The organism is Burkholderia alba, from assembly GCF_034721475.1.
Classification (GTDB): Bacteria; Pseudomonadota; Gammaproteobacteria; order Burkholderiales; family Burkholderiaceae; genus Burkholderia; species Burkholderia alba.
The window spans coordinates 165,112-222,782 of the sequence record NZ_JAWJWL010000005.1 but is presented as its reverse complement, the minus strand read 5'-3'; the positions used below and the strand labels follow the sequence as shown (position 1 = coordinate 222,782).

47 protein-coding genes and 1 pseudogene (1 of these 48 running past the window's edge) are annotated in these 57,671 nt (G+C 68.6%); 29 read left to right on the top strand and 19 right to left on the bottom strand.

Annotated features, from left to right (window positions below):
- The 13 genes from RZR99_RS07565 to RZR99_RS07505 all read left to right on the top strand — a co-directional run.
- A protein-coding gene (locus tag RZR99_RS07565; protein WP_323119127.1) for a TonB-dependent receptor crosses the window boundary here: on the top strand, positions 1 to 2,401 show its 3' portion. It extends 392 nt beyond the left edge of the window; only the last 2,401 of its 2,793 coding nucleotides appear in the window; the start codon falls outside the window, past its left edge; the stop codon is at positions 2,399 to 2,401.
- A 194-nt stretch (positions 2,402 to 2,595) separates the two neighbouring features.
- On the top strand, positions 2,596 to 4,527 hold the full coding sequence (locus tag RZR99_RS07560) for an extracellular solute-binding protein (RefSeq protein WP_323119126.1): 1,932 nt from the start codon (positions 2,596 to 2,598) through the stop codon (positions 4,525 to 4,527).
- A gap of 12 nt (positions 4,528 to 4,539) precedes the next feature.
- On the top strand, positions 4,540 to 5,592 hold the full coding sequence (locus RZR99_RS07555; protein ID WP_323119125.1) for a microcin C ABC transporter permease YejB: 1,053 nt from the start codon (positions 4,540 to 4,542) through the stop codon (positions 5,590 to 5,592).
- Entirely contained in the window at positions 5,546 to 6,658 is a 1,113-nt protein-coding gene (locus RZR99_RS07550) for an ABC transporter permease (protein ID WP_323119124.1), read from the top strand. The genes RZR99_RS07555 and RZR99_RS07550 overlap by 47 nt, the downstream gene beginning before the upstream one ends.
- Entirely contained in the window at positions 6,658 to 8,292 is a 1,635-nt protein-coding gene (locus RZR99_RS07545) for an ABC transporter ATP-binding protein (RefSeq protein WP_323119123.1), read from the top strand. Before RZR99_RS07550 ends, RZR99_RS07545 begins: the two co-directional genes overlap by 1 nt.
- On the top strand, positions 8,285 to 9,718 hold the full coding sequence (locus RZR99_RS07540; protein WP_323119122.1) for a TldD/PmbA family protein: 1,434 nt from the start codon (positions 8,285 to 8,287) through the stop codon (positions 9,716 to 9,718). Before RZR99_RS07545 ends, RZR99_RS07540 begins: the two co-directional genes overlap by 8 nt.
- Positions 9,718 to 11,067: a TldD/PmbA family protein gene (locus tag RZR99_RS07535; protein WP_323119121.1), complete on the top strand. Its 1,350-nt coding sequence runs from the start codon at positions 9,718 to 9,720 to the stop codon at positions 11,065 to 11,067. Before RZR99_RS07540 ends, RZR99_RS07535 begins: the two co-directional genes overlap by 1 nt.
- A gap of 9 nt (positions 11,068 to 11,076) precedes the next feature.
- Positions 11,077 to 11,619: a GNAT family N-acetyltransferase gene (locus RZR99_RS07530; RefSeq protein ID WP_323119120.1), complete on the top strand. Its 543-nt coding sequence runs from the start codon at positions 11,077 to 11,079 to the stop codon at positions 11,617 to 11,619.
- Between the two features lie 7 nt (positions 11,620 to 11,626).
- The gene (locus tag RZR99_RS07525; RefSeq protein WP_323119119.1) at positions 11,627 to 12,205 is read left to right on the top strand and encodes a GNAT family N-acetyltransferase; all 579 of its coding nucleotides are present in this window, start codon (positions 11,627 to 11,629) and stop codon (positions 12,203 to 12,205) included.
- Between the two features lie 12 nt (positions 12,206 to 12,217).
- Positions 12,218 to 15,409, top strand: coding sequence for a multidrug efflux RND transporter permease subunit (locus RZR99_RS07520; protein ID WP_323119118.1), 3,192 nt, complete (start codon positions 12,218 to 12,220; stop codon positions 15,407 to 15,409).
- Positions 15,410 to 15,513: 104 nt separating this feature from the next.
- Positions 15,514 to 17,097 (top strand): amidase, encoded by a 1,584-nt coding sequence (locus RZR99_RS07515; protein WP_323119117.1) that lies wholly within the window; start codon positions 15,514 to 15,516, stop codon positions 17,095 to 17,097.
- A gap of 118 nt (positions 17,098 to 17,215) precedes the next feature.
- The gene (locus RZR99_RS07510) at positions 17,216 to 18,391 is read left to right on the top strand and encodes a porin (RefSeq protein ID WP_323119116.1); all 1,176 of its coding nucleotides are present in this window, start codon (positions 17,216 to 17,218) and stop codon (positions 18,389 to 18,391) included.
- Positions 18,392 to 18,606: 215 nt separating this feature from the next.
- Positions 18,607 to 20,175: a thioredoxin family protein gene (locus tag RZR99_RS07505; RefSeq protein ID WP_323119115.1), complete on the top strand. Its 1,569-nt coding sequence runs from the start codon at positions 18,607 to 18,609 to the stop codon at positions 20,173 to 20,175.
- Between the two features lie 43 nt (positions 20,176 to 20,218).
- On the opposite strand, the gene RZR99_RS07500 is transcribed toward RZR99_RS07505, so the two are convergent.
- Positions 20,219 to 21,043 carry a class I SAM-dependent methyltransferase gene (locus tag RZR99_RS07500; protein WP_323119114.1) on the bottom strand — a complete coding sequence of 275 codons (825 nt, stop codon included), beginning with the start codon at positions 21,041 to 21,043 and terminating at the stop codon, positions 20,219 to 20,221.
- A gap of 218 nt (positions 21,044 to 21,261) precedes the next feature.
- Here RZR99_RS07500 and RZR99_RS07495 point away from each other — a divergent pair, with 218 nt between their 5' ends.
- Positions 21,262 to 23,811, top strand: a complete 2,550-nt coding sequence (locus RZR99_RS07495) for a penicillin-binding protein 1A (RefSeq protein ID WP_323119113.1) — start codon at positions 21,262 to 21,264, stop codon at positions 23,809 to 23,811.
- A gap of 306 nt (positions 23,812 to 24,117) precedes the next feature.
- Here the strand turns inward: RZR99_RS07495 and RZR99_RS07490 are convergent, their stop codons facing one another.
- From RZR99_RS07490 to RZR99_RS07450, 9 genes are all read right to left on the bottom strand, one after another.
- On the bottom strand, positions 24,118 to 24,735 hold the full coding sequence (locus RZR99_RS07490; RefSeq protein WP_323119112.1) for a hypothetical protein: 618 nt from the start codon (positions 24,733 to 24,735) through the stop codon (positions 24,118 to 24,120).
- A 62-nt stretch (positions 24,736 to 24,797) separates the two neighbouring features.
- Positions 24,798 to 25,415, bottom strand: coding sequence for a cupredoxin domain-containing protein (locus RZR99_RS07485; protein ID WP_323119111.1), 618 nt, complete (start codon positions 25,413 to 25,415; stop codon positions 24,798 to 24,800).
- 110 nt (positions 25,416 to 25,525) lie between these two features.
- Positions 25,526 to 26,149, bottom strand: a complete 624-nt coding sequence (locus tag RZR99_RS07480) for a hypothetical protein (RefSeq protein WP_323119110.1) — start codon at positions 26,147 to 26,149, stop codon at positions 25,526 to 25,528.
- On the bottom strand, positions 26,146 to 26,694 hold the full coding sequence (locus RZR99_RS07475) for a hypothetical protein (protein ID WP_323119109.1): 549 nt from the start codon (positions 26,692 to 26,694) through the stop codon (positions 26,146 to 26,148). Before RZR99_RS07475 ends, RZR99_RS07480 begins: the two co-directional genes overlap by 4 nt.
- 47 nt (positions 26,695 to 26,741) lie before the next feature.
- Complete coding sequence (locus tag RZR99_RS07470; RefSeq protein ID WP_323119108.1) at positions 26,742 to 27,866, bottom strand: extracellular catalytic domain type 2 short-chain-length polyhydroxyalkanoate depolymerase; 1,125 nt, start codon at positions 27,864 to 27,866, stop codon at positions 26,742 to 26,744.
- Between the two features lie 165 nt (positions 27,867 to 28,031).
- The gene (locus tag RZR99_RS07465) at positions 28,032 to 28,538 is read right to left on the bottom strand and encodes a hypothetical protein (protein ID WP_323119107.1); all 507 of its coding nucleotides are present in this window, start codon (positions 28,536 to 28,538) and stop codon (positions 28,032 to 28,034) included.
- Positions 28,539 to 28,558: 20 nt separating this feature from the next.
- Positions 28,559 to 29,005: a lysozyme gene (locus tag RZR99_RS07460; RefSeq protein WP_323119106.1), complete on the bottom strand. Its 447-nt coding sequence runs from the start codon at positions 29,003 to 29,005 to the stop codon at positions 28,559 to 28,561.
- On the bottom strand, positions 28,998 to 29,738 hold the full coding sequence (locus RZR99_RS07455; RefSeq protein ID WP_323119105.1) for a DUF2589 domain-containing protein: 741 nt from the start codon (positions 29,736 to 29,738) through the stop codon (positions 28,998 to 29,000). Before RZR99_RS07455 ends, RZR99_RS07460 begins: the two co-directional genes overlap by 8 nt.
- Before the next feature lie 31 nt (positions 29,739 to 29,769).
- Positions 29,770 to 30,441, bottom strand: coding sequence for a DUF2589 domain-containing protein (locus RZR99_RS07450; protein ID WP_323119104.1), 672 nt, complete (start codon positions 30,439 to 30,441; stop codon positions 29,770 to 29,772).
- 273 nt (positions 30,442 to 30,714) lie between these two features.
- On the opposite strand from RZR99_RS07450, the gene RZR99_RS07445 reads away from it, so the two are divergent.
- Positions 30,715 to 31,392: a response regulator transcription factor gene (locus RZR99_RS07445; protein WP_323119103.1), complete on the top strand. Its 678-nt coding sequence runs from the start codon at positions 30,715 to 30,717 to the stop codon at positions 31,390 to 31,392.
- 501 nt (positions 31,393 to 31,893) lie between these two features.
- On the opposite strand, the gene RZR99_RS07440 is transcribed toward RZR99_RS07445, so the two are convergent.
- From RZR99_RS07440 to RZR99_RS07420, 5 genes are all read right to left on the bottom strand, one after another.
- On the bottom strand, positions 31,894 to 32,931 hold the full coding sequence (locus RZR99_RS07440; protein WP_323119102.1) for a hypothetical protein: 1,038 nt from the start codon (positions 32,929 to 32,931) through the stop codon (positions 31,894 to 31,896).
- Between the two features lie 2 nt (positions 32,932 to 32,933).
- A complete protein-coding gene (locus RZR99_RS07435; RefSeq protein WP_323119101.1) occupies positions 32,934 to 34,109 on the bottom strand; it encodes a hypothetical protein in 1,176 nt (391 codons plus the stop codon).
- Between the two features lie 67 nt (positions 34,110 to 34,176).
- On the bottom strand, positions 34,177 to 34,827 hold the full coding sequence (locus RZR99_RS07430) for a hypothetical protein (protein WP_323119100.1): 651 nt from the start codon (positions 34,825 to 34,827) through the stop codon (positions 34,177 to 34,179).
- A gap of 29 nt (positions 34,828 to 34,856) precedes the next feature.
- Positions 34,857 to 35,444 carry a ribosome-inactivating family protein gene (locus tag RZR99_RS07425; RefSeq protein ID WP_323119099.1) on the bottom strand — a complete coding sequence of 196 codons (588 nt, stop codon included), beginning with the start codon at positions 35,442 to 35,444 and terminating at the stop codon, positions 34,857 to 34,859.
- Positions 35,445 to 35,763: 319 nt separating this feature from the next.
- Complete coding sequence (locus RZR99_RS07420; RefSeq protein ID WP_323119098.1) at positions 35,764 to 36,246, bottom strand: GNAT family N-acetyltransferase; 483 nt, start codon at positions 36,244 to 36,246, stop codon at positions 35,764 to 35,766.
- 408 nt (positions 36,247 to 36,654) lie between these two features.
- Here RZR99_RS07420 and RZR99_RS07415 point away from each other — a divergent pair, with 408 nt between their 5' ends.
- The gene (locus RZR99_RS07415; protein ID WP_323119097.1) at positions 36,655 to 37,419 is read left to right on the top strand and encodes a YdcF family protein; all 765 of its coding nucleotides are present in this window, start codon (positions 36,655 to 36,657) and stop codon (positions 37,417 to 37,419) included.
- Positions 37,420 to 37,663: 244 nt separating this feature from the next.
- Here RZR99_RS07415 and RZR99_RS07410 read toward each other — a convergent pair whose 3' ends face one another.
- Together RZR99_RS07410 and RZR99_RS07405 are read right to left on the bottom strand one after the other, a co-directional pair.
- Positions 37,664 to 39,382: a SulP family inorganic anion transporter gene (locus tag RZR99_RS07410; protein ID WP_323119096.1), complete on the bottom strand. Its 1,719-nt coding sequence runs from the start codon at positions 39,380 to 39,382 to the stop codon at positions 37,664 to 37,666.
- 85 nt (positions 39,383 to 39,467) lie between these two features.
- Entirely contained in the window at positions 39,468 to 40,397 is a 930-nt protein-coding gene (locus tag RZR99_RS07405) for an arginase family protein (protein WP_323119095.1), read from the bottom strand.
- 274 nt (positions 40,398 to 40,671) lie between these two features.
- Here RZR99_RS07405 and RZR99_RS07400 point away from each other — a divergent pair, with 274 nt between their 5' ends.
- The 8 genes from RZR99_RS07400 to RZR99_RS07365 all read left to right on the top strand — a co-directional run bounded on the left by RZR99_RS07400 (position 40,672) and on the right by RZR99_RS07365 (position 48,859).
- Positions 40,672 to 41,415 (top strand): DUF3348 domain-containing protein, encoded by a 744-nt coding sequence (locus RZR99_RS07400; RefSeq protein ID WP_323119094.1) that lies wholly within the window; start codon positions 40,672 to 40,674, stop codon positions 41,413 to 41,415.
- 12 nt (positions 41,416 to 41,427) lie between these two features.
- Positions 41,428 to 44,091 carry a DUF802 domain-containing protein gene (locus RZR99_RS07395; protein WP_323119093.1) on the top strand — a complete coding sequence of 888 codons (2,664 nt, stop codon included), beginning with the start codon at positions 41,428 to 41,430 and terminating at the stop codon, positions 44,089 to 44,091.
- Entirely contained in the window at positions 44,088 to 44,735 is a 648-nt protein-coding gene (locus tag RZR99_RS07390) for an OmpA family protein (protein ID WP_323119092.1), read from the top strand. Before RZR99_RS07395 ends, RZR99_RS07390 begins: the two co-directional genes overlap by 4 nt.
- Positions 44,728 to 45,378: a DUF2894 domain-containing protein gene (locus tag RZR99_RS07385; RefSeq protein WP_323119091.1), complete on the top strand. Its 651-nt coding sequence runs from the start codon at positions 44,728 to 44,730 to the stop codon at positions 45,376 to 45,378. The genes RZR99_RS07390 and RZR99_RS07385 overlap by 8 nt, the downstream gene beginning before the upstream one ends.
- A gap of 284 nt (positions 45,379 to 45,662) precedes the next feature.
- Positions 45,663 to 46,157 carry a GNAT family N-acetyltransferase gene (locus tag RZR99_RS07380; protein ID WP_323119090.1) on the top strand — a complete coding sequence of 165 codons (495 nt, stop codon included), beginning with the start codon at positions 45,663 to 45,665 and terminating at the stop codon, positions 46,155 to 46,157.
- Positions 46,158 to 46,406: 249 nt separating this feature from the next.
- Positions 46,407 to 46,649 carry a hypothetical protein gene (locus RZR99_RS07375; protein WP_323119089.1) on the top strand — a complete coding sequence of 81 codons (243 nt, stop codon included), beginning with the start codon at positions 46,407 to 46,409 and terminating at the stop codon, positions 46,647 to 46,649.
- A gap of 69 nt (positions 46,650 to 46,718) precedes the next feature.
- Positions 46,719 to 48,401, top strand: coding sequence for a S10 family serine carboxypeptidase-like protein (locus tag RZR99_RS07370; RefSeq protein ID WP_407655415.1), 1,683 nt, complete (start codon positions 46,719 to 46,721; stop codon positions 48,399 to 48,401).
- Between the two features lie 68 nt (positions 48,402 to 48,469).
- Positions 48,470 to 48,859: a hypothetical protein gene (locus tag RZR99_RS07365; protein ID WP_323119087.1), complete on the top strand. Its 390-nt coding sequence runs from the start codon at positions 48,470 to 48,472 to the stop codon at positions 48,857 to 48,859.
- A 282-nt stretch (positions 48,860 to 49,141) separates the two neighbouring features.
- Here the strand turns inward: RZR99_RS07365 and RZR99_RS07360 are convergent, their stop codons facing one another.
- On the bottom strand, positions 49,142 to 50,500 hold the full coding sequence (locus RZR99_RS07360) for an aspartate aminotransferase family protein (protein WP_323119086.1): 1,359 nt from the start codon (positions 50,498 to 50,500) through the stop codon (positions 49,142 to 49,144).
- Positions 50,501 to 50,803: 303 nt separating this feature from the next.
- On the opposite strand from RZR99_RS07360, the gene RZR99_RS07355 reads away from it, so the two are divergent.
- Positions 50,804 to 51,853: an aldo/keto reductase gene (locus RZR99_RS07355; protein ID WP_323119085.1), complete on the top strand. Its 1,050-nt coding sequence runs from the start codon at positions 50,804 to 50,806 to the stop codon at positions 51,851 to 51,853.
- A gap of 903 nt (positions 51,854 to 52,756) precedes the next feature.
- Here RZR99_RS07355 and RZR99_RS07350 read toward each other — a convergent pair.
- Entirely contained in the window at positions 52,757 to 53,884 is a 1,128-nt protein-coding gene (locus RZR99_RS07350; protein WP_323119084.1) for a 3-deoxy-7-phosphoheptulonate synthase, read from the bottom strand.
- 230 nt (positions 53,885 to 54,114) lie between these two features.
- Between RZR99_RS07350 and RZR99_RS07345 the strand changes: the two genes are divergently transcribed.
- From RZR99_RS07345 to RZR99_RS07330, 4 genes and pseudogenes are all read left to right on the top strand, one after another.
- Positions 54,115 to 55,077, top strand: coding sequence for a diiron oxygenase (locus RZR99_RS07345; RefSeq protein ID WP_323119083.1), 963 nt, complete (start codon positions 54,115 to 54,117; stop codon positions 55,075 to 55,077).
- Positions 55,078 to 55,089: 12 nt separating this feature from the next.
- Entirely contained in the window at positions 55,090 to 55,689 is a 600-nt protein-coding gene (locus RZR99_RS07340; RefSeq protein ID WP_323119082.1) for an anthranilate synthase component II, read from the top strand.
- Positions 55,689 to 57,227 (top strand): aminodeoxychorismate synthase component I, encoded by a 1,539-nt coding sequence (gene pabB, locus RZR99_RS07335; RefSeq protein ID WP_323119081.1) that lies wholly within the window; start codon positions 55,689 to 55,691, stop codon positions 57,225 to 57,227. Before RZR99_RS07340 ends, pabB begins: the two co-directional genes overlap by 1 nt.
- Positions 57,224 to 57,671, top strand: a pseudogene (locus tag RZR99_RS07330) (hypothetical protein); the annotation flags it as partial. The gene pabB and the pseudogene RZR99_RS07330, both read left to right, overlap by 4 nt.

The following is a 57,671-nucleotide window of genomic DNA, read 5'->3' as shown; positions in this document are numbered from 1 at the left end:
GAGCAGCTGGGGCGAAGGGTCGACGAACAGCTTCGCGCCGGGCGGCGCGGGTATCGCGATGCGCGGCCTCAGCGAGAAATACACGCTGGTGCTGATTGACGGCATGCGGGTGTCGCCGTATGCGTTCGCGGTGAACGGCAGCGACCAGTTCTTCGACCTGAACACGCTCCCGCTCAACATCATCGAGCGGATCGAAATCGTCAAGACGGGCGCGGTGTCGCAGTACGGCTCCGACGCTATCGCCGGCGTGGTGAACATCATCACGAAGAAGAACTTCCAGGGCCTCGAACTGGGCGGCAGCTACGGCGGCGCGACGAACGGCGAAGGCGGCCAGGGCACGACGCAGTTCAGCATCCTCGGCGGCTTCGGCGACCTGAACGCGGACCGCTTCAACGTGACGGCCGCGCTCAGCTACTACAAGTCGAACGGTATCTCGATCGCCGATCGCGACACGACGCAGAACCAGAACTTCTCCAATTTCCCGGGCGGCCTGTCGAACCAGAGCGTGTCGTACTGGCGCAACCCGACCACCGGCGCGAAGGTGCCGCTGAGCCCCTGCCCGAACGGCGGTCAGGCCGTGCCCGGCACCTCCGTCGCGCAGGTCAACGGCCCCGGCACGGTGTGCGCGAACAACACCGCGTACGCGACCTCGCTGTCGCCGTGGACCGAACGCCTGAGCGCGAAGGTACACGCCGACTTCAAGATCAACGACGCGATGCAGGCGTTCGCCGATCTGTGGGAAAGCAACAACACGACGGTGACGAACAACTTCGTGGGCCGCCTCGGCAACAGCACGCAGACCTACGATCCGGCGACGGGCGGTCTCAACCCGATCTCGAACCTGGTGCCGGGCAGCAACCCGTACAACCCGTTCGGCGTGCCGGCCAAGCTGGTCTACGCGTTCCCGGCCACGCAGGCGGTGCATACCAGTTCCAACTTCTGGCGCGCCGCGACGGGGGTGAAGGGATCGTTCAGCACGCCGAGCGCGGGCGACTGGGATTGGGCAGCGTCCTACACGCATTCGCAGAACACGGTGTCGAACAACAATTCGAACCTGATCAACGCGGCCGCGCTGGAAAATCTCGTCCAGAACGGCGTGTTCAACTTCGCGAATCCGTCGTCGACGCCGAACGGGCTGAACGGGCTGTACGGCAGCACGTCGACGCAGGCCATCACGAAGCTCGACGCTGTCGACGCGACGCTGTCGACGCCGAACCTGTTCACGCTGCCCACGGGTAACGTCGGCCTGGGTCTCGGTACGCAGTTCATGCATCAGAGCCAGTACATCGGCACGGGCGCGGGTTACGCGGACGGCACGTACATCCAGCCGGCGCTGCAATCGGTCAACGGCCAGCGCAACGTCGCGGCGGTCTACTACCAGATCGACATTCCCATCCTGAAGAACCTGACGTTCAGCCAGTCGGGCCGCTACGACCACTACAGCGACTTCGGCGGCGCGTTCTCGCCGCGCTTCGCGTTGCGCTTCCAGCCGATCCGCGAGCTGACGATGTACGGTTCGTACAACCGCGGCTTCCGCGCGCCGACGCTGATCGAAAACACCTCGTCGAAGACCTACGGCGCGCAGGGCGCGGTGGATCCGAACGATCCGAACAACCCGAACGCGTACAACCTCGTCGAGGAAGTGCAGGCCGGCAACAACAAGCTGCAGCCGGAGCGGACCAAGAACTACAACATCGGCTTCCAGCTGTCGCCGACCCGCAATACCGACTTCGGTTTCGACTGGTACAAGATCCACATCGACAACGTGATCGGCACGGAAGACATCCAGACGGTGGTCAACCAGAACGATCCGTCGACCGTGATTCGCGGCCCGAACGGTTCGATCGCGTACGTGCTGCTGCCGTACATGAACCTGTCGTCGCTCGACACGGACGGCTTCGAGACCACCTTCCGGCAATCGGTGTCGACCAAGATCGGTACCTTCACGCTGTCGGGCGACTGGGCGTACGTGTGGCACTTCAAGATGCCGGTGGGCGGCGTGTCGACCGACTTCGCGGGCAACAACGGATCGCTCAACGAGCCGTTCGGCGGCAGCTTCCCGCGCTGGAAGGGCAACACGAACCTGAACTGGAACTACCACAACCAGTGGAACGCGACGCTGACGTGGATGTTCACGGGCCCGTACAGCCAGGCCATCCTGTCGCCGGGCCAGTACCCGGGCATGCAGGACAGCGTGGCGTCGTACAGCCAGTTCAACCTGATGGTCAGCTACACGGGCTTCAAGCACTGGACGATCTACGCGGGCATCGACAACATCTTCAATCGTGCGCCGCCGTTCGATCCGGTCTTCATGAACTCGAGCTATCAGACGGGCTACGACTCGTCGCTGTACACGTATGTCGGTCGCTTCGCGCAGGTCGGCGCGACCTACAAGTTCTGATGCAGTCTGTTTGAAAGGCATGCGACAAGGCCGCTCCGCTTCCCTTCATCACCCCTTGGGAGCGGCCTTTTTTTTAGCCTGATGCTGTTCCGGAGCGTTCGACGCGAGTCGCGATCCGGCGGCGTCGAACCGTTGCGACAACCACACTGAATCCGCGCCGGCCACAAGCCGGCGCGTTCCTGAGCAGGCTGAAGATGAGACTTGTGACGTTGCGTTCGCTGCGCGCCCCGCAATCGGCCCCGTGCGCGCCGCCGGCCGCCCGGCAACGCGGGCGAATCGCGCGTATCGCGGCCCTCGCGTGCGCGGCGTTGACGGCGACCGCTTTCGCGCCGTCGGCCGCCCTGGCCGTCCCCGCGATCTCGCAATACGATCAACCCAAGTACCCGGCCGATTTCACGCATTTCGATTACGCCGATCCCGACGCGCCGAACGACGGCACGCTCAATTTCGAAAACTACGATCAGGCGCAGAGCTACGACTCGCTGAATCCGTTCCTGACCCGCGGCTCGCCCGCGCCGGACATCAAGAACCTGATGTTCGACACGCTGATGCAGCGCAGCTGGGACGAACTGGCCTCCGAGTACGCGCTGATCGCCGACGACGTGCAGGTCGCGCCCGATCTCACCTCGGCGACTTTCCATATCAATCCCGCCGCGCGCTTCTCGAACGGCGATCCGATCACCGCCGCCGACGTCAAGTATTCGTTCGACACGCTGACGAGCCCGCAGGCGTCGCCGATCGTCAACGCGCAGTTCTCGGTGATCAAGCGCGCGACAGTCGTCGACCGTCTGACGGTCCGCTTCGATTTCAAGCAGGCCGAGCGCGACGCGCCGCTGATCGCGGGCGATCTGCCGGTGTTCTCGCCGAAATGGGGGATGGGGCCGGACGGCAAGCGTCCGCCGTTCGACCAGATCGCGAACGTGGAGCCGATCGCGAGCGGCGCGTACCTGATCGCGCAGCGCAAGGACGACAAGGACATCGACTACCGGCGCAACCCGAACTACTGGGCGGCCGACCTGCCGTCCCGGCGCGGCATGTTCCGCTTCGCGAAGGTGTCGTTCAAGCTGTATCTCGACCTGTACACGTCGCTGGAGGCCTTCAAGGCGGGCGACGTCGACGCGCGGATGGAATACAGCTCGTCCGCCTGGGCGCGCAAGTACGTCGGCAAGAATTTCAATAACGGGCTGCTGAAGAAGGGCGAGTTTCCCGACGGCCCGGCGCAGATGCAGGGCTTCCTGATCAACCTGCGCAAGCCGATGTTCAAGGACGTCCGGGTGCGCCACGCGCTGGCGCTCGCGTTCGACTACGACTGGATGAACCGGATGATGTTCTACGGGCAGTACCGCCGCACGAACAGCTTCTGGGATGCCAGCCCGTTCAAGGCGACCGGCGTGCCGACCGACAAGGAACTCGCGCTGCTCGATCCGTTCCGCGCCGACCTGCCGCCGGAAGTGTTCGGGCCGATGATGATGCAGCCGACGACGGTGCCGCCGGGCTCGCTGCGGGCGAATCTGCGCCAGGCGCGCGATCTGCTCGCGCAGGCCGGCTGGCATTACCGCGACGGCGCGCTGCGCGACGCCAGCGGCACGCCGATGACGATCGAGATCATGGACGACGAGCCGGGCATGGATCGCCTGATCCTGCCCTACGCGCAGGCCCTCGGCATGCTCGGCATCCACGCCACGCTGCGCGAGATCGACAGCGCGCTGTATCAGAAGCGGCTCGACAACTTCGAGTACGACATGACGACCTACATCTATGCGCCCGTCACCATTCCGGGGGCCGAGCTGACGCGCCGCTTCGGCAGCGCGGCGGCGTCGCAGGTCGGCTCGGAGAACTACCCGGGCGTGCGTTCGAAGGCGGTCGACGCGCTGATCCGCGCGGCGCTCGACGCGAACAGCCTGGACGAGCTGGAAACCGCGATGCACGCGCTCGACCGGGTGCTGATCAATCTGTACGTGCTGGTGCCGCAGTACTACCTGCCGAACGCGCGCATCGCCTACAAGAACACGCTCGGCCACCCGGCGATCGTGCCCACCACCTATCAGTACGAGGACTGGATCATCGACTACTGGTACCAGAAGAAGCCGGGCAACGCGGCGCAGCCGGCGCGCAACGCGTCGTAGCGAGGACACACCATGCTTGCATACATTCTCAGGCGATTGCTGCTGATGATCCCGACGCTGATCGGCGTCGTGACGATTACCTTCGTCGTCACCCAGTTCGTGCCGGGCGGTCCGGTCGAACAGGTGATGAACCAGCTGCGCCACGGCACCATGCGCGGCGGCGAGACGGGCGGCGGCGGCGGCGGCTATCACGGCAGCCAGGGCGTCGATCCGCAGCAGATCGAGCAGATCAAGAAGCAGTTCGGCTTCGACAAGCCGCCGCTCACGCGCTACGCGATGATGCTGAAGAGCTACGCGACGTTCGATCTCGGCCAGTCCTACTACGCGCACGACAGCGTGTGGAACGTGATCCGCTCGAAGCTGCCGGTGTCGATCACGCTGGGCCTGTGGACGGTGATCCTGACCTACCTGATCTCGGTGCCGCTCGGGATCGCGAAGGCGGTGCGCAACGGCTCGCGCTTCGACGCGGTGACCAGCGTGCTCGTGCTGACCGGCTACGCGATCCCGGGTTTCGTGCTCGGCGTGCTGCTGCTGATGCTGTTCGGCGGCGGCACCTTCTGGCAGGTGTTCCCGATGCGCGGGCTCACCTCCGACAACTTCGAGCAGTTGTCGGTGTTCGGCAAGATTCTCGATTATCTGTGGCACATCGCGCTGCCCGTCACCGCGTCGGTGGTCGGCAACTTCGCGATCGTCACCATCCTGACGAAGAACACCTTCCTGGAGGAAATCGGTCGCCAGTACGTGCTGACGGCGCGCGCGAAGGGCGCGCCCGAACGGGACGTGCTGTGGAAGCACGTGCTGCGCAACGCGGCGATTCCGCTGCTGACGGGCTTGCCCGCCGCGTTCGTCGGTGCGTTCCTGAACGGCAATCTGCTGATCGAGACGCTGTTCTCGCTGAACGGCATGGGGCAGCTGTCGTACGACTCGGTGATCCGCCGCGATTACCCCGTCGTGCTCGGCTCGCTGTTCCTGTTCACGCTGATCGGCCTCGTTACCAAACTTATCGCTGACGTCTGCTATGTCCTCGTCGACCCCCGCATCCAATTCAACCGCCTGGACCACTGATCCGGTGCTCGTCGACTGCGCGGCGTCGCCGTCGCCGTGGCGGCGCACGTGGCTGCGATTTCGCCGCCAGCCGCTCGGCTACTGGAGCCTCGTGATCTTCGCGACCCTGTTCGTGGTGAGCCTGTTCGCCGAAGTGCTGTCGAACGACCGGCCGCTCGTCGTGCGCTACGAAGGGCATTACTACTTCCCGATCGTGAAGGACTATCCGGAGACGCTGTTCGGCGGCGATTTCCCGGCCAAGACCAACTATCTCGATCCGTACATCAAGTCGAAGATCGAGGCGAACGGCAATTTCGCGATCTATCCGCCGAGCCGCTACCACTACGACACGATCGACTACTTCGCCGCGCATCCGTACCCGGCGGCGCCGACCCGCAACAACTGGCTCGGCACCGACCAGTTCGGCCGCGACGTGCTGGCGCGGCTGCTGTACGGCTTCCGGCTGTCGGTGCTGATGGCGCTGGCGCTGACGATCTCGGGCGTGCTGATCGGCGTGCTGACGGGCGCGCTGCAGGGCTTCTACGGCGGGCGCACCGACCTGATCGGCCAGCGCCTGATCGAGATCTGGAGCTCGATGCCCGACCTGTACCTCCTGATCATCTTCGCGTCGATCTTCGAGCCGTCGCTGTGGCTGCTGTTCATCCTGCTGTCGATGTTCGGCTGGCTCGTGCTGTCCGACTACGTGCGTGCCGAATTCCTGCGCAACCGCTCGCTCGACTACGTGAAGGCCGCCCGCACGATGGGCCTGTCGAACTGGCAGATCATGTGGCGTCACGTGCTGCCGAACAGCCTCACGCCGGTCATCACGTTCCTGCCGTTCCGGATGAGCGCGGCGATCCTGTCGCTCACGAGCCTGGACTTCCTCGGCCTCGGCGTGCCGCCGCCGACCCCGAGCCTCGGTGAGCTTTTACAGGAGGGCAAGAACAATCTCGACGCATGGTGGATCTCGATGTCGGCGTTCGCCGCGCTGGTGATCACGCTGCTGCTGTTGACCTTCATGGGCGATGCGCTGCGCAATGCGCTCGACACCCGTTCGCGCGGGTCTGCGTTCGGCGGGGGCAAGTGATGACGAAGGCGATGCTGGAAATCGACCGCTTCTCGGTACGGTTCGGCGACACGGTGGCCGTGCAGGAATTGAGCCTGTCGATCGCGCGCGGCGAACGCGTCGCGCTGGTCGGGGAGTCCGGCTCGGGCAAGAGCGTGACGGCGCTGTCGATCCTGCGCCTGGTCGGCCAGGCGACGCTGTCGGGACGGATGCTGTTCGACGGCGAGGATCTGCTGCAGAAAACCGAGCAGCAGATGCGCGGCATTCGCGGCGCGGATATCGCGATGGTGTTCCAGGAACCGATGACGGCGCTCAACCCGCTGTATACGGTCGGCAAGCAGATCGCGGAGAGCCTGCGCCTGCACGAAGGGCTGAGGCCGGGCGCGGCGCGCGAGCGCGGCATCGAATTGCTGCGGCGCACCGGGATTCCCGAGCCGGAGCGCCGGATCGACAGTTTTCCGCACCAGCTCTCGGGCGGCCAGCGGCAGCGCGCGATGATCGCGATGGCGCTGGCGTGCCGGCCGCGCCTCTTGCTCGCCGACGAGCCGACCACCGCGCTCGACGTGACGGTGCGCCAGCAGATCGTCGATCTGCTGATCGAACTGCAGGAGCAGGAAGCGGCCGAGCGCGGGATGGCGGTGCTGCTGATCACGCACGATCTGAATCTCGTGCGGCGCTTCGCGCAGCGGGTCGCGGTGATGGAAAAGGGCGTGCTGGTCGAGACCAATACCACCGAGGCGCTGTTCCGCAGTCCGCAGCATCCGTATACGCAGCGCCTGCTCGACAGCGAGCCGCAGCGGGCGATCGAGCCGGTGACGCAAGCGGCGCGCAAGATCCTCGACGTGACGCAGCTCGCGGTCGACTACCGCACCGCGGCAAAGGGACTGAGATCGCTGTTCGGCCGCACCACGTTCCGCGCGGTGCACGACGTCGATCTGAATCTGCGGCGCGGCGAAACGCTCGGGATCGTCGGCGAATCGGGGTCGGGCAAGTCGACGCTCGCGGCGGCCGTGCTCGGCCTGCAGCGTCCGGCGGCGGGCCGCATCGAGATCGACGGGCTGCCTCTCGCGTCGCTGCGCTCGACGGCCGAGCGCCGTCAGCTGTACGCGCGGATGCAGGTGGTGTTTCAGGATCCGTTCGGCTCGCTGTCGCCGCGGATGACGATCGAGCAGGTGATCGGCGAGGGGCTGGCGGTTCATCAGCCGGACGTGGTCGGCCCCGCGCGGCGTTCGCGGATCGCGGGTCTGCTGGAAGAGGTCGGCATGCCGGCCGAATCGATGCTGCGCTATCCGCACGAGTTCTCGGGCGGCCAGCGCCAGCGGATCGCGATCGCGCGGGCGCTGGCCGTGAAGCCGGAGTTGCTGGTGCTCGACGAGCCGACCAGCGCGCTCGACGTTTCTATACAAAAACAGGTGCTGGGGCTGCTGACGAACCTCCAGAAAAAGTACAAACTTAGCTATTTGTTCATCACCCACGATCTGGCCGTGATGCGGGCGATGGCCCACCGGGTGATCGTGATGAAAGGCGGGCGCGTGGTCGAGGCGGGCGACACGCTCGAGGTGCTGAACGCGCCATCCCACCCCTATACCCAGTCGCTGCTGGCGTCGTCGATGATGATGCCGGGGCGCGATCAGCAAGAGAGCGCGGATGATTGACGAAGGTTGGGCCGCGGCGGCTCGCACGCTGCGCAGCGATGCCGATTTCTGGTCGCTGCGCGTGGTGGACGAACGGATCGACGATCACGAAGTGCGCAACGACGTCGCGCAGCCGCTGTCGAGCGTGCGCGATCGCGGCGCGATGCTGATCGCATGGTCCGGCGCGGGCGCGGGCTACGCGGCCACCGTGAACCTGTCGGCGGCCGGCCTGCAGGCCGCGCTCGACGTCGCCACGGCGCGCGCGAAAGCGAGCGCCGCGCTGTCGCTGATCGATCACCGCGAAGTCGCGCGGCCGAATGCGAGCGGCCATTACGTGTCGCCGCATTTCGACAGCCCGCTGCCCACGCGACGCGAATGGATCGACCGTCTCGCGCACGAGTGCGCGGCGGCGAAGATCGACGCGCGCATCGTCGAGCGCACGGCCGGCGTGCAGGTCACGCACACCGACCAGCTGTACCTGACGAGCGACGGCGTGCGGATCGATCAGCGCTTTCGCTTCCTGATGCCGCATCTGAGCGTCGCGGCGCACGCGAACGGCGACACCCAGGTGCGTTCGCTCGGGGCTTACGGAACGCTTGCGCAGGGCGGGCTCGAGATTCTGGCGCGCCACCGCTTCGACGGCGCGGGCGAACGCGTCGCCGACGAGGCGCTGCAACTGCTCGCCGCGCCGAACTGCCCGTCCGGCCGGCGCGACCTGCTGCTGATGCCCGACCAGATGATGCTGCAGATTCACGAGTCGATCGGCCATCCGCTCGAGCTCGACCGGATCCTCGGCGACGAGCGTAACTTCGCCGGCTGGAGCTTCGTGAAGCCGGAGATGTTCGGTACCTACCAGTACGGTTCGCCGCTGCTGAACGTGACCTTCGATCCCGAGCTGTCCGAGGAGGCGGCGTCCTACGCGTTCGACGACGACGGCAGCGCCGCGCGCAAGCAATACCTGATTCGCGACGGCGTGCTCGAGCGTCCGCTCGGCGGCGCGCTGTCGCAACAGCGCGCGCGGCTGCCCGGCGTCGCGAATTCGCGCGCGTCGAACTGGAATCGCCCGCCGATCGACCGGATGGCGAACCTGAACATCGAGCCCGGCACGCAGTCGCTCGACGCGCTGATCGCCGGCATCGAACACGGCATCCTGATGCGCACCAATACGTCCTGGTCGATCGACGACCACCGCAACAAGTTTCAGTTCGGCTGCGAGTTCGGCCAGCTGATCGAGAACGGCAAGCTGACCCAGGTGGTGAAGCAGCCGAACTATCGCGGCATCTCCGCGAATTTCTGGCGCAGCCTGCGCGCGGTCGGCAACGCCGGGACCCGCGGCGTCTACGGCACGCCGTTCTGCGGTAAGGGCGAGCCGGCGCAGGTGATCCGCGTCGGCCATGCGTCGCCCGCGTGCGTGTTCGGCGACGTCGACGTGTTCGGAGGCGCGTGATGAGCGAATCCACGGCAGCCGCGATCGACTGGCAGGGCCATTTCGCGGCGCTCGCCGACGAATCCGGCCGGCTGAAGCAGGGCAGCGAAACGGTGCTGCTGTCGCTCGCGGCCGAGCACTCCGATTTCATCCGCTTCAACGCGGGCAGGATCCGCCAGACGGGCCAGGTCGTGCAGGGCAAGCTGAAGGTGCGGCTGATCGACGGCGCGCGCCAGGCGTCGCTGTCGCTCACCATCTGCGGCGAGCCGGCCGCCGATCTGCCGGCGCTCGCCGGCGCGCTCGCGACGCTGCGCGACAGCCTGGGCGATGCGCCGGACGATCCGCACCTGCTGTTCGATACCTCGTCGTGGCAGCAGTCGAGCCGCCGCGCCGGCCGCCTGCCCGACGCGGCCGCGCTGGCGCGCACCGTCGCCGAATGCGCGCACGGGCTCGATTTCGTCGGCTTCTACGCGGGCGGCACGCTCGCGCGCGGCTTCGCGTCGACGGGCGGCAGCCGCGGCTGGTATGAAGTCGTCAACTTCAATTTCAGCTGGTCGCTGTACGATCCGAGCGGGCGCGCGATCAAGACCGTCTACGCGGGCGACGAGTGGAGCGATGCCGCTTTCGCGCACAAGGTCGAGCAGGCCGCCGCGCGCTTGCCGGTGCTCGGGCTCGCGCCGAAGGCGCTGGCGCCGGGCCGCTACCGCACGTATCTGGCGCCCGCCGCGCTGGGCGAGCTGGCGGGGCTGGTGAGCTGGGGCGGTTTCTCCGCGCGCGCGCACGCCAGTTCGCGCAGCCCGCTGCACAAGCTGCACGTCGGCGACGTGGCGCTCGATCCGCGCGTGACGCTCGCCGACGACCTGACGCTCGGCATGGCCCCCGCGTTCAATACCGACGGCTACCGGAGCGAGAGCGTGCCGCTCGTCGCGGCGGGCCGCAGCGCGGGGCAGCTGGTCAGCGCGCGCACCGCGCGCGAGTACGGGCTGAACCCGAACGGCGCGGCGGACGGCGAGATGCCGGCCGCGCTGTCGATGGCGGGCGGCGCGCTGGCGGACGCCGACGTGCTCGCGACGCTCGACACCGGCCTGTATGTCGGCAATCTCTGGTACGTGAATTTCTCGGACCGGATGAACTGCCGGATGACCGGCATGACGCGCTTCGCGACATTCTGGGTCGAGCAGGGCAGGATCGTCGCGCCGGTCGACGCGATGCGCTTCGACGACAGCCTCTACCGCTTGCTCGGCGACGCGCTGGAACACCTGGATGCCGTGCCGTCGCTGCTGCTGAACGACGATTCGTGGGGCGAGCGCGCGACGGGTGGCATGCAGGTGCCGGGCGTGCTGGTCCGTTCGTTCGAGCTGACGTTGTAGGCGGCGCGCATGGCTTCCGTTGCGACCCGCGCGTCGTTGCCCGCCGGGTTGATCCTGCGGGGGCTGTGCGCGGACGATGCCGAATCGCTGCACGCGCTCGCGCTGCGGCCCGAGATCGAGCGCTGGAGCATGGATGCGCCCGGCATGACGCTCGATGCGCGGCGCGCACGGCTCGAATCGCTGGCGATGAATCAGCACGCGATCGGCGCGTGGGCCGGCGCGACGCTGGTCGGCTGGACCGAACTGACGCAGGGCAAATACCGGCGCGCGCATGCGGCGGTGCTCGCGCTCACCGTGCATGACGCGTGGCGGCGGCGCGGCATCGGCCGCGCGCTGATGCGGGAAACACTCGATCTCGCGGACAACTGGCTCGGCCTGCGGCGGATCGAAGTGAACGTGTATGCCGACGATCGGCCGGGGCTCGCGTTCCATCGCGGGTTCGGTTTCGACGTGGAAGCACTGAAGCGCGGCATCGCGTTGCGCGACGGCGTGCTTGCCGACGCCTGTCTGATGGCGCGGCTGAAGGATCCCATGCCCCTCGCGGCGGATTAGAAAAAAGATGACGACGGACGACAATAACGACGCTTCGAACCACGAGCGCACGACACCGGGCCGCGGCGTGACGATCCGCGCCACCGAACTGTCCGATGCGCAGGCGATCGCGGATCTGCGCCACCAGCCGCTGGTGGTGCGGTATTCGCTCGCGCTGCCGCACCGTTCGCGCGAAACGGTCGAAGCCTGGCTTGCACGATGCGCGAGCCGCCGCAACGGCAGCCTCGACCTGTGCGCGCTGGTCGACGGCCGGGTGGTCGGGCACGGCGGGATCGAGGTCGGCGCGCCGCGCCGCGCGCACGGCGCGTCGCTCGGCATCAACGTGCACGACGCGTACAGCGGGCGCGGCGTCGGCACCGCGCTGATGGCGGCGCTCGTCGGCCGCGCGGATCGCGCGCTCGGACTGCGCCGGATCGAATTGACGGTGTTCGCCGACAACGCGCGGGCGATCGCGCTGTATCGCCGCTTCGGCTTCGCCGAGGAAGGGCGCTCGCGCGGCTATGCGAGCCGCGACGGCGCATTGATGGACGTGCTGCACATGGCGCGGCTCGCCGACGCCCCCGCGTTCGCGGCACAGGCAGACTGACGGGACGCAACGATGCCATCCTTTTTCATCGACCGGCCGGTGTTCGCGTGGATCGTCGCGATCGCGGTCGTCATCGCGGGCGTGCTGGCCATCCCGCAACTGCCGGTCGCGCAGTATCCGCGCCTCGCGCCGCCGCGCGTCGTGATCGCCACGAACTATCCGGGCGCGTCGACCGAAACCGTCGACGGCAGCGTCGGCAGCATCATCGAGGAGAGTCTCGACGGTGCCGACGGGATGCTCTATTACGAAACCAGCAGCGACGGTCACGGCGGGCTCGAGATCGACGTGACGTTCGCGCCCGGCACCAATCCGGACATCGCGATGGTCGACGTGCAGAACCGCCTGAAGCAGGTCGAGCCGCGTCTGCCGCAGCAGGTCGTGCAGCAGGGCATCGGCGTGTTCAAGGCGGCGAATACGTTCCTGATGCTGGTGACGCTCACGTCCACCGACGGCACGCGCGATTCGGTCCAGCTGAGCGACTACCTGAGCCGCTACGTGCTGCGCGAACTGAAGCGCGCGCCGGGCGTCGGCTCCGCGCAGCTGTGGGACGCCGACCAGGCGCTGCGGATCTGGATCGATCCCGCGAAGCTGCGCGAATACGATCTCGGCGCGGATGACGTGATCGCCGCCGTGTCCGCGCAGAACGCGGCCGTGACGGCCGGCGCGATCGGCGATGCGCCGTTTGCGCTGGGCCAGCAGCTGACCGCGTCGGTGATCGTGAAAGGGCAGCTCGTGTCGCCGGCCGAGTTCGGCCGGATCGTGCTGAAGTCGAAGCCGGACGGCTCGTCGGTGCGGCTGAGCGATGTCGCGCGCGTCGAGCTGGGCCGCGACGATTATTCGTTCTGGTCGCGGCTGAACGGCCGGCCCGCCGCGACGGTCGGCATCCAGCTCGGCCCGCGCGGCAATGCGCTCGAAACCTCGAACGCGATTCGCGCGCGGCTCGCCGAGCTGTCGAAGCGGCTGCCGTCCGGCGTCGCGGTCGAGATTCCGTTCGACGGCGCGCATTTCGTGCGCATCGCGATCCAGGAGGTCGTGCTGACGCTGCTTGAAGCGGTCGTGCTGGTGTTCTGCGTGATGTGGCTGTTCCTGCGCGACCTGCGCTACACGCTCGTGCCCACCGTCGTGATTCCCGTCACGCTGATGGGCGCATTCCTCGCGATGTGGATGTTCGGGCTGTCGATCAACGTGTTCACGATGTTCGGGCTGGTGCTGGCGATCGGCATCCTGGTGGACGACGCGATCGTCGTGGTCGAGAGCGTGCACCGCGTGATGGAGGAGGAAGGACTGGCGCCGCGCGAGGCGACTCGCCGCGCGATGCAGCGAATCGGCGGGGCGATCATCGGCGTGACCGCGGTGCTGACGGCGGTGTTCGTGCCGATGGCGTTTTTCCCGGGCGGCGTCGGCGGGATCTACCGGCAGTTCGCGGTATCGATGATCGCATCGATGCTGGTGTCGTCGTTCATGGCGCTGTCGCTCACGCCCGCGCTGTGCGCGAACCTGTTGAAGCCCGCGGCGGGCCCGGCCGCGCCGGGCGCCGGGCGGCCCGGACGGTTCGGCTGGGGCACCCGCCTCGCGGACCGCTTCGCGGACGGCTTCACGCGCGCGTCGGTCGGCTACCGCTGGCTGACGGCGCGCACGGTGCGGCGGATCGGCCCGGTGGCGGGGATCTACGTCGCGCTGCTCTGCGTGGGCGGGCTGCTGTACTGGGCGATGCCGAGCGGCTTCCTGCCGACCGAGGATCAGGGCCAGATGCAGGTGATGATCCAGCTGCCGGCGGGCGCGACGCAGGAACGCACGATGGCGGTCGTGCATCGCGTCGAGGCGATCCTGAACGAGCAGCAGGGCATCGCGAACGTGACGAGCGTGATCGGCTGGAGCTTTTCGGGCAGCGGACAGAACGTCGCGATGGCGTTCGTCGATCTGAAGGACTGGAGCAAGCGCGGCATCGATGCGATGGCGCTGCGCGACCGGCTCAACGAGCGCTTCGCGGAGATTCTCGACGGCGACGTCACGGCGGCGCTGCCGCCGTCGGTGCCGGGGATCGGTCACTCCGACGGTTTCACGTTCCGGCTCGAGGATCGCGGCGGCGTCGGGCTCGCGGCGCTCAAGGCCGCGCGCGCGCATCTGACCGAACTGGCGAAGGCCGATCCGGTGCTCGCGTCGGTGCACTCGGAGGATCTGCCGGATGCGCCGCGCGTCGTGCTGGAGATCGACCGCGCGAAGGCGTATGCGCTCGGCGTGTCGTTCGACAAGGTCGCGGCGCTGCTGGGCGGCACCTTCGGCTCGAACTACATCGACGATTTCCCGGCGGCGGGCCGGATGCGCCGGGTGATCGTCGAGGCGGACGCGGCCGCGCGGATGACCGATACGCAGCTGATGGCGCTGACGGTGCCGAACAAGACCGGCGACATGGTGCCGCTGTCGGCGATCGCGATCCCGCACTGGAGCATCGGTCCCGTCGCGCTGAGCCGCTACAACGGCTATCCGTCGCTCGACATCAGCGGGCGCGCGTCGAGCGGCCACAGCTCGGGGGCGGCGATGGCCGAGATGGAACGGCTCGCGGCCGGCCTGCCGATCGGCGTGGCGTACGATTGGGTCGACGCGGCGCGAGAGGAAACCGTCGCGGCGCAGCAGACGCCGCTGCTGATCGGGCTGTCGGTGCTGGCCGTGTTCATGGCGCTCGCGGCGCTGTACGAGAGCTGGACGATCCCGCTGTCGGTGCTGGTGATCATCCCGCTCGGCGTGATCGGCGCGATCGCGGCGGCGCTGTTGCGCGGGATGCCGAACGACGTGTACTTCAAGGTGGCGATGATCACGGTGATCGGGTTGTCGGCGAAGAATGCGATCCTGATCGTGCAGTTCGCGCGCGATCTGTACGCGCGCGGCATACCGTTGCAGCGCGCGGTGATCGACGCGGCGGCGGCGCGGTTCCGGCCGATCGTGATGACGTCGATGGCGTTCCTGCTCGGCGTGGTGCCGCTCGTGCTGGCGACGGGCGGCGGCGCGGAGAGCCGCCGGTCGATCGGCACCGGCGCGTTCGGCGGGGTGCTGGCGGCGACGCTGTTCGGGCTGGTGTTCGCGCCGGTGGCGTTCTATGTGGTCGCGTCGCTGCGCGCGGGCCGGATGCGCGGCCCGGCCCGCCGCCGCGAGGCGGAGCGCGACACGGGCCGCGAGGCGCCGGAGCCGAGCGCGGCGGGCGACTGATCGCGCCGTCGCGAGGCGCCGCGCCCGTGCGCGTCGTCCGGTCTCCCGCCATCGATTCGCCGCCGCGCTGCGGCGCCATGTAATTCAACGACAGGAGCTGCCCGATGCGGCGACGCCAATTTCTCACCTCGTTCGGCGCGCTCACCGTTGCGTCGTCGTCCGTTCGCGCGCTGGCGTCGGCGGCGCGCCCGCTGCCGGATCGCGCGAGCGAGCTGCTGCCCGTGCCGGATCCGGCCGACGCGTCGGGGAGCGTTCGGCACTACCTCGCGCGCATCGAGACGATCGATCGCGGCGGGCCGCGGCTGCGCAGCTTCATCGTGTCGAATCCCGAGGCGGCGTCGATCGCGTCGGCGCTCGACGCCGAACGGGCGGCGGGCGGCACGCGCGGGCCGCTGCACGGCGTGACCGTTGCCCTGAAGGACAACATCGCGACGGGCGACGGCATGGCGACGACGGCGGGCTCGCTCGCGCTCGACGGCGTGCGCGCGACGCGCGACGCGTATCTGGTCGGGCGTCTGCGACGCGCCGGCGCGGTGGTGCTCGGCAAGACCAACCTGAGCGAGTGGGCGAACTTCCGCTCGACGCGCTCGACGAGCGGATGGAGCGGCGTCGGCGGCCTGTCGCGCAATCCGTATGCGCTCGACCGGTCCACGAGCGGATCGAGTTCGGGTTCGGCCGCCGCCGTCGCCGCGAACCTGACCGCGATGGCGGTCGGCACGGAGACCGACGGCTCGATCGTGTCGCCCGCATCGATCAACGGCGTCGTCGGCCTCAAGCCGACGGTCGGGCGGATCAGCCGCGACGGCATCGTCCCGATCTCCGCGACCCAGGATACGGCCGGACCGATCGCGCGCACCGTCGCCGAGGCGGCGCTGCTGCTGTCCGTGCTGGCCGGGCGCGACGCAAACGATCCCGCGACGCTGCGCGCGCCCGCGCCCGCCGACTATGTCGCGGCGCTGGACCCGGACGCGCTGCGCGGCGCGCGGATCGGCATCGCGCGCGCGTATTTCACCGGGCACGACGAAGTCGACGCGCAGATCGAGCGCGCGATCGCGGTGATGGCGAAGCGCGGCGCCGTCGTGATCGATCCGGTCGACCTCGGCAAGGTCGATTACCAGGCCGCCGAGGCAGCGGTGCTGCTGCACGAGTTCAAGCACGGGCTGCCGCTGTGGCTGAACGCGTTCGCGCCGCATGCGCCGGTGCATTCGGTCGCCGACGTGATCGCCTTCAACGAAGCGCAGCGCGAGCGCGAGATGCCGTACTTCGGGCAGGAACTGCTGGTGCAGGCGCAGGCGGTGGGCGGGCTCGACAGCGCGGCCTACCGGAACGCGCTGAACGCGTGCCGCCGGCGCGCCCGCGACGAAGGGCTCGCGCGCGTGCTGCGCCGGCATCGGCTCGACGCGCTCGTCGCGCCGACGGGCGGCACCGCGTGGCTGATCGATCTCGTCAACGGCGACAGTTCGGGCGACGGCTTCTCGACCCCGGCGGCGGTCGCGGGCTACCCGCACCTGACCGTGCCGGCCGGGCTCGTGCGCGGGCTGCCGGTGGGCGTGTCGTTCGTCGGCGCGCCGTGGAGCGAGGCGCGCCTGCTCGCGCTCGGCTATGCGTTCGAGCAGGCGACGCAGTGGCGCGGCGAGCCGCGCTTCGTCGAGCGCTCGAACATCCCGCCGCTCGGCACGGCGGCATGAGCGCGCGGCGTGACGCCGCCTTCATAAACATCGCAGAATTAATTGGTTTCCCATCCGCGCGCCGGTCCGTATCGTTCAGCCGGTTTGCAGAAGAATTCAACGAATGGGAAATCACATCATGAAGCACACGAAGCGTCTCGCCCTGCTCGCGCTGCCCGCCGGCGCCCTGCTCGCCACCGGCGCGCACGCGCAAAGCAGCGTCACCCTGTACGGCATCGTCGATGCGGGCATCGCCTATGTGCACAACGTGCAGGACACGGCCGGCGCGAACCAGTCGTCGCTCGTCAAATTCAGCAGCGGCAACCTGTCGGGCAGCCGCTGGGGCCTGAAGGGCACCGAGGATCTGGGCGGCGGCCTCGCGGCGCTGTTCCAGCTGGAGAACGGTTTCAACGTCGGCACCGGCGTGGCCGGCCAGGGCCAGCGCGAGTTCGGCCGCAAGGCCGTGGTCGGGCTGTCGAGCCAGGCCTGGGGCGCGGTCACGCTCGGCCGCCAGTACGATCCGATCGTCGACCTGGTGCAGGGGCTGACCGCCGACAACAACTACGGCGGCGTGTTCGCGACGCCGGGCGACCTCGACAACTACGACAACAGCCTGCGGGTCAGCAACTCGATCAAGTATGTGAGCCCCTTGATCGCCGGGTTCCAGGCCGAGGCGCTGTACGGCTTCGGCGGCGTGGCGGGCGCGAACGGCAGCGGCCGCACCTACAGCTTCGCGGCGAGCTATGCGGCCGGTCCGCTGTCGCTCGGCGCGGGCTACTTCTACGCGAACGGCGGCAACGCGGTGACGAACGGCGTGCGCACCTGGACCAGCAGTTCGGACACGCTGTTCAACACGGTCATCAACCAGGGCTTCTCGAGCGCGAAATCGATCCAGATCGTGCGCGCCGCCGGCCAGTACGTGCTCGGCGCGGCCACCTTCGGTATCGCGTATTCGAACACGCAGTACGGCGCCGATACGCTGTCCGCGTTCACCCAGACCGCGAAATTCAACAACGGCTCGGCGTTCGTCGACTACCAGTTCACGACGGCGCTGCGCGCCGGGGTCGGCTACAACTACACGTCGCTGACGGGGTCGACGTCCGCGCATTACAACCAGGTGAACCTGGGCGCCGACTACGCGCTGTCGAAGCGTACCGACCTGTATGCGCTGTTCGGCTACCAGAAGGCGAGCGGCCGGACGCTGGGCGCGAACGGCACGGTGGTGAACGCCGCCGCGTCGATCGGCTCGTATGGCGCGAATTCGGGTACGGACACGCAGGAGCTGGCGATCGTCGGTATCCGCCACAAGTTCTGATGTGCTGATGCATCGACCGCGGCGCCGCCGGCGCCGCGATCCGTCCGCCGGGCGGCAGCGCGTTGTGCGCTGCCGCTTGCGCGTGTTGGGTTTATCCGGCGATATTTCTATACTTCAGACGATTTTCGGAAATTTCCCATCTACCCATCGCGACGATAATCCGCGCGGGCCGGACGGCCCGGAACGCGGAACGTCCAATCCTGCCGAGGGATGTCATGAACACTACGATTCGCATCATCACGGCCGCGGCGCTGCTCGCGGCCGCGAGCGCTTGTTTTGCCGCCGACGCGCCGAGCGCGCCCGTGCATCTGCCGCCGGGCATCGCGTGGCAGCAGGGCGACGTGGATGCCGCGTTCGCCCAGGCCAAGCGCGTCAACAAGCCGCTGCTGCTGTATTGGGGCGCGGTGTGGTGTCCGTCGTGCAACCAGGTGAAGGCGACCATCTTCAGCCAGCAGGCATTCAAGGAGCGTTCGTCGTTCTTCGTGCCGGTCTATCTCGACGGCGACAACGAAAGCGCGCAGAAGCTCGGCGAACGCTTCAAGGTGCGCGGCTACCCGACGATGATCCTGTTCCGTCCGGACGGCACCGAAGTGACACGGCTGCCGGGCGAGGTCGATCTCGAACGCTACATGCAGGCGCTGTCGCTCGGCATGAACGCGGCGCACCCGGTCCGGCAGACGGTCGCGAGCGCGCTGAAGGACGGCGCGAAGCTGAAGCCGGAGGAATGGCGGATGCTGGCCGATTACTCGTGGGACACCGACGGTGACCTGCCGGTACCGAACGATCGCGTCGCGCAAACGCTGCAGACGCTCGCGAAACATGCGAGGGCCGATCATGCGCCGGCCGATGCGCTGCGGCTCGAACTGAAGGCGGCCGTGTCGGCGGCGGGGGGCGATCCCGCGCAGCAGGGGGCGATCGACAAGGCGGCGGGCCTTGCCGCGTTGCAGGAAGTATTGCGCGATCCGGCATTGAGCCGCAGCGATTTCGACGTGCTGGTGGCGGCGCCCGGCGATCTGGTCGGCTACCTGGCGGGCCAGGATGCGGCGGTGCGTGCACGCCTGAGCAAGCCCTACGATGCCGCGCTCACGCGCCTGAGCACCGATCGCTCGCTGTCGTCGATCGATAGGCTGCTGGCGCTGGACGGGCGCGTGTCGCTCGCGCGCCTCGACGCGCCGAAGGGGGCGCCGCTCGCGAAGCCGCTGCTCGACACGGTGCGCGAGCAGGTTGCGGCGGCCGACAAGGCGACGACCAACGTCTACGAGCGGCAGGCGGTGATCAGCACGAGCGCCGATACGCTGACCGACGCGGGGCTGCTCGATGCATCGGACACGCTGCTGAAGGCGGAGCTGCCGCGCTCGGCCACCCCGTACTACTTCATGTCGGGACTGGCGGCGAACGCGAAGGCGCGCGGCGACAAGACCGCCGCGCTCGACTGGTACCGGAAGGCGTACGACGCGGCGAGCGGCCCGGCGACCAAGCTGCGCTGGGGCGCGAAGTACTTCTCGAACGCGGTGGAGCTGGCGCCGGAGGACACCGCGCGGATCCAGGGCATCGCGGACAGCCTGCTCACGCAGGTCGGCCAGACGCGCAACGCGTTTTACGGCGCGAACCGGCGCGCGCTGACGACGGTGGTGACGCAGCTCGTGCGCTGGAACAAGAGCGGCGCGCACGACGCGACGGTCAAGTCGGTGGTGAAGCAGTTCGAAGGCGTGTGCGGCAAGCTGCCGGCGGGCGATCCGCAGGCCGGCACGTGCGGCAGCCTGATTCAGCCGGCGAAGGCGTAACGCGGTGCCCGGCGCCGCTTCGCGCGAAGCGGCGCCGGGCATGCTATTTGGCGCGCGCGCGGATCAGGCGTACGCCCCAGCCGGTTTGCAGGCGGCCGTCGCGCAGCAGCGGCGTCAGCGCCGCGACCAGCTGCGTGCGCAACCGCTCGCGCGGCGCGGCGGGCAGGCGGTCGATATCGTAGGTTTCCAGCAGCGAGTCCCACAGCGCATCCGGCGTCGGCGTCCAGGCGATGTCGAAATCCTCGAAGCGGATGTCGTCGAAGTGCGCTTCCAGCAGGCCGACCCAGCCTTCCGGCGTGTCGGCGCGGGCATCGCCGAACGGCAGCGGCGGCAATGCTTCGCGCGCGATCGGCATGAACACGTCCATGAATATCCGATCGGCGTCGCCGAGCAGGAACGCGCGCCCGACGATCGCGGCGAACGTGCCGCCCGGCTTCAGCACGCGCCGGATCTCGCCGATCACGGCGTCGATGTCCTCCATCAGCATCAGCGCCATGTGCGCCAGCACGGCGTCGATCGTGCCCGTGCCGATCGACAGCTGCTGCGCGCGTTCGCGCAGTAGCGTCACGTGCGCGGGCAGCACGGCCCGCGCGGCGTCGAGTTCGCCTTCGCTCATGTCGACGCCGATCAGCCGCAGCGACGGATCGCGCACGGCCAGCCGCTCCAGCAGCGGGCCGTCGCCGCAGGCGAGGTCGAGCACCGTGCGCGCGCCGGACGCGCGGGGCACGACGGCCGCGAGCGCGTCGTAGGACGACGCGTAGTCGGCGGTGGCGGACCGCGCGCGGAGATGCGCGAACGCGCGGCGGGTCGCGCCGGCCGCGCGCGCATGAAAATCCTGGAGATACAGCTCGGACGGATACGTGGTCATCGGACACCCGGGACAGGGAGGAGGGCGCGCATGCGGGACGCGCGCCACGGGGCGGGCGCGCCTCCGGCATCGTACACGCGGGGCCTCGCGTGCGCATCGCGAATGCGGAGGATGCCGTCCGGCGTGGGCGCGCCGCTGCTGGACGGGGCGCCTGCTTTCGCGGCCGCGCCCCCCGGCTTTGGTACGATTCACGCTTTCCCACCCGACCGATGCCTTGCGTGAAGCGCCGATTCGTATCGTTAGTCCGTGAGCGTTGCGCGCAGTGGCGCGCGTCCGTGCAACCCGTCGCCGCCGCGACGCTCGCCCGCGCGCGTCCGGTCGCCTGCCGCATGGCGGCCGCCGGCCGGGCCGCGCTGGCCGCCGGGTATGCGCGCCTGCGCCACCCGACCCGGCGCGGCGTGGCGTTGGCCGTGGCCGCGCTTCCGGCGCTGTTCCTGCTGTACGTGCTGGCGCTGATTCCGTTTACGCCGGGCATCGGCGACATCCGCAAGGCTCGCGTCGACGCGCCCGCGCAGATCCTCTCCGCCGACGGCAAGCTGCTCGCCGAATTCAAGCCGGCGAACCGCGAATGGGTGGCGCTCGCCGACATCTCGCCGCACATGGTCGATGCGCTGATCGCCACCGAGGATCATCGCTTCTACGAACACCACGGTCTCGACTGGCGGCGCACGGCGGGGGCGGCGCTGCACACGTTTTCCGGTAGCCGCCAGGGCGGCTCGACGATCACCCAGCAGCTCGCCCGCAATCTGTATCCGGACGAGATCGGCCGCGCGCCGACGCTCACCCGCAAGCTGAAGGAAGCGATCACCGCGCTCAAGATCGAGGCGGTCTACAGCAAGCCGCAGATCCTCGAAACCTATCTGAACACGGTGCCGTTCCTGTACAACGCGTACGGCGTCGAGATGGCGGCGCGCACCTACTTCGACAAGTCGGCCGACCAGCTCGACGTGCTCGACAGCGCGACGCTCGTGGGGATGCTGAAAGGCAACAGCTACTACAACCCGGTGCTGAATCCGGAGCGCGCGCTGCAGCGGCGCAACATCGTGCTCGGGCAGATGGCGAAGTACGGCAAGCTGTCGACGGCCGCGTACGCGTCGCTGCAGAAGAAGCCGCTGCGGATCGACTTCGAGCGGCAGACCGAGCCGCCCGGACCCGCGCCGCATTTCGCGCAGCAGCTGCGCAAGTGGCTGATCGCGTGGGCGGACCGCAACGACTACAACATCTATTCCGACGGGCTCGTCGTGCGCACGACGATCGATTCGCGGCTGCAGACGATGGCGACCCTGGCGCTCACCCAGCACGCGAACCAGCTGCAATCGATCGCGAACGGCGCCTGGAACGCGGGCAGCGGCTGTGCGCCGGGCAATCCGCTGTTCAAGACCTTCATCCGCGAAACGCCCGAATACCGCGCGGCGCGCGACGGCGGGCAGACCGACGGCGATGCGCTCAAGCACCTCGGCGCGGACCGCGCGTTCGCGCGCGCGCTGTGCAAGGCCAAGGCCGACGTGCAGGCGGGCTTCATCGCGATCGAGCCGGGCACCGGCCGGATCAGGGCGTGGGTCGGCAGCCGCGATTTCGCCAGCGAGCCGTTCGATCACGTGCAGCAGGCGCGGCGGCAGCCCGGCTCGACGTTCAAGCCGTTCGTCTACGGCGCGGCGTTCGCGGCCGGCGCGAAGCCGGACGATACCTTTGTGGACCAGCCGGTCGAGATTCCGCTGCCGGGCGGCGAGATCTGGCGGCCGACCGACGATGTCGCGCCCAGCGGCCGTCCGATGACGCTGCGCGACGCGCTTGCGTATTCGCGCAACCGGATTACCGCGCAGGTGATGCAGTCGGTCGGCCCGGCGAAGGTGGCGCGGCTCGCGCGGGCGATGGGCGTGCGCGACAGCGAGCTGGACGTGGTGCCGTCGCTCGCGCTGGGCACGAGCCCGGTCACGCTGAAGGAGATGGTGTCGGCGTACGGCACGATCGCGAACCTCGGGGAGTATGTCGAGCCGCGCATGGTGACGCGCATCGAGGACCGCGGCGGCGACGTGCTCGCCGAATTCGATTCCGCGGCGCCGGAGCGCGCGCTGAACGACACGGCGGCGCGCACGCTGCTCGACGTGATGCGCGACGTGGTCAATCGGGGGACCGGCGCGAGCATCCGTTCGCGCTTCGGCATCCGCGCGGATGTCGCGGGCAAGACGGGCACGACGCAGGACAATGCCGACGGCTGGTTCATCCTGATGCAGCCGCAGCTGGTGGCGGGCGCCTGGGTCGGCTTCGACGACGGCCGCGTGACGCTCGGCAGCGACTACTGGGGGCAGGGCGCGCGCAGCGCGCTGCCGATCGTCGGCGATTTCTATCAGCGCGCGTTCCGGGCGCGGCTCATCGATGCGCGCGAACGCTTCGCGACCGACGTGCCGCCGAGCACGTTCGAGATTTTCCGCGAGAAGCTGCAAGCCTGGTATCGGTATCTGTTCGGAACGGCGGAGAAAGCGCCGGCGCCGAAGGCGACGCGCGCGCCGCAGCGGGCGCTGCCGGTGTCCGAGGCGCAGCCGGCTTCGGCGGGCGTGGCGTCGGTTGCATCGGCTGCATCGGCCGCTTCCGCGGCGCTCGCCGACGTGGGGGCCGGGGCGGCGAGCTTGCCGCTCGCGGCTTCGGCTTCGGCACCGTCGGGCGAAGGGTCTCACGGTGCGCCGGGCAACCCGTTCCCGCTGGAGAATCCCGCGTCCTCGCCGACGCCTACGCCGGATGTGCCGGCGGCGACAGCGCCGGGTAACTGACGTCGCGGCGGTGCGCACATGCATCGCTCGCGGCGGTTCGCCGCCTCGCCCGACAGGTATCGGGCCGGCCGTCATCGGTTGGCGCCGGCATGCCTTTAGGCGAAGTGCGCCGCGAACCGGGGTGAATGAGGTCGACCATTCCGGGCTGCATCGGAGATGCGGAGGCAATGTGCGGCATTCAGCGAGAGCGTGGACCCCTCATGCGTGGCGACGGGGCGGCGCCTGACGAGAGCGTATCCCGGGCTTCGGGCGACCGACCTTGCTGCCGCCGGCCCGGCGCCCGCCGGGCCGGCACGCCGCGATACCTCAGCACATGATCACGTTCGCCAGCTGAAACTGATACGACACCGCCGCCGTCCCCCCGCCGCCGCCCGACATCACGATGTCGGCGCTCGCGACGCCGAGCAGCGACAGCTCGGTATTGATGTCGGAGATCACCGCCGAATTCAGCGTCGCGCCTTCCTCGATCTGCGACGCGGTGCCGATCCACAGCGTCGGCTTGAATTCGAACACCGCCTTCTGGCCCGGCACGACACCCGTCTTGCGCGCGAGCAGCCGGCCGTCCTTGAAGGCGGACACCGCGATCGCGCCCTTGCGCAAGTCGTTGCGCAGCTGAATCTCGCGCGAACTGGACGACGCGCCCGCGAGCGCCAGCACGTTGCCCGACGCCGCGCGCACCACGCTGAACATCTGGCCGTTCTGCGCCGGCCGCTGCGGCATGTAGTTGCCGTCCGCGTCGCTCGCGGTCACCGTCGTTCGGATCGGAAACACGAACGGGTGATTGTCGCCGCGCCCGCAGTTCGTGATGACCTTCCACGCGATCGCCAGCTCGCTGAAATCCGTCGCGACGTTCTTCTGGAAAATCACGATCTGGCTGTTGTTGACGTCGTTCGAGCGGTTGATGAAATTGAGTTTGATATCCATGATTGATCCTTGTCGATCTCAGGGAGACGGCGGCGAACCCGCCGCCGCCGTCCGCGCGGCCTTCACGCCATCACGACGTTCTCGAGGCGGAACGTGAACGGCAGTGAACGCGGGCCCGGACCGCCGCCCGTCATCACGATGTCGGCGCTCGCGAGGCCGAGCAGCGACAGTTCCGTGTTGATGTCCGAGATCACCGCCGAATTCAGCAGCGCGCCCTGCTCGATCTGCGACGCCACGCCGATCCACAGGGTCGGCTTGAACTGGAACACCGCCTTCTGACCCGGCGCGATCGACGTCTTGGTCGCGAGCGGGCTGCCGTCCTTGTAGATGGTCGCGTTCGCGGCGCCGTTCGGCAGGTCGTTGCGCACCTGCACTTCCGAGCTGTTGCCCGGGTCCGTCGCGAGCGTCAGCACGTCGCCCGACGTCGAGCGCACGACCTGGAACACCTGGCCGTTGGTCGCGACCTGCTGCGGCATGTAGTTGCCGTAGCTGTCGCTCGCGCTGACGCTCATCGTCATCGGGAACTTGAACGGATGGTTGTCGCCCTGTCCGCAGTTACGGATCACCTTCCAGGCGATCGCGAGTTCGTCGAAATCCGTCGCGACGTTTTTCTGGAAGATCACGATGCTGGAGTTGTTCGCATCGTTCGAGCGGTTGACGAAATTAAGCTGGATGTCCACTTGCATGCTCCTTGGGTTGAAAGACGGCAATCGGTTTGCCGCGCACCTTGTCGCCGGCCGCCCCGAGAGGCGGTCGTCACACGAAAAGAAGAAGGACCCGCGCGCCCGCGCTAGCCGCGCACGACGTTTTCCAGCACGAAATCGAACGGCTGCGCGTCCGCGCCGCTGCCGCCGCCCGTCATCACGATGTCGGCGCGCATGACGCCCGCGAGCGGCAGCATCGTGTTCGCGCTCGAGAGCACGCCTGCGCTCAGCGCGGCGCTCTCCTGCAGCTGCGACGCGACGCCGATCCACAGCGCGGGCGTGAAGCGGAACACGGCCTTCTGTCCGGGCGCGACCGCCGATTTCGCGGCGATCAGGCGGCCCGCGCTGTACGCATTGACGTTGAGCGCGCCGCGCGCCATCTGGTTGACGACCTCGATCTCGCCGGTGACGGCGCAGAGCGACCGATCGGGCGTCAGCCGGCCGCGCCCGGTCGGCTGCGCGCCGATCACGAAGCGCCCCGTGTCGCGGACTGCCAGGCGCGGCGAATAATTGCCGTGCTCGTCGCCGAGCGCCAGCTCGATCGCGGTCGAATAGACGAACGGATGAAGGCAGTCGCGTCCGCAGAAGCGGATCACCTTCCAGGCGACGGCCAGCTCGTCGAAATCGGGGATCACGTTGCGCTGGAACAGCACGACCTCGCTGTTGCCCCGGTCGTTCGACCGGTTGATGAAACGGAGCGGGATGTTCATGGGGTCTGCTCCGTCGTGGGGGCGTCGTCGTCGAGATGCCGTTCCGCCCACTGGGCCAGCGCCGGCGGCACGCCGCCCGCGAGCGACGCGGCATGCAGCGCATGCGCGCGGGCCTGGTTGCCCAGGTCGGTCGCGAACCGGCCGAGCGCCATCGCCGCGTCCGCCGCGTTGCGGCTTCGGCCGAGGTCGCCGAGATACTGCGCGGCGGCGTCGGCCAGCACGCCGGCGTGCTGGACATGACCCTGAGCCGCGCGCGTCGCCAGATCGGCGTTCAACGCCGCCAGCTCTTTCAGCGCGGCGGCCGTATTCGTCAGCCCGAGGCGGTCGCGCTGGTCGCGCCAATCCGCATCGAGCGCGCATCGATAGGCGCTCAGGTACTGCTGGCCGCCTTGCAGCGAGGTGCGCAGCCATGCACGCCACGCGCCGGCGTCGATGGCGGCGCCCGCGACGCCGGACGGATGGGCCGACTGCGCGATCGTCTTGCCGAGCCGCTGGAACGCCGCGAGGTTGGCGCTTTCCCACTGCGCGATGAAGGTCGAAAACATGATGGCTCCTGGTTCGGTTCGGCTTCGGGGAGGGACGAGGCGCCCGTTCACGGACGGGCTTCGCCGAGGCGGCGGATCATCGCCATCACGGCGCGCATCTGCGGCGCTTCGCGGGTGGAGAAATTCGGGTGGTCGGGATCGGGGCTCGAGTAGCCCCAGAAATCCCAGCAACCGAGCGGATTGACCGACGATTTCTCGACCTGCGGATACAGGACGACGATCCGGTTGGTGTCGGCCAGCGCGTTGTAGCCGCCGTCGCGCACGAAGCGCTGGCCGATCGACGCGACGCTTTGCGCGCAGCCGTGGAACGCCACGTGCACCGCGCATGCCGCCCGGTCGCAGTCGGCGGGCACGTACGCATAGCCGGTGGCGGCGAGCGACGCCTGCCGCGCCGGATCGAACGCGCGCTGGTCGAACGCGAGCAACTGGCCGCCGGCTTGTCCGGCGGGCGGATTCAGCGGCGCGCCGGGCTTCGCGTAGATCCAGCGCAGGATGTCCTGCGCGAGATCGAAACCGCAGTGGTTGATGTACGGGCTCCGGTTCGCGTCGCAGGCGGCGTCGCCGGGGTTGCCGGTGATCAGCGCGTGGCCCGCGTCGGGATCGCGCCGGTAGCGGAGGTTCCGCTCCGGCACGCCCGCCAGCTGATAGAAGCGGGCCGCCTGGTCGACCACGCGCGTCGCGACGACCGTGTCTTTCGCACCACTGAACAAGTAGATGCGCTGTTTGCGCAGGCCGGCCGGATCGTCGATCTCCCGGGCCTTCGCGAAACGCTGCGCGTCGCGCCACGCATGGGCCGCCGACGGGGCTTCGCCGAGCGGCCGCATGCACAGCGTCATCGCCGCGGTGGCCGGGTCGACGAGCGCCGATTCGCCCGCGCAGTGAAACGCGCCGCCCGCGATGATGCCCGCGCCGATCAGGCGGCTCGACCAGGCGACGTCGAACTGCGCGGCCATGAATGCTCCCGACGACAGTCCCGACACCGACACCTGCCGCAGGTCGGCGCCCAGCGCGGGCAGCGGTGCGGGATCGGCGGCGTGCGCGATGCCCGCCGAGGCGGCGCACGCGGCCAGCACGAGCCGGCGCGCGAGCATCGGCAGGCGGCGGACGCGGCCCGGAACGGTCCGCATCGGGCGAAGTGAGGAGGGCGAACGAATGGCGGCTGCGGCGGTCATGCTGTGGCTCCTTGAGTCGGATGAAAGAGGGGGTGCTGGAATCGGTGTCGCCTTGTCGCGTTGCCCTTGCAGCGTAGGCGGACCGCGCACGCGCTTGAATAGGGTGGAAGGCCGGTACGGCGGCCCGTGACCGACGACAGGGCGCGCGGTCCCGGCCGGCCGTGTCTATTGGCTGCCGCGCGCGGTGCAGGCCGATACCGGGATCGACACGGCGCGATCGGCGGTGGTCACGGCGAGCGGCCGGTTGGTCCGCGTGTAGCGCAGCCGGTGAATGCCGCGCGGCCCGTAGCCGCTGTCGATGTCGGCGAGCAGGTCGGGGCCGTCCGGCAGGTTGGCGAGGCTGTGCCCGCTCAGCATCGCCGGGCGGCGCTGCGGATCGTCCCAGCTCGCGTGGTCCGCCGACAGATAGAAGGTCGGCAGCGTCCCGGTCGCGTACAGGCTGGCCAGCGTTCGCGCGAGCCGCTCGGCGCAGCGCGCGCACAGTCCGGGCACGCGTGCGCGCTGCAACGCGGCGTCGATGGCGGCGGCTTCCGCCTCGCAGGTAGGCGGCGCGCCGGACGGCTGGGCGCGGGCCGGCGCGGGACCGAGCAGCGCGAGCGCGGCGGCGAGCGCGGCGACATGCGCGCGGGCGGGGATTTGACGGCCCGGGCGGCGGTGGGGCTTCGGATGCATGGCGGACTCTCCGGTCGGGACTACGACAGAAACAGCTGGCGTTCGGCCTGGCGGCGGCGCGTGAGGCCGGCGAGCGGCTTGCCGCCCGCCTTGTTCCAGACGAGGAATTGATCGGCGGCGCGCGCGGCGGCGCCCGCGTTCAGGTAGCGGGCGAGCGTCGACGAACGCAGGCGTCCGGCGCCGAGATTGAAGGCGAACGAAATCAGCGCGTCGAACTGCTGCTGGGTGATCGCGACGCGCACCAGTTGGCGCACCGCCTGCTCGGCGCTGCGCAAGTCCTGGCGCAGCAGCGCCTCCGCCTGCGACGCGCTGATCGGGCGGTCGAAACGCTCGTGCGGCAGGATCAGGTGGCCGTAGCCGATCGTCGGCTTGCCGACGGCGTCGAGGTAACGGGTGAGACGCAGGCCCTCGAACTGTTTGATCAGGTCGATACCCTGCGTACCGGTGCGCTCGGGATGGTCAGGCATGGGATGACTCCTCGTCGCCGTGCCGTGCGCGCGGCACGAGGCGGTGCGTGTATTCGTCGATCACGCGCATGATCGCTTCGGGCGGCGGGAGCGCCGCGAACTGCATCTCGATGTCGATGTGCTGGCTGTCGCGCTGGCCGCCGCCGCGCGCCGACGGCGGCGCGAGCGTCACGTAGAAGCGGCCGCGCTGGTCGCCGCCCGCGAAGCCGCCCGCCGGCAGCGCTTCGGTGAAATCGCCGCGCACGGTCAGATGCACGACCATCCGGTCGAGCGCGAGCCCGCGCGGCGTCGCGAGCGCGACGAGCGGTACCGGCATCGTGTGCTCCGCGTCGAGCGCGACGTCGACCGAGCGGGGCGTCAGCAGGCCGTCGTCGCCCTGGTCGAAGAATTGGTCGAGCAGCGCCGTGTACTGATGCGCGAGCAACTGGTTCGCGGCGGCCGCGGCGTGCTGCATGCCGCGGGCGATTTCGTCGAGCGCGATGCCGCGCGGCGGCGGACGATCGGCGCCGGACGACGGCGGACCGGCGGGCGGCGGCGCGCCGGCCGGCGGATCGCCCGCTCCGTCCGCCAGGTCCGGGGACGCCGGCGCGGCGGCCGCCGCCTGCGCGTCGCCGGATGCGTCCGGCGTTGCCGTGCCGGATGCATCGAGCACGGGTTCCGCCGGCGCGTTCGCTGCCGGGCCGCCGGGCGGCGCCGCCTTCGAGGCGCGCCGCCGCTTCAGGAAATTGAACATGGTGGGTGTCCGCCGTCGCGGGGCGCCGCGCTTACTGATGGGCCGGCTGCTGCGCGTTCGCGGGCGCATTCCCCGCACCCGCGCTCTCGCCGATCAGCTTGCCGTCGGTCGGCGTGGCCGGCAGCGGCTTGACGTTCTTCGCGTTCGCGTCGGTGACGACCGGCTTGGTGGCGGCTTCGGTCAGAAAGTCGATCACCCGCATCAGCGCTTCCGGCGGCGGCTGCCGCTTGACCTGCGTGTGGATCGAGTATTTCGCCCGCGTATCGGTGCTGCGGGTCTGCTCCGACTTGTGCGACACGCGGCCCGACAGGCTGACGCTGACCGGCCCCCAGCCGAACTTCGCCTGGAATTCGCCGCTCGCCTCCGTCGACGACGACGATTTTTCCGATTGCGTGATCTCCATCTCGAAGTCGATCGTGCCTTCCTCGATCGCGATGATGGGGTGGACGATCGCGGCCAGCAGCGGGATGCGCATGGTCTTTTGCACGACGCCCTTGGAGGTGCCGCTTTCGTCCACCAGCGTCTCGTCGTAATCGAATTGGACGGCTACCGCCTTGCCGTCCTGAATACAGACTTGCATCAGAAAGTCGGCGTAGCTTTTCGCGGCCTGCGTCTGTGCGCTAATCATGGCTTTCAATGGACCTGCGATCATTTGATCCATTGGTAAAGCGTTAATGACGGAACCGATAAAACTGGCGTCCATAACTGCCTCCGGGTTGTAAGTCGCGCAGCGCGTATGCGTTGCTGCCATTCAAATTACATAAACGGAGAAAGCATGCGTATGGCCCATCAGTCATGCCTGTCGGCCAGTGATATGGCTCGAAAAATAATGAAATAAATGTACGGGAAAGTGACTTAGACCATTCTTCACGGATCGACATACCTAGTGCGTCGATTTTGAAACAGCGGTAAAAGCGAGACAGGGGACGCAATTCACATCACGCGGCGCGTCTCTTCAACGAGGGGTCAAGCGAAAATGAACGTTTTGATGATCGATAGCACGCCGTTGTTCGTCGCCGGGGTCGCCGATGTCTTATGGAAACGGGATAGAGCTTGCCAGGTCTGGTCGGCCCGGTGCCCGGAGGATGTCGAGCGGATACAGACGAGCCTGCCGCCGGGCGCGGTCGGCGCGGTGGCGCTCGAATGGGACGAGCGCGCCGCCCGGGTCGGCTGGCCGAAGGTGCTGCGGGATGCGTTCGGCACGGTGCCCTGGCTGTTCGTCGTCAGTTCGGTGTGCCGGCAGGCTGTCGCCGATGCGATGCTGGCCGGCGCGGCGGGCATCGTCGAGCGCCACGCCAGCGCGGACGAATTCGCCGACGCGTTGTGCCGCGTCGCCTCCGGCGCGATCTACGTCCCCGCGCATCACGGCCTGGGCCTGCCGGCCGACCCGGCGCTGCCGAACGGCGACCGGGCTTTCGAGCGCCTGACGCCGCGTCAGCGCGAGGTGCTGCGCCTGCTCGCGGAAGGCAAGTCCAACAAGCAGATCTGCCGTGTGCTGAACGTCGCGGAGGGCACCATCAAGAATCATCTGTATGCGCTGTTCCGGCAGATCGGCGTCTGCAATCGCACGGAAGCCGCGCTCTGGCTCGCCCGCCACATGGCGGTCGAGATGGGGCGCGCATCCGCCGTGCCGGCTTACGTCGCCCGCGAATAGACGCGGGCGACGCGGAGCGAGGCAACGGACAGCGCACGCCGGGAGGAGACCGAGGGCGGCGTCAGGGGAGGGCTCGCGCGCCGCGCGCGGCGCGCCGAAGCGGGATCGGGCCATCCGTACGACGTGCTCGCGCTGCTCGGCCGTTCGCATCGATTGTTCATATCGTTCGCGTCGTGCGTGCCGGCCGAGTATTGCGGGTGCCCGATGGCTCGGCGATGCGATCCGCCACGTGTCGTGGGCCGACCGCTACCGTGTCTGTCGCACGCGTCGCACCCATTCCACCCATTCCACCCATTCCACCCAGCGTATTCCGTTCGCGATCCGCCCGGCGCGGCGCGTTCCCCGCCGCCCGGCATGCGTCGGGTTGTCAGGCGGATCCGGCCGTGCGGCGCGGCTTCCCGGCGGCCGGGACGCGCCAATGCCTGCCGGCGCGAGGCCGCGCCCGTCGGCGTATCCGCGCGCGCCGGAGCGCCGCCGCCCGGCACTCGACGCGGCCCGGCTTCATTCGAGGTTGTCCGGCTCGCCGGGGGATGCGCGCGCCGCTTCGCCTGCGAGCAGCGTGCGGGTGAAGTCCGCCAGGCGCGCGCGGATCGCATCGGCGGAGCCGGTCCGGTCGAACGATTGCTGCAGGTCGAGCAGGCTGGCGGCCAGCTCGTTCTGCCATTGGGTGCGTTCGCTCGCCGCATGCGCGCGATGCGATTTCAGCGTTGCGGAGACGGTGGCCGAGCGGTCGCCGCGCACCAGCGTCTCGAGCGTTTCGACCAGGCGTTGCAGCAGGCGATGCACGGCTGTCGCGGAGAATCCGCCGAGCATCGCGAGCGCGGGCTTGCCGAAGCTATGCATGCTGCCCTGATCGAACAGATCCGGCGGCAGCATCTCGACGAGGATCAGGCCCGCCATCACGCCGAGGATCAGCCGCGCGCCGTAGGAGGCGTCGTATTTCGGATCGTAGGTCGACGCGGCGATATAGCGGTGCGCCTGGAACAGCGTGGCGAACGATGCGCCGAGACCCGCGCAGAACAGCAGGAACAGCGAGTTCCACAACAGCAGCGTGCCGTGCGAATCGAGAAAGCCGCGATCGATATTGTCGGACGAAACCTCCGACGACAAGCCGGTCGCGATCACGGCGACGAGGAACCCGATCGCCGCGACGGTCAGCATCCGGATCAACGGCACCGGGCCGAGCCAGGCGAGCGGATGCGCGCTGCGATGCTGCGCGTCGAGCAGCGTGACGGCTTGCGGGGTCGCGGGCGCGATGGTCGCGGCCAGCTTGCGGTGAATCGACGCGAGCGCGTGCTGGGGGTTGCCCGCGACGCCGCGCGGCCAGGGCGGGGCCGCGCGCATGCCCAGGTTCGCGTCGTCGATCAGCGCGCTCAGTTGCGCAATGATCTCGGGCGCGACCGGCAGCCCGTGATGCAGCGCGTAGCGGGCCATCGCGTCGCATTCGTCGCGCAGCTGCGCGCGCAGCGCGCCCGACGCAACGGCGTCGGGCGCAACGGCGCGCGGCCGGAATGCCAGCCGGAACCGCGGCGCCGGCACGGTCAGAGGCCCTGCCCGTGAGGCGGCGCAGCCGTCTCCGACCCGGCCGTCGTGCCGCCCGGCGCGGGCGTGCCGTCATCCACGCTGAACTCGTGAATGGCCACGCACTCCCGCGCGCCTTCCGGCAGGAACTGCATGGCCTGGGCTACCGGCACGCCGCGACGGGTCCGGGCCTCATGGTCGATCTCGAACACGGAGATGCGCCGGTTCGCGCGCCCGTCGTTGTGCACGGTGTAGCGCAGCGATGCCGGCAGCGGGAATCGCTCGACCTGGTCGTCGACGCCGTACGACAGCACGAAGTCGATGACGTAACGGGGATCGCGCAGGTTCGGCGCCTTGAAATCGTGCCCGGGCTCGTGATGGCTGCCCATCAGCTTGTAGAAATCGAGGCAGATGTCGATGCCGAACGGCGGGACGCCGCCGAGCCGGTTGTCGAAGCCGTCGGTCAGCAGCGGCACGGACCCGTCCTCATGCTGCGACGTGTTGCTTTGCGGCGCGAGGTCGGCATGCCGCTTGACTTCGACGCGGGTTCCGTCGCCCAGGCCGAACGTCCAGGTCAGCTCCGTTTCCCGGAGGAAATAGCCGTAATCGATCCGCGACGTATGGCGCTTGAACGCGACCACGCTCCGGGGCAGTCCTTCGTCGAGCCCGTACTCCTGGATCGGCGAGATGAAATTGCTGACTGCGTAGACGTAGTTCATCGATTCGAACAGCGGCGGCGCCTCGAGCGGCTCCCGCGACGGGTGCCGTGCCTCGAACGGATCGCGGATGTCGTCGGGCGAGGTTTCGAACAGTACCGCCGAGGTGCCGGGCAGGAACACGATGCGGCCGAACTGCGCCGGATCGAAACGCGCGGCGATCTCGCTGATGCAGCGGCGTACCGGATCCGTCTGCAGCGCGTACAGCTTGCGAAGCTCCGCCACGTCGCGAATGCATGTCCACGGCACGTTCCAGTAAAACTCCGGCGCGGTGACGAAGGTCAGCACGTCGCGCGGCGGCTCGCCGGCGCCGGGTACTTGCGCGATCGCGTCGAAGGCCGCGGCGACGCATTGCTTCATGAGCCTTTTCAGCTTCTTCTGCAGACTCGCCGCGTAGACCTCGATACTTTCGTGGTCCTCGCGCGGCGGCTTCGCGCCGCAGTCCAGCCGAATGGAGATGATGCGAACCGGGGTTTTCATGTGGGACTCCAGGGCAATGAGCGGGCACGGCGCGCGGCAAGGCCGGCGGTGTCCCGCGAACGGGTTGTCAGGTCGAGGTGATGTCGGTGATCCAGAACCACGGGTTGGCGTAGGGGCCGTCGGCCTGTTTCGGCAGGGTCCGGCCGGGATTGCTCGGCGGCGTCGCGAGCGCCCAGACTTCGTAGTGGATCGGCGAGAAATACAACTTCGCGCCCACGTAGTCGAACGCGATGCGCGCGCGGTTGCCGCCGCGGAACATGTCGTTGGTGCCGGCCGTGTATTCGACGTAGCCGGTGGTCGCGACGCCGCCGCCCCGGTCGTTCGAATGGCCCTTGTTCGCGCACACATAGCGCTCGTACAGCCTCGCGCGATCCGACAGCGCGGCGAGGTAGTTCGGCTTGTCGGGGCGATTGGCGTAGGCGAAGCGCGGCAGGTACATCGGATCGTTCGCGTGGATCTGCCGCATCGCGCCGAGCGCGTCGTCGTTGATGCAGGTCGCGCGGCCGCGATCGACGACGCGCGGCGACGACGACAGCTCCGACATCAGCGCGCGCAGCGCCTGCGGCGCCTCGAGATCGGCGAAGCGGATCGCGTACATCCTCAGGATCGGGCCGCTGCGGTCGGTCGCGACGGAGGTCGCGCCGCCCGCGTTGAGGATCAGGTTCTGCACGAAATCCTCCCAGCGCAGCGTCCCGTTGAATTGCGATTGCGTGAGCATGATGGTCTCCCCGGCAGGACGAGCGGCGCTCAGATGCCGATGCCGTGGCCCGCCCACGCGGTGAAGCGCGCCTGGTGGCCGGCGGCCGCGGGGTTGTAGATCGCGCCGTTGTCGAGCGCGGCCGCGATCGCCTGTTCGGTGGCGGCGAAGCGGATCGCTTCGGAGAGGGCGACGATGAATCGCGTGAGCGCATCGGCGACCACGCCGTTCACCGCGATCGGCACGGGGCCGTTGAAGTTGCTCAGCAGCATCGCCGACGCCGCGAGATTCACGCCGGACAGGCCGGGCAGCGGCGCGACCGCGTAACCGAGGCTGCCGTACGAGCCGCTGCGGCCCAGATCCACCGCGCCGGCCATGACCGGCGGGACGTTGAAGCCGAATCCGCCGTGGGCGTTGGTGAAACCGATCGTGTAGAGCGACGCGGGCGGCGCGGCCAGCGAGCCGTTGGCCTCGTACGCCAGGTTCAGGATCAGCGAGAGTCCGTAGCCGGGCGGCGGGTTCGGGATCTGGACGGGAACCGGCAGATGGTTCGCGAGCGTGCCGTTGGCGCGTACCGCGTTGCGCAGGGCGGCGATGTCGGCGCTGTAGGCCTGACCTTGAGTGAGTCGCAGTGACATGATGGATGGCTTCCTGGAAAGTGACCCGGCCGCGCCGGGAATCGCCTGGGTCCCGGCCGCGCGGTGCGAGACGCGCGACCGTCGGGTGGCGATGTCACTGTGCGAGGCGCGCGCGCGGCGAACAATCCGGCAGAAGTCATGGGCGATGCGATGACGGAAGACCCGGGACAGAGGCGCGTGCGGGGAGGCGGGTGGAGGAAGGGCGCGGCGCGGGGCGGCGAACGCGGCGCGCGAGCCGGGGCTTCCCGCGAATGGGGGGCCCGGACGTATGTCCGGTGATCAGCGGGCCAGGTGCGCCGGCGAGCGTCGCGTCCGGCGATCAGTCGGCGAGGTCTGTCGGCGCGTGCCGGGTCCAACGGTACAACGCGTCGGGGCAGTGCTCCTCGTTCTCGCTGCCGTCGCCGTATCCGATCGCGACGAAGCCATGCCGTTCGTAGAAGGCGATGGCGGCGAGGTTCGGCTGGAACGTGTAGAGCTGCAGCATGCCGGGGGTTTGCGACTTCACGTGATTCAGCAGCGCGGTGCCGATACCGCGGCGTTTGCGCGATGGACAAACGTAGAGCTGATCGAGCCAGACGACGCCGTCGGCCGACGTGTGCGCGCTCATGCCGAGCAGTTGCCGATCCTCCGTCGCGACGGTGACGCCGCCGGACGGGATCAGCACGTTCGCGATCCACGCCCGGACGCCGGCTTCCGGATGGGCGAGCGGCGCATAGGCGGCGAGTTCGGCGCGCGCGCGGAGGTACAGGTCGGCCAGCGGGACGGCGTCGGACGGCACGGCGGGGCGCAGGTGCAGGGGCATGGTGTGGCGGGCAATGGATTGCGGGGCCCGGTCGGGCGACGCCGATGGTTCGCTATCCGGATGCATCGAGCCGTCGGTTGCGCATTTTCGCCGAAATCGAGCGCATTGCCGAGCGTTGCGCCGGATGCCGCGCGGGTACGCGAATATCGCCGGGCCGGGCGTCGGGGTCGCGCTCGATATCGTCGACGCGGTTCCGCCTCTAGCGGGAATGCCGATAACGCCGGCGCGTTTTGTGAAAGGCGCGGCGCGCTCGCGTCGCTATAATGCTTTCCCTCTCGGCCGGGGACGACGCCGTGCTGTCCCGCCAGGCGGCGGATGTCCCGTCCATCCTTTTCCCATACGCCGAATGCCGAAGCGCCGCTCGTGCGTCGCCGCGGCGCGCCATCGCACCCGTTCATCCGAGATCAAATGAGTTTGCTGCTGATCATCCTGCTGCTCGCGGCCACGTTCGCATGCATTGCCCTGAAACGACGCCGCGCCGTCCGCTGGCTACACGTCACATGGATCGCGCTGATCGTCGCGATCGGCTGCGGCCCCCTCCCGGGCGGGTTGCTCGGCCGGCTGCAGTCGGCCTACGCGGTCAACCCGCCGGTCAACTGGGGGAAACGCAACGCCATCATCGTATTGGGCGCGGGAACCGAGCGCATACCCGGCGGCCGCGAGATCGAGCCGGGGCTGTTTGCCTATGGGCGGCTCGTCGAGGCCGCCGTGCTCTACCGGCAATGCCGGCAGGCGCAGGCGTATTGCAAGCTGGTCGTGAGCGGCGGCGACCCCGCCGGCAACGGAGTCACGGAAGCTCAGGTGTATCGCGGCGTGCTGATCCGGCTCGGTGTCGAGACCGCCGATATCCTGCTCGAACCCGAGAGCCGGAACACATGGCAAAACGCGCAATTCGTGCGCGGCGTCGTGACGGCACTGAACCCGGAGCGCGTGCTGATCGTGTCGTCGGCCGTTCATCTGCGGCGGAGCATGCTGTACTTCAATCACTTCGGCATCGATGCGACGCCGATGCGGGCCGATTATCTGCGCGGCAAGCTGTCCGTGCTGCCGCTCTCGTACAACTTCGCGATGACGGATCTCGCGCTGCACGAATATGCCGGCATCGCCCGATACCATCTCTACAACGCACTGGGCCTGAATCCGCCCAGGGTTCGCGTGCCGCCGTCCCGTTGAGACCGGGTACGGCATGGAGCAGCCCGTGCGCGTGCCGATCGACCGGATCGTCGCGCGCTTGCAGCGGCTCCGCGATGCAAGCGCGCGACGTCGAGCAGCGCGTCAGGGAGACCATGCAGCGGATCGCGTTCGACCGGCTGGCGGTCGATGCGCCGGCGGCGGGGGGCGCAGTGCGGAGGCGCGGGGCGCGGACGGCGGCCTTCGCCGCGCCCGCATCCGCCGCCGAATCCTCGCCGCGCGCCCTTCACAGCGTCCCGTTCCCATGCACGTCAGAATTCACGCCGGTGGCCGCGAGCGCTTCATGCAGCGTGTCGAACACGTTCGACGCGCCGACGATTCGCGTGATGCCGTGCCGGTCCATGTCGGCATGCAGGTAGCGGTTCACGCGCCCGAAGATCACGTCGATGCGGCGGGCCTGCAGGCCGCTGACCAGATCGGCCAGGGTGCGCGCGGCGGAATAGTCGAGCGCGGTGATCGCGCCGGCGTCGACGACGAGCCAGCGCGGCGTCTCGGGCGCGGTGTCGACGAGTTCGGTCACTTCCGCGCTGAACAGGTGATCGTTGGCGAAGAACAGATCCGCGCCGAAACGGTAGACGATCAGGCCGGGCGCCGTCATCGCGCCCGGCCGGGTCGGCATGGGCTGCCAGCGCTTCGTGGCGTGGCCGGGCTCCAGCACCATCGTGTGGGGCCGGTAGCTGTGCCGCACGTGCCGCATCAGCGACAGCGCCACCGCGAGCAGGATGCCGTGCTCGACGCCCACCGCCACGACGGCGGCGGCCGTCACCAGCGCCAGCGTGAATTCGCCCGGGCTTTCGCGGCGGATGGCCGTCAGCGCCTGCACGTTGATCAGCCCGAGCGCGATCGTGAAGACGATGCTCGCCAGTACGCAATGCGGCAGGTATTGCAGGTCGCCGCTGAAAAACAGCAGCACCACGGCGACCACCGCGGCGAACGCGAGCTGCCCGATCTGGCTGCGCGTGCCCGCGCCTTCGGCCATCGCCGTCTGCGTCGGGCTGCCGTTGACCACGAACGTGCCGCTGAACGCGGCCGCCGCGTTCGCGGCGGCCAGCCCGAGGATGTCGGCGTTGGTATCGATTTCCTCGCCGTACTTCTGCGCGAACACGCGCGCCGCCGCCGCGCTTTGCGCGATGATCATCACGAAACACGAGGCCGCGACCGGCACGAGGTCGAGGCACTGCTGCCACGTGACGGACGGAAAGCGCAGCGGCGGCAGGCCGCCCGCGACCGGCCCCAGCACCGCGATGCCGTGCGCGGCGAAGTCGAACGCCCGGCTGGCCGCGATGCTGCCGACCACGGCGACGAGCGGCACCGGCACGCGCGGCAGCCAGCGCTTCGCCGCGAGAATCGCGACGACCACCAGCGCGGTCAGCGCGAGCGTCGCCGGATGCACGCGCGCGAGGTGTCCGGCGACGTAGCCCAGTTGCGCGACGCTGCGCGACGACGGGACCGGCACGGTCATGCCGAGCATGTCGCCGGCCATCGCGATCGACACCTGCACGCCGACCCCCGCCAGAAAACCGACCAGCACCGTGCGCGACAGGAAGTCGGCGAGAAAGCCCAGCTTGAAGAGACGGGCGAGCAGCAGCATCGCCGCCGTCAGCAGCGCGACCATGCCGGCGAGCGTCACGTATTCGGCGCTGGCCGCCGGCGCCATCGACGACAGCTGGCTGGCGAAGATGGTGGCGGTGGCGGAGTCGGCGGCCACCACCAGATGACGCGATGCGCCGAATAGCGCGAACGCGACGATCGGCAGGAACGCGGTGTACAGGCCCGTCACCGCCGGCATGCCGGCGATGCGGGCGTAGCCGAGCACCTGCGGGATGTCCATCGAGGCGAGCGAGACGCCGGCGAGCGTGTCGCGCAGCGCCGCGGCGCGATTGACGGGGAGGATGCCTTTCAGGAAACCCGGGCGTGCCCCGGGTTCTCCAGTTGATTCGTGCATGCGCGATACCGTGTGTGTGCGAGGCGATCCGCGCATCGTGCCCCGAGCGGGCGCGGGATGGCAAGGCTTGCGTGTTGGCCGTCGGTCATGCGTGCGCGCGGCGCAGCGCTTGGCCGAGGCAGTCCGCGAGCAACGCCGCGTACCGCCCGTCCGGGTCGATGTCCGGATCGAAGACCGTGACGTTCAACCCGACGCACTGCGCGGCGGCGGCGAGCGACGCGACCGCCTGCCCCAGCTGGTCGAAGTCGAGGCCGGGCGAGCCGGGGCTGTCGACGGCGGGCATCAGGCGCTGGTCGAGCACGTCGACGTCGACATGGAGCCAGAAGGGGCCGTCCATTCGCGCGAGCGTCTGCTCGATGGCGGCGTCGATGCCGTGCTCCAGAATCCAGAAGATGTCGAGTTGCCGGATGGCCGTGCGATGGATGTCCGCGAACGCGTAGTCCGGATCGCGGCATTCGCGTTCGCCCAGCTGGACGACACGCGCGTCCGCCACCAGCGGCGCATCGAGTTCGTCCCACTGCGTCAGCACGGCTTCGCCGCGTCCGGTGGCGAGCGCCAGATCCATGCCCGCGACGCCGCTGACGACCGACGCGGCGTCGTAGTTGCCCGGATGACGGAAATCGCTGTGACCGTCGATGTGTACGAGCCCGAGCGGCGCGATCCGCCGGGCGCCCGCGAGGCAGCCGAGCAGGATCGAGCAGTCGCCGCCGATCGCCACCGGGAAGCAGCCGTCTTTCAGTTGCGCCTCGACGTGGCCGGCCAGCGCCTCGCAGAACGCGCGGATGCCGGCGGCGTTGCGGATCAGCGTATCGCCCCGTACGTCGAAGGCGTAGTCCGGACGCGGCATCGCGATGGTGCGCACCGGCGCGAGCGCGGCGTCGAGGCCGGCGCGCGCCAGTGCCCGCGGGGCTCGCCAGGTGCCGGGCGGGTGATCCTCGCGCGGCGGCCGCAGGCCGAGGTGGCAGGGCGCGTGAATCATCGCGATGCGTCGTGGCGCGGGCGCGGGGACGGTCATCTGATACACCTCGTGGGGGCGGGGGCGACTACGGAGAGCGCGATGCGCCAGTGTATCCGCATCCGCGCCGCCGGGTATGGCGCACCGGCCGTCGCGCGCGGGGCGTCCGGCGGCGTGGCCGGAACGGCGCCGCCGTGCCGTTCGACCCGATGGCGCCTCGCGCGGGCGCCCGTGCGCCGGAAGAAAATCGCTTCGCCGTCCGGCCGGCGCAGCGGCGCTTGGCGGGGGCCGCCTCGCCGACGTGTAAACTGCTGACTTTTTTGATTCCGGCGGTATGGTGCAAGCTCCACAGGGCGCGGCGCTCAGCGGCCCGACGCTGATTCGCTTATTGGCCCGCCTGACGGACCTCGACGTTCCCGAATCCGGACAGTCGCTGTCGGACCGGTTGAGCCAGTGGCTCGGCTGGACCGACGCCATTGCGCTGTCGTCGGCGCTGAACGGCAATCCCCCCGCGGCCCCCTCCGGCGCGCGCGGCTTCGGCAGCGCCGAGGAGGACGAGTGCGCGCGCGTGCGCGCGTCGCTCGCGAAGGCGATTGCGGGCGAGCGCGCGTTCGCGGCCTCCGGGCGGCGCGCGCACGCGCCTGCGCGTCCCGGCGATGCGCCGATGGACGTGCCGGCCGACTACCCGACGCTGCGTCAGCGTTATCTGTCGCTCCAGCAGACGATGGACACCGATATCGGCCTCCTGCGCGGACGGCTGCGGAACATGCTGGTCGCCCGGGGCGCCGAGCAGACCCGGCTCGCGGTGGTGGATGCCGTCATGGAGCGGGTATTGGGCGCGCGCGAGCGCACCTTGCTGTCCGCCGTGCCGGAGATGCTCGGCGGACACTTCGAGCGGCTTCGCCAGGCGGAACAGAAGGCGCTGGCCGATGCCGAGGCGTCGGGGGACGCCGCGCCGATCGCGCCCGGCGCATGGCTCGACGCGTTTCGCAGCGATGCGCGCAGCGTGCTGCTCGCCGAACTGGACATTCGTTTACAACCGGTCGAAGGGCTGCTCGCGGCCCTTCGAGCCCGCTAACTGAGACACACCATGTCCAGATACTTCATTCACGTCGTTGTCTTCCTGGCCGGCCTGGCCGCCGTATGCTGGATCGGCGCCGGCTATCTCGGCTCGAACCCGCTGGCGTTGCTGGTCACCCTGCTGATCGGCGCCTGCTATGCGGCGGGCGCGTTCGAACTGCGGCGCTATCAGCAGGCCACGTCGACGCTCGCGGGGGCGGTCGCGGGCCTGTCCGGGCCGCCGCCGAGCCTCGGTGCGTGGCTGGAGCCGCTGGACGGCAGCCTGCGCAACGCGGTGCGCCTGCGCGTGGAAGGCGAACGCGTGGCCCTGCCGGGGCCGGCGCTGACGCCGTATCTGGTCGGCTTGCTGGTGTTGCTCGGCATGCTGGGCACGCTGCTGGGCATGGTCGCGACGCTGCGCGGCACCGGCATCGCGCTTGATAGCGCGACCGACCTGCAGGCGATCCGCACGTCGCTGGCCGCGCCGGTCAGAGGGCTGGGCTTCGCGTTCGGCACGTCGATCGCGGGCGTGGCCACGTCCGCGATGCTGGGGCTGCTGTCCGCGTTGTGCCGGCGCGAACGGCTCGACGCGGCGCAACGGCTCGACGTGAAGATCGCGACGCATCTGCGCGTCTACTCGCGGGCTCACCAGCGCGACGAGACCTTCGCGCTGCTGCGGCGGCAGGCCGACGTGATGCCCGCGCTGGTCGACCGGCTGCAGGCGATGATGACGAGCCTGGAGCAGCAGCACCACGCATTGAACGAACGGCAGCTCGCGAGCCAGCATCTCTTCCACGACAAGGCCGAGGCGGCCTATACCCGCTTCGAGCAGCTGAGCCTCGCGTTGAGCGAGCGGCAGCTGGCAAGCGAGCGGCTTTTCCACGACAAGGCGGAAGCCGCCCACGTTCGTTTCGAGCAGCAGAGCCAGGCCCTGGGCGAGCGGCAGTTGGCGAGCCAGGCCCTCTTCCACGGCAAGGCGGAAGCCGCCTACGTGCGCTTCGAGCAGCAGAATCACGCGCTGGGCGAACGGCAACTGGCGAGCCAGACTCTCTTCCACGACAAGACCGAAGCGCTCTACACCGGTCTGGCCGCATCCGTCGAGCAGACGCTGAAGGAGAGCGTGGCCGACAGCGCGCGCACCGTGAGCGCGACGCTGCAGCCGGTGGTGGAGGCCACGATGGCCGGGCTCGCCCGCGAGACGGCCGGGCTGCATGGCGCCGTCACGCAGGCCGTGCAGCGGCAGCTGGACGGCCTGACGAGCGGCTTCGACGCCACGGCCGCGACCGTCGCGGAGCTTTGCAAACAGGCGCTGACGGCGCACCGGCACGCGAGCGACGCGCTGACCGGCCACTTGCGTGCGTCGCTGGATCGATGCGCGGACACGTTCGAGCAGCGCGCGGCCGGCCTGGTGGAGGGCGTCGCCGCGCGTCTGGAAGGCGCGACGGGCCGCGTTTCGGACGCGTGGAACGACGTGCTGTCGCGACAGGAGGCGGTCAACGAGAAGCTGGCGGCCCGCAACCAGCACGCGCTGACGGAGGCCGCGGCGAGTTTCGGGCAGCATTCGGCGGCGCTGCTGCGCGACGTGAGCCAGTCGCATGCGCAGGGGCAGGCGGAAGCGGCGTCGCGCGACCAGCAGCGGCTGGCCGCGTGGACCGACACGCTCGGCGCGATGGCCGCGACGCTGCGCGAGGAGTGGGCGCAGGCGAGCGCGTGCGCCGCAAGCAGCCAGCAGGAGATCTGCGACGTGCTCGCGCGGACCGCGCACGACATCTCGGCGCAGACGCAGGCTCATGCCGACGCCAGCGAAGCCCTCGCGGCCCGTAGCCTGCAAGGGTTGACGCAAGCCTCGGCGAGTTTCGAGCAGCATTCGGCGGCGCTGCTGCGCAGCGTCGGCCAGTCGCAGGCGGACGGGCTGGCGGAAGCGGCGTCGCGCGACCAGCAGCGGCTGGCGGCGTGGACCGATACGCTCGGCGCGATGGCCGCGGCGCTGCGCGAGGAGTGGGCGCAGGCGAGCGCGCAGGCCGCGAGCCGCCAGCAGGAGGTCTGCGATACGCTCGCGCGGACCGCGCGCGACATCTCCGCGCAAACGCAGGCGCACGCCGGCGAGACGATCGCCGAGATCGCCCGGCTCGTGGCCGCCGCGTCCGAGGCGCCGCGAGCCGCGGCCGAGATCGTCGCCGAACTGCGCCAGAAGCTCTCCGACAGCATGGTGCGCGACACCGCGATGCTGGAGGAGCGCAGCCGTCTGCTGGCCACGCTGGAGACGCTGCTCGACGCGGTGAATCATGCGTCCACCGAGCAGCGCGCGGCGGTCGACGCGCTGGTGGGCACGTCGGCGGATCTGCTCGATCGCGTCGCGACCCGCTTCACCGATCACATCGAGGCGGAAACCGGCCGCCTGGGCGCGGTTGCCGCGCAGGTCACCGGCAGCGCCGTCGAGGTGGCGAGCCTGGGCGACGCGTTCGGCGCGGCCGTGCAAGTGTTCGGCGAATCGAACGACAAGCTGGTGGCGCACCTGCAGCGCATCGAAGCCGCGCTCGACAAATCGCTCGCGCGCAGCGACGAACAGCTCGCCTACTACGTCGCGCAGGCCCGCGAGGTCGTCGACCTGAGCGTGCTGTCGCAGAAGCAGATCGTCGATGATCTGCAGCAGCTCGCCGGCCGGCGGGCATCGGCCGGAGCCGAAGCCGCATGAGCGACGAAATCGACGGCGGCGTGGAGCCGACCGCGCCGATCTGGGCCGCGTTCGGCGACCTGATGTCGGTGCTGCTCGGCGCGTTCGTGCTGATCCTGGTGGGTGTCGTCGGCGTGCAGCTCGAACTGTCGAGCCGGCTGGATCGGGAGGTCCGGCAGCGGCAGCTCGAATCGCAGCGCCGCAAGACGCTGGAGCAGGCACTGGCGGCGCCGCTGGCGGCGGGCCGGGTGACGCTGGTCAACGGACGCATCGGCATCAACGGCAGCGTGTTGTTCGCGCTGAACTCCGACCAGCTGCAGCCCGAGGGGCACGATGTGCTGAAAAGCCTCGCCGGACCGCTGGCCGACTATCTGAAGAGCCGCGACGAGATCCTGATGGTGAGCGGCTTCACCGACGACCGGCAGGTGCGTGACGGGAATCGCCGCTTCGCGGACAACTGGGAGCTGTCGGCGCAGCGCGCGCTTACCGTGACCCGCACGCTGATCGACGACGGCGTGCCCGCCCCGCGGGTTTTCGCGGCCGCGTTCGGGGCCGAACAGCCGGTGGGCTCGAATGCGGACGAAGCGGGGCGTGCGCGGAACCGCCGCGTGGAGATCGCGCCGATGCCGCGCTCGTCGGCCGCGACGGCGAAGTCCCATGACTAGCGGCGCGCCGAGCGTTCGCGCGACGCTCGAGGCGTGGCGCGCCCAGGGCGCGGACCGGCTGAACCCGGTCCGTTTCCGCTTGATCGACGCGCTGGCGCAGCGCGCGGCGCGCCATGACGGCGCGGCGCGGCAGCGGCTGGACGCGCGGCTGGCGGAACTGCTCGACGCTTATGCGGGCGATCTGGAAAAACAGGCGGCCGAAGGCGGCGATGCGGGCGGTGCGCCGGTACCGCCCGAACCCGCGCGCGGCGCGCTCGGCGAGTTGGTCGACCATGTCGCCGCGCGCGGGTTCGCGCGGGACGGCGAACGCGGGGCAGCCGACGGCCTGCTTCGCGCCGCCGCGTATCCGGAGTTGCCGGCGCTCGATCATTTTCGGGAAATCTGGTCGAGGGTGAGTGCCGACAAGCAGTTGCGCCAGTCGATGGAGCAGGTGCCGGCGAATGCCGGTCCGCTCAATTCGAGCAGTCTCGTGCATCGGTCGCTGTCGTTGATGCGCGCGTTGTCTCCAGGCTATTTCCAGCAATTCCTGTCGTATGTCGATGCGCTATCGTGGCTGGAGCGGATGAACGGGGGCGCGGCGGCGGGCAAGGAGGCACCGCGTGCCGGGAGTACCCGGAAAGGGGCGCGGGGCGCATCGCGCTAGCCCTGGTTCGGGCCATCGAAGACACTCGGCGATCGATGCAACGTCGATCAAGCGATGAAGATCGCATCGGGTCGGCCGACGCGCGAGCCGATGCGGCGGACCGCGCTTCAAGCGGCGGAACGGCGGCTCGGCCGTGCAACGCATCCGCGCATCTCCCGATGTGCCGCGAGGCGGGACGACGGATCCTACTCGTCGGCTTCCATCGAGCTGATTGGGGCGAATGCGCCGAGGCGCGTTTTTTTGCATGAACCGCATGTCTCTATACTGTCCGGGCTCGTCAATTCTTGCGGGAGACAGACATGCAGACTCTGGTACTGATGTCGCAGGCGGCATTCGAGCGGTATCTCGGCCACGCCGTGACTGCTTATGCGGAAGAAAATATTCGCTCCGGAGAATGGCCGGCGGCCGATGCGATGGATCTCTCACGCAAGCAGTTCGCGAGATTGCTTCCGGACGGGATTGCGACACCGGATCACTATCTCCTCGAGATTCACGTGCCGGACGCCGGTTCCGAAGTCGGTGTGCTGTGGCTGGCCGTCGAGCATCAGGCGGGGCGGCGCCGTGGATTTGTCTACGATGTTTGCGTGTATCCGCAATACCGACGACGAGGTTATGCAACGCTGGCTTTTCAGGCGCTGGAAGGTTTTGCCGGCAATCTGAATCTGTCGGCTATCGAGCTGCACGTCTTTGCGCATAACTCGGGTGCTCAAGCGTTGTATGAAGGGCTGGGCTATCGCGCGACGGACATCAGAATGCGAAAATCCCTGGCTGATGAATGACCGCGGAAAGCGGGGCATGAGGCGCGCGTAGCCGCCGACGCCCTGTCGGAAAGAATACGGACTACGGCGTGGCGAACGCTTCATCCATCCGTATGGGATGCTTGTCGTCGATCAGGCGGATCGTCCACGCCGCGCCGCTCATGCGCCCACCGCTCACGACGACGCCAACCGGGGCGTTCCCTCGATCCGTGACCTATCGACCAACGTGCGGTGCGCGAATGCTGCGGGTGCACACCGGATAGCCGCGGCATGCACCCGACCGCCGGCGCGCAACGGCCGCCGGGCCTGCGCGGCTCGCTCCGGACGCCGCGACATCGCGATCCTGTTTCCCCGGTGACGAGCGATCTTCGATTCGACGAATTGAATTCCGCGCCCGCGAATTCACGCGCTCAACACACTTTCGTTGTTGACGCATGGATTTTGAGTTTCTACGATCTCGCCCAGACTGCGCCGATCAGCCAAGGCGCAGTAATGAAAATGTCATTTATTTAGTGATTTTAACTAAATGAGTTGCATTTTACGAAACGGATTGTCGTTAATCTGAAAGGCGAATGGATAAAAATGAAAGATAAGAATTTCATGAAGAGAGCCGGGCGTGGCCGACAAGCCCGGGCGATGGGAGGGACGATGCTGGCGCTGGGCATGCTCGCGCTGGCAGGATGCGGCGGCGACGGCACGAGCACGACGCCACCGCCGCCCGATCAGCCTTATGCCGACAATGTCGCTTACTCCCCGAACGCCGGCGACAGCCTGCCCGCGTCGCAGGTCTCGGAAAACGCCGCCGTGATGCATCACACGTGGTCTTCCGGCGGCACCACCGTCAACTACACCACCACCACCGGGCATTTGACCGCCTCCGATCCGAGCGGCAACGCGGAGGCGACGATGTCCTACGTCGCGTACACCGCGCCGAGCGCGGACGGCTCGCCTCGCCCCGTCACGTTCATCTACAACGGCGGGCCGGGCTCTTCGTCGATATGGCTGCGGCTCGGCTCGTTCGCGCCCACGCGCGTCGCGACACCCGATCCGCTGATGACGGGCTGGCCGAACTTCCCGCTGGTCGACAACCAGGAAAGCCTGATCGCCACCACCGATCTGGTCTACGTCGATCCGCCCGGCACCGGCCTGTCCGAAGCGATCCAGCCGAACACGAACAAGACGTTCTGGGGCTCGGATCCCGACGTGCAGGTGATGCGCGACTTCGTTCGCCGCTACCTGAGCGTGAACAGCCGCGCCAGCTCGCCGATCTACCTGTACGGCGAATCGTACGGCACGCCGCGCACGGACATGCTCGCGCTGTCGCTCGAATCGGCGGGCGTCAATCTGACCGGTATCGTGTTGCAATCGTCGATCCTCAACTACATGGCGTCCAACGGCGATCAGGCCGCCGGATCGCTGCCGTCGTACGCGCAGGTCGCGGCGTACTTCAACCAGGTGTCGCCGTCGCCGACGAATCTCGGCGCGTATGCGCAGCAGATGCAGAGCTTCACGACCGCGCAGTACGCGCAGATCGTTCAGTACTCGACGGCGTCCGCGCCGACCTCGCCGGATGCGAACACGCTCGCCGCGTGGTCCGCGCAGACGAACATGACGACGGCTTCGCTGAGCGCGTTCTTCCAGTACTTCTACGACACCGAGGCCTCGCCCGGCCAGACGACGCTCGTGCCCGGCTATACGATCGGCCGCTACGACGGCCGCGTGTCGCTGCCGAACAGCGATCCGCGTCTCGCGAGCGACAACGATCCGTCGGACATCCTGATCACGCAGCCGTTCACGACGGCGCTCGCGTCGCAGATGCCGGCTTATCTCGGCTACACCGCGCCGAATGCGACGTATCAGACGTTGAACAACTCGATCATCGGCGTGTGGAATTTCAGCCACGGCGGCCAGGCGTCCCCGGATACGATTCCGGATCTGCTGGCCGCGCTGCAGCTGAATCCGAAGCTGAGGGTGCTGTCGTTGAACGGCTATCACGATCTCGCGACGCCGTACTTCGAAACCGAAAAGGAACTCGCGCGGCTGCAGACGGTGCCGGGTCTTAACCCGAGCCTGCAGATGACGTTCTACCAGGGCGGACACATGATCTATCTGGACGACGTGGCCCGGCCGGCGATGCGGGACGATCTCGTGTCCTATTATCAAAGCAAGCCGATCGCGACCGCGCTGTCGCTCGCGCAGTTGCCGTCGCCGTGGCCGGACGAAAAGCCGGCCGGCACGCCGACGGCGCTCGCGGCCGCCCGCTGATCCGACACCGCAGCACGGCGCCGCCGCGCGCGGCCCGTGCGCTTCATTACTTCGATACGAGAAACGTCATGTCCAAGATCCTGTCACTGCGGCGCATCACGCCCTTGTTGATCCTGGCCGCGGTCGCGAGCAGCGCGTGCGCTGCGTCGCAGCAAGCCGTGGCACCCGCGACACCGCCGATGGGCGGCGGCGTCGACGGCCCGTTCTTCCCGCACAAGGCCATCGCCGCACCCGCTTCGGCCACCACGGGCGCCGATCTGCAGCAGCAGGCCCAAAGCCGGCTCGCCGCCAGCCTCGGCGCGAACAGCACGCTGGCGAACGGCGGCGCGATCACGAAGGCCGATGCGCAAGCGAGCGGCCTCGGTTTCGTCGCGCAGCACTTCGACGCCATCGATACCGCGCATGCCGGCAAGGTCACGCTCAAGCAGGTACAGCAATTCATTCAGCAGCAGCAATGAGGTGAGCGGGCGGGTTCTCCGGAGCCCGCCCGCGAACGGCCGCGCCGGGATCGAGGGACGTCGCGACGGAACCCTCGGCGCAAGAAGACGGCGGTGCGGCGAAGGCGCCGTCATTCGACCCCGGCGGCAAGTCGACCCGCTTCGCGCGATGGCCGGCGATTCGACCGACGCGGTACCGCCTCGAGCGGCGGCGCCCGGCCCCGAAGCGAAGCGCGATCCGTCCGTCTTCATCGCATCGCATCGCACTCGCGCATCCGCATCGACCGCGCGTTTTCCGACGCCTCAGACGATCTCCCCGATACACGCATCGAATTGCCGCACCAGCAGATCGACATCCGCCTCGGCTGTCTGCGGGCACGCCAGCATCATGTTGTGGAACGGCGTGATCGATACCCCGCGATTCAGCAGATAGAGATGCACGACCTGCTCCAGTTCGCCGTCGAGCTGCGCGCCGGCGATCGTGCCGTTGCGCGGCGGGGCGGGCGCGAACTGGAACTCGGTGCGCGCGCCGATCCGCGTCACGCACCACGGCAGCCGATGCCGGGCGATAGTCTGTTCGAGACCGGCGGCAAGACGCGCCGACAGCGCGAACATGTGCGCGTACGCGGCGTCCGTCATCACGTCCGCGAGCGTGGCGCGCATCGCGTGCATCGCCAGCATGTTCGCGGTGAGCGTCGTGCCGATGCCGGAATGCCCGGGCGGCGCGCTGGCCTTTGCGTGCCGCGCGCGCTCCGCGAACTCGGCGCTGAAACCGTAGACGGCGCACGGCATGCCGCCGGCGATCGGTTTGCCCAGCACCAGCAGGTCCGGTTCGAGCCCGTGCGCGACCGCATAGCCGCCCGGGCCGCTGCTGATCGTGTGGGTTTCGTCGAGAACGAGCAGCGTGCCGTGGCGGCGCGCCAGCGCCTGTGCGTCGCGCCAGTAGCCCGGCTCGGGCAGCACCATGCCGATGTTCGTCATCGCCGGCTCGGCGAGCACGCAGGCGACGTCGCCTTCCTTCAGCGCGGCTTCGAGCGCGTCGAGATCGTTGAACTCGACGACGCGGGTATGGGCGAGCAGATCGTGCGCCTGGCCGAGCAGGCTGTCGCGCTGCACCGGCCGGCCGTCGACGAGATCGACGAACACGTCGTCGACCGTGCCGTGATAGCAGCCGTTGAACACGACGATCCGCGTGCGTCCGGTGACCGCGCGCGCCCAGCGCAGCACGAAGCGGTTCGCGTCGCTCGCGCTCAGCGCGAACTGCCAGTACGGCAGCCGGAACCGCCGCGCCAGTTCCGCGGCGACCCACGCGGCGTCCTCGCTCGGCAGCATCGTGGTGTAGCCGCGCGTCGACTGTCGCGCAAGGGCGCGGGCGACCGGGGCGGGGGCGTGCCCGAACATCGCGCCGGTATCGCCGAGACAGAAGTCCGCGTAGCAATGGCCATCGACGTCGGTGAAATGGGCACCGTGCGCGTGATCGACATAGAGCGGGAACGGCGTCGACCAATCCTGCATCCAGTGCAGCGGCACGCCGAACAGCAGATGCCGCGCGGCGTCGGCGGACAGCGCGCGCGATTTGGGCATGGCCTGCCCGAACGCGTCGCGCTCGCGCTTAAACAGGGCGCGGGCGCGCACCGGATCGATTCCGTGACGAGTAGCCAAGCGTGACTCCTGAAGGACGACAGTCACAAAAGCTTCGCATATCCGGCCGTCTCGGTCGACCCTCGCGGGCGCGGCGGACGGCTCGTGCCCGACACCGGTCGTTCTTGCGCGATTCAGAGGAATAGGCAGCAAACAGCGAGAATCGGGTATTCGCTACGCGGGCCGCCGATCGCATAATCGGCTCCAACGCATCGGGCCGCGCGGGGCGCTGTTCCGCAAGGCCGTGCGCTCGTTTGCGCGAGCGCGCCGCTCTGGAACGGCGCGCCGGCGCGCGGCGAAACCTTTGCGATGGAGTCGAGACTCATGCGTTACAGAAAATTCGGCAATACCGGTCTGTTCGTCTCGGAGCTGTGCCTCGGCACGATGACGTTCGGCGGAGAGGGCGCGATCTGGAGCCAGATCGGCAACGTGCAGCAGGCGGACGCGGAGCGGCTGGTCGGCAGCGCGCTGGATGCGGGCATCAATTTCATCGACACCGCCGACGTGTACTCGGAAGGCCGCTCGGAGATCATCACCGGTCAGGCGCTCAAGAACCTGAAGGTTCCGCGCGAGAACGTCGTGGTCGCGACCAAGGTGTTCGGCGAAACCGGCCTGCGGTCCGCCAATTCGCGGGGCCTGTCGCGCTACCACATCATGGACGGGATCAAGGCGAGCCTCGCGCGGCTGCAGCTCGATCACATCGATCTCTACCAGGTGCACGGCTTCGACACGGCGACGCCGATCGAAGAGACGCTGGCCGCGCTCGATACGCTGGTGCAGCAAGGACACGTGCGCTATATCGGCGTATCGAACTGGGCCGCGTGGCAAATCATGAAGGCGCTCGGCATCGCCGAGCGGCGCGGCTTCGCGCGCTTCGAATCGCTGCAGGCGTACTACACGATCGCCGGCCGCGACCTCGAGCGCGAACTGGTGCCGATGCTGCAGAGCGAACGGGTCGGGCTGCTGGTGTGGAGCCCGCTCGCGGGCGGGCTGCTGAGCGGCAAGTACGGCCGGGACGGCGCGACCGACACGGGTGCGCGGCGGACCACGTTCGATTTTCCGCCGGTCGATCTCGATCGCGCCTATGGCGTGATCGATGCGATGCGGACGATCGCCGAACCGCGCGGCGTGTCGGTCGCGCAGATCGCGCTCGCCTGGCTGCTGCATCAGGAGGTGGTGACGAGCGTGATCATCGGCGCGAAGCGTCCCGAGCAGCTCGCGGACAATATCGCCGCGACCGCCGTGCAACTGACCGGCGACGAACTGGCCGCGCTGAATGCGGTCAGCGCGCTGCCGGCCGAGTATCCCGCCTGGATGCTCGCGCGGCAAGGCGAGTATCGGCGCAAGCAACTTCAGGAGCCGGGGCAAGGGTAAGCCGGCGTGGCGGACCGGGATGCGCGGCCGGTCCGCCGCGTGCGCGCATCCGGCGGGTTGCCCGGGTGCATGGCTTCGCGCGATCGACGAACAGGCCCGGTGCCGGATTGCGCGCGGCGATGCCAGTCAGGACCCGCCGCGACTTCGTGACGCGCGGTCCCGCGCCGGCCGTCGAACGGGAAAGCTTCGCATCATGCGCCGATTTTAACGACCGGCCGGGGCGGCAGGCAGGCCCGGACAATGTCGCCGTCGCGGCGGCGCCCGGCGGGATGCCGCCGATCGAGCGCCGGCGCGCGGGTTGATCCGCACGGCAAATCCGGCGGGATCTCACCCCATGCGTGACGTCGGCGCATGCCCGGTTTGCAGCGAGGCACCTCGGTACCCATGCGGCTGAACGTGCCGGCGGCCGTTCTCGTGCCGCTCCCGAACCGGTCGTCGCGAGCGCGTCGCCGGCGAACCCCCCCCACGCCGGGTTCGACGATCTCGGTTGCATCGGCAACCAACCAACCTGCCTGTCTCGCCGGCCGCCGTCGGCATCGCGACGCCAAGGCCGCCGTGCTTGCAGCGAAACCGGAAGCGCATCCGCATGGCCGATGTGCTTGACGCCCGGCAATGTCGCGTTGCCCGGTGCCTCTTCCAAAAAGACGCGCGCCAAGGATCCGTTCACCGAGCTTGGCGTGCCGCGCCCCCCATGCGCCGACGGCTTGCTCGGCGGCGTACCCGCTGCATCGAAATCCTGCACCGCGCGCGCCCGTAGCGGGCGCTGTCATTCCGTGATTCGCCCTCGGTGCGCATCGACCTGCTGGGCCGGTTCGGCGGGCATCCGCGTGCCCGTGCCACCTTCGCGTCGAGCGTCGCCGAGCGTGTGTCCCGGCCACCCGTCGAAAGGAGCCATCGCGGCGTCTAGACCGCGATGGCTCGCTGTTCTGCCGTGTCCAATGCCGTCGCGGCATGCGGTGCCGACGCGCCGGATTCCGCCTGTCCGGCGCGACGCGCCCTGACCGCCTGTGCCAGCTGAGCAAGCGTGTCGAGGGTCGTGCCGATCGACAGACAGCCGTCGGTAATGCTTTGCCCGTAAACAAGAACGCCGTCGGCGGCGAGATTCTGACGGCCTTCCACCAGATTCGATTCGATCATCACGCCGGCGATGCCATGCGATCCGCTCGCGATCTGCGCGCCGATGTTCGCGCACACGCCGACCTGATTGCGGTACTGCCGCGATGCGTTCGCATGACTCGCATCGATCACGAGCCGCTCGCGCAAATTCGCGGCGCGCAGCCGGTCGAGCGCATCGGCGATGCTTGCCGCGTCGTAGTTGGGCTCCCGTCCGCCGCGCAGTACGACGTGACCGAGCGCGTTGCCCCGAGATGACGCGATATGCACGCGTCCGTCCGCGTTGATCGATACGAACCGGTGAGCGTGCGCCGCCGCGCGGATGGCGTCGATCGCGATCTGGGCGTTGCCGTCGGTGCCGTTCTTGAAGCCCATCGGCATCGGCAAGTTCGACGCGATCTCACGATGGATCTGCGATTCGGTCGTCCGCGCACCGATCGCGCCCCACGCGATGAGATCCGCAAGGTAGGCCGACGAATAGGGATCGAGGAATTCGGTGGCAGCGGGGACGCCGAGCGAATTGACGTCGAGAAGCAGTGCGCGCGCGATGCGGATGCCTTGATCGATTCGATGGCTCCCGTCCAGATGGGGATCGTTGATCAAGCCCTTCCATCCCACGGTGGTGCGCGGCTTCTCGAAGTAGACACGCATGACGATTTCCAGGTCGTCGGCGAAAGCATGGCGTGCATCGGCCAGCGCGCGTGCGTAAGCGAGCGCCGCGTGGGTGTCGTGGATCGAGCAGGGTCCGACGATCGCGAGCAGCCGGTCCGATGTGCCGCCGACGATGTCGGCCGCCGCGCGCCGGCCTTGCGCGATGGTGTGCGCCGCGTCAGCGGTGCAGGGCAGTTCGGCGATGACTTCGGCCGGCGACGGGAAGTGCGTCGCGACGGATGCCGTGTGACGAGTATCGATGCGCATCGGACCTGCCTCTCGGGTAGGGACATGAAGTGAGCCGTTTTATAGCAGTGCGCCGATGACGTCGACACTATCAGTTCCGCTAGGTGTGCCGGCCGCCGCGTCCGGAGCGCTTTCGCGCGGGCCTGGGTAGCCGACCTATCAGAGCTGATAGGTCACAGCATCGTCGCGGTCTCGTTTAATACGGCCGGTCTTCGCTAAGTCGAGTCAACGTCGCATCTCAGGAACCGCCGATGAACCAGACACACGACATTCACCCGGCGCCGGACGGCGCCATCAGTGCGTGGTACGAAAAAGCGACGGTGCGCTACACGCCGCGCATCATCGTGCCCGATTACACGAGCGACGCGCTCATCTACCCGACCGCCCTCAGCATCGTTTGCGAGCACCCGCTCGTGGCGGCGCGTGACAAGGAGATCAGGTCGTTCATCCTGACGCAGTCGGCGTACCGTTTCCTCTACGGGGTCGGTCTGCTGGAAACGAAGTTCGTGATCCAGTGCAGTCTCGATCTGGTGCACGACCGTATCTTCGCGATCGACGATGTGAAACGCCTGCAGGCGCTTACCGTCATCATCGACGAGGGCTATCACGCGCACGTGGCGCTCGATTACATCGTGCAGATGCGGGAGAAGAGCGGGATCGCGCCGCTGTCGGTTCCGCAGACGAACCGCAAGCTCGACGCCACGGCGCGCGCATACGCGATGCTGCCGCCCGCGCTCCGAATGGATTTCCAGCTGCTGGCGGTGACGCTCGCGGAAAATGTGCTCACGAACGAGATCGCGACGATGGGTCGAGAAAAGGAGCTGACGAAGTCCTACATCACGCTGATGACCGATCACGTGGCGGACGAGGGTCGGCACTCGAACTATTTCAACGATCTGATGAAGGTGCTCTGGGCGCAGCTCGACGACACGACGCAGACGACGTTCGGGACCTTGCTGCCGGCCTTCCTCGACGACTTCCTCGGCATCGATCCGCATCGCGTATTCGAACGCGAGATGCTGAGCGCGTGCGGCTTCTCGAGCGGCGATCTGCAACGGATTCTCGACGATACGCAGGGCACCTACCTGAGCAATCATGCGACGTTGTCGACCCGGACGAAGACGCGCCTTTTCCGCCTCATGAAGACGTTCGGCATCCTGGATCGCGATGACGTGCGAGGCGCGTTCGCAGCCCACGGCTACCCGTTCCAATAAGGAGACGCGGCCATGTTCAATACCCTGATCGTCGACAACTTCGATTCCTTCACCTACAACCTGTTCCAGTACATGGGCGAGGTCTGCGGCGAGGAGCCGGACGTCGTCCTGAACACGGTCGAACCGGACGAGATCGATCTCGATCGCTACGACTGCATCATCATCTCGCCCGGGCCCGGCCATCCCGAGACCGCCGGCGACGTCGGCGCCAGCGTGGAGGTCATCCAGCGGGCGCGCGTGCCTGTCCTTGGCGTGTGCCTGGGTCATCAGTGCATGGCGCAGATGCACGGCATGGACGTCGTGCATGCCGACGAGCCGGTGCATGGGCGCATCAGCGTTATCCAGCACGACAATCGCGGCGTATTCGCCGGGCTGCCGACCGATCTGTCGGTTGTGCGGTACCACTCGCTGGTAGTCAAGGCGGTGCGCGACCCGTTCGTCGTCACGGCGTGGGGCGCGGGTGGCATGATCCACGGCATCCGTCACCTGAACCGCCCGTTGCACGGCATCCAGTTTCATCCCGAATCGATCTGCACGCAGGCTGGCAAGGCGTTGTTGCGGAACTTCCGCGATATCGCGGTCGCGCATCGTACCGGCCGGGAGGTGCACTGATGCATGCGGATCATCACGCTCTGTCCGCCGCTTCGGCGCCGACGGTCGCGGCATCGGTGTTTCGTGCCGAATGGCGCGCCGTTGACGCCTGTCCCGATCCGCTCGACGTATTCGATGCGCTGTTCGGCAAGAGCCGTAACGCGTTTCTTCTCGAGAGCAGCGTGGTCAGGGACGGCTTTTCGCGATTCTCGTTTGTCGGCGACGCGCACGCACCCGGCGCCGAAGTGCTCCGTTACGACCTGGCGACCCGTTGCGTGGAAGTCGAGACCGACGCCGGCATGTCGTCCGGCATCGCGCCCAGCTTCTTCGATTATCTGGCCGACCGGATCGCCGCCTGTCGCATCGAAGGCGCTCAGGGGCTGCCGTTCGGCTTCGACGGCGGTTATGTCGGTTATCTCGGGTACGAACTGAAGGCCGAGTCGGGCGGCGAAGACGCGCATGCGAGCGATGAACCGGCTGCCGTGTTCATGTTCGCCGGGCGTCTCGTCGCGATCGATCACGTCGCGCGACGGACCTATTTGTTGCACCTGGTGCCCGCGAGCGCCGACGGCGCGCAGGCGGGGCCGTCCACGGCGCAGCGGGATGCGAGCGACTGGCTGGCGGCCGCCGAGCAGGTGGTCGCCCGTCCGGCGGCCGCACCGGCCGCCGCACCGCGCCGTGCACGCATGTCGATCGAAGCGGTCGAGGCATGGATCGCGCGCCACGCGCGCATTCGCCATCCGCGTGCGAGCTATATCGACCGGATTCGCGACGCGCTGAAGGAAATCGTCGACGGCGAAACCTACGAGGTCTGCCTGACGAACACGATCGAATTCGTACCCGATTTCGATCCACTCGAACTCTATCGCGTGTTGCGGCGATGCTCGCCGGCGCCGCACGCGGGGTTCTTCCGGGCGGGCGATCTCCATTTGCTGAGCGCATCCCCGGAGCGCTTCATCAGCGTGAGTCGCGACCGGCGCGTCGAGGCGAAGCCGATCAAGGGCACGCGCCCGCGCGGCGCGACGCCCGACGAGGATCGCCTGCAGGTCGACGATCTGCTCGCCAGCGAAAAGGATCGCGCGGAAAACCTGATGATCGTCGACCTGTTGCGCAACGATCTCGGACGCGTGTGCGAACTCTCGTCGGTCGACGTCCCCAAGCTGTTCGATGTCGAAACCTATTCGCATGTGCACCAGCTCGTCTCGACCATCTCGGGGGCGTTGAAGCCGAACGTGTCGACGCTCGAGTGCGTGCGCGCGGCGTTCCCGGGCGGTTCGATGACGGGCGCGCCGAAGATCCGCACGATGGAGATCATCGATCGGCTCGAAGCGGGGCCGCGCGGCATCTATTCCGGCGCGTTCGGCTGGTTCGGACTATCCGGCGCGTGCGACCTGAACATCGTGATCCGTTCGTTGGCGGTGCTGCCCGGACAGGCGCGTTTCGGGGTCGGCGGCGCGCTGACCGCGCTGTCGGATCCGGAGGATGAGTTCGTCGAAACGATGGTCAAGGCGCGCAATCTGATCGAAGCGATCGAATTTCTGAGGGGGAGCGACGCATGACACGGGACACCATGTTCGAACGATATGTGGTGGTCGGCGCCGCCGGCAGCATGGGCGGCATGATCGCACGCCTGTTGCGGACCGACGGCAAACACGTGGACTGCGTGGACCTGCGCGCGGGCCATGACGCCGCCGGCGTCGACTGGATCGAGACGGATATCCTCGCGCCGAGCCCGGCAGCGATCGATGCCTTGAGGCACGCCGACGCGATCGTGTGTGCGATCTCGCTGGAGCTGCTTGCCGATGCGCTGCCGCGACTGCTGGAATTTGCCGGACCGGACTGCGCGCTGATCGAGACGCTGTCGATCAAGGCGCCGTTTGCCGACCTGCTCGAACGGATGGGCGATGCGCGTACCGATCGGGAAATCGCGGGCATCAATCCGATGTTCTCGGGCGATCTCGATCCGCGCGGGCGTCCGGTCGCGACCGTCGTTTATGGCGGCG

Bases quoted from the DNA above. Each gene is read 5' to 3' on its own strand.
- RZR99_RS07395 (WP_323119093.1), top strand. From the start codon at position 41,428: ATGTCCAGATACTTCATTCACGTCGTTGTCTTCCTGGCCGGCCTGGCC.
- RZR99_RS07405 (WP_323119095.1), bottom strand. From the start codon at position 40,397: ATGACCGTCCCCGCGCCCGCGCCACGACGCATCGCGATGATTCACGCG.
- RZR99_RS07535 (WP_323119121.1), top strand. From the start codon at position 9,718: ATGAGCGAATCCACGGCAGCCGCGATCGACTGGCAGGGCCATTTCGCG.
- RZR99_RS07445 (WP_323119103.1), top strand. From the start codon at position 30,715: ATGAACGTTTTGATGATCGATAGCACGCCGTTGTTCGTCGCCGGGGTC.
- RZR99_RS07410 (WP_323119096.1), bottom strand. From the start codon at position 39,382: ATGCACGAATCAACTGGAGAACCCGGGGCACGCCCGGGTTTCCTGAAA.
- RZR99_RS07390 (WP_323119092.1), top strand. From the start codon at position 44,088: ATGAGCGACGAAATCGACGGCGGCGTGGAGCCGACCGCGCCGATCTGG.
- pabB (WP_323119081.1), top strand. From the start codon at position 55,689: ATGCATGCGGATCATCACGCTCTGTCCGCCGCTTCGGCGCCGACGGTC.
- RZR99_RS07505 (WP_323119115.1), top strand. From the start codon at position 18,607: ATGAACACTACGATTCGCATCATCACGGCCGCGGCGCTGCTCGCGGCC.
- RZR99_RS07475 (WP_323119109.1), bottom strand. From the start codon at position 26,694: ATGTTTTCGACCTTCATCGCGCAGTGGGAAAGCGCCAACCTCGCGGCG.
- RZR99_RS07500 (WP_323119114.1), bottom strand. From the start codon at position 21,043: ATGACCACGTATCCGTCCGAGCTGTATCTCCAGGATTTTCATGCGCGC.
- RZR99_RS07460 (WP_323119106.1), bottom strand. From the start codon at position 29,005: ATGCCTGACCATCCCGAGCGCACCGGTACGCAGGGTATCGACCTGATC.
- RZR99_RS07525 (WP_323119119.1), top strand. From the start codon at position 11,627: ATGACGACGGACGACAATAACGACGCTTCGAACCACGAGCGCACGACA.
- RZR99_RS07365 (WP_323119087.1), top strand. From the start codon at position 48,470: ATGTCCAAGATCCTGTCACTGCGGCGCATCACGCCCTTGTTGATCCTG.
- RZR99_RS07420 (WP_323119098.1), bottom strand. From the start codon at position 36,246: ATGCCCCTGCACCTGCGCCCCGCCGTGCCGTCCGACGCCGTCCCGCTG.
- RZR99_RS07415 (WP_323119097.1), top strand. From the start codon at position 36,655: ATGAGTTTGCTGCTGATCATCCTGCTGCTCGCGGCCACGTTCGCATGC.
- RZR99_RS07465 (WP_323119107.1), bottom strand. From the start codon at position 28,538: ATGCATCCGAAGCCCCACCGCCGCCCGGGCCGTCAAATCCCCGCCCGC.
- RZR99_RS07385 (WP_323119091.1), top strand. From the start codon at position 44,728: ATGACTAGCGGCGCGCCGAGCGTTCGCGCGACGCTCGAGGCGTGGCGC.
- RZR99_RS07370 (WP_407655415.1), top strand. From the start codon at position 46,719: ATGAAAGATAAGAATTTCATGAAGAGAGCCGGGCGTGGCCGACAAGCC.
- RZR99_RS07455 (WP_323119105.1), bottom strand. From the start codon at position 29,738: ATGTTCAATTTCCTGAAGCGGCGGCGCGCCTCGAAGGCGGCGCCGCCC.
- RZR99_RS07470 (WP_323119108.1), bottom strand. From the start codon at position 27,866: ATGACCGCCGCAGCCGCCATTCGTTCGCCCTCCTCACTTCGCCCGATG.
- RZR99_RS07490 (WP_323119112.1), bottom strand. From the start codon at position 24,735: ATGGATATCAAACTCAATTTCATCAACCGCTCGAACGACGTCAACAAC.
- RZR99_RS07345 (WP_323119083.1), top strand. From the start codon at position 54,115: ATGAACCAGACACACGACATTCACCCGGCGCCGGACGGCGCCATCAGT.
- RZR99_RS07430 (WP_323119100.1), bottom strand. From the start codon at position 34,827: ATGCTCACGCAATCGCAATTCAACGGGACGCTGCGCTGGGAGGATTTC.
- RZR99_RS07510 (WP_323119116.1), top strand. From the start codon at position 17,216: ATGAAGCACACGAAGCGTCTCGCCCTGCTCGCGCTGCCCGCCGGCGCC.
- RZR99_RS07520 (WP_323119118.1), top strand. From the start codon at position 12,218: ATGCCATCCTTTTTCATCGACCGGCCGGTGTTCGCGTGGATCGTCGCG.
- RZR99_RS07400 (WP_323119094.1), top strand. From the start codon at position 40,672: ATGGTGCAAGCTCCACAGGGCGCGGCGCTCAGCGGCCCGACGCTGATT.
- RZR99_RS07350 (WP_323119084.1), bottom strand. From the start codon at position 53,884: ATGCGCATCGATACTCGTCACACGGCATCCGTCGCGACGCACTTCCCG.
- RZR99_RS07480 (WP_323119110.1), bottom strand. From the start codon at position 26,149: ATGAACATCCCGCTCCGTTTCATCAACCGGTCGAACGACCGGGGCAAC.
- RZR99_RS07545 (WP_323119123.1), top strand. From the start codon at position 6,658: ATGACGAAGGCGATGCTGGAAATCGACCGCTTCTCGGTACGGTTCGGC.
- RZR99_RS07425 (WP_323119099.1), bottom strand. From the start codon at position 35,444: ATGTCACTGCGACTCACTCAAGGTCAGGCCTACAGCGCCGACATCGCC.
- RZR99_RS07560 (WP_323119126.1), top strand. From the start codon at position 2,596: ATGAGACTTGTGACGTTGCGTTCGCTGCGCGCCCCGCAATCGGCCCCG.
- RZR99_RS07515 (WP_323119117.1), top strand. From the start codon at position 15,514: ATGCGGCGACGCCAATTTCTCACCTCGTTCGGCGCGCTCACCGTTGCG.
- RZR99_RS07550 (WP_323119124.1), top strand. From the start codon at position 5,546: ATGTCCTCGTCGACCCCCGCATCCAATTCAACCGCCTGGACCACTGAT.
- RZR99_RS07450 (WP_323119104.1), bottom strand. From the start codon at position 30,441: ATGGACGCCAGTTTTATCGGTTCCGTCATTAACGCTTTACCAATGGAT.
- RZR99_RS07530 (WP_323119120.1), top strand. From the start codon at position 11,077: ATGGCTTCCGTTGCGACCCGCGCGTCGTTGCCCGCCGGGTTGATCCTG.
- RZR99_RS07540 (WP_323119122.1), top strand. From the start codon at position 8,285: ATGATTGACGAAGGTTGGGCCGCGGCGGCTCGCACGCTGCGCAGCGAT.
- RZR99_RS07355 (WP_323119085.1), top strand. From the start codon at position 50,804: ATGCGTTACAGAAAATTCGGCAATACCGGTCTGTTCGTCTCGGAGCTG.
- RZR99_RS07555 (WP_323119125.1), top strand. From the start codon at position 4,540: ATGCTTGCATACATTCTCAGGCGATTGCTGCTGATGATCCCGACGCTG.
- RZR99_RS07435 (WP_323119101.1), bottom strand. From the start codon at position 34,109: ATGAAAACCCCGGTTCGCATCATCTCCATTCGGCTGGACTGCGGCGCG.
- RZR99_RS07340 (WP_323119082.1), top strand. From the start codon at position 55,090: ATGTTCAATACCCTGATCGTCGACAACTTCGATTCCTTCACCTACAAC.
- RZR99_RS07375 (WP_323119089.1), top strand. From the start codon at position 46,407: ATGCACCCGACCGCCGGCGCGCAACGGCCGCCGGGCCTGCGCGGCTCG.